Annotated in this window: 58 protein-coding genes (2 of these 58 running past the window's edge); 28 read left to right on the forward strand and 30 right to left on the reverse strand. The window is 59.2% G+C overall.

The window, feature by feature from the left end; genetic code table 11:
* The 5 genes from EJ576_RS17780 to EJ576_RS17800 form a co-directional block, all read left to right on the forward strand.
* Positions 1-602: the end of a site-specific DNA-methyltransferase gene (locus tag EJ576_RS17780; RefSeq protein ID WP_256656616.1), read on the forward strand. 1,504 nt of this gene lie to the left of the window's left edge; 602 of the gene's 2,106 nt are visible here — the last part of the coding sequence; its start codon lies beyond the left edge, outside the window; the stop codon is at positions 600-602.
* Positions 603-604: 2 nt separating this feature from the next.
* Positions 605-1,240, forward strand: a complete 636-nt coding sequence (locus tag EJ576_RS17785; protein WP_126570791.1) for a DUF4433 domain-containing protein — start codon at positions 605-607, stop codon at positions 1,238-1,240.
* Positions 1,241-1,254: 14 nt separating this feature from the next.
* Positions 1,255-2,313, forward strand: a complete 1,059-nt coding sequence (locus EJ576_RS17790; RefSeq protein WP_126570792.1) for a macro domain-containing protein — start codon at positions 1,255-1,257, stop codon at positions 2,311-2,313.
* 130 nt (positions 2,314-2,443) lie between these two features.
* The gene (locus EJ576_RS17795) at positions 2,444-5,464 is read left to right on the forward strand and encodes a type III restriction-modification system endonuclease (RefSeq protein WP_126570793.1); all 3,021 of its coding nucleotides are present in this window, start codon (positions 2,444-2,446) and stop codon (positions 5,462-5,464) included.
* A 35-nt stretch (positions 5,465-5,499) separates the two neighbouring features.
* A complete protein-coding gene (locus EJ576_RS17800) occupies positions 5,500-7,515 on the forward strand; it encodes an ATP-binding protein (RefSeq protein ID WP_158628951.1) in 2,016 nt (671 codons plus the stop codon).
* Between the two features lie 186 nt (positions 7,516-7,701).
* Here the strand turns inward: EJ576_RS17800 and EJ576_RS17805 are convergent, their stop codons facing one another.
* Both EJ576_RS17805 and EJ576_RS17810 read right to left on the reverse strand, forming a co-directional pair.
* Entirely contained in the window at positions 7,702-8,805 is a 1,104-nt protein-coding gene (locus EJ576_RS17805) for a nuclease (protein ID WP_126570795.1), read from the reverse strand.
* A gap of 247 nt (positions 8,806-9,052) precedes the next feature.
* Positions 9,053-9,289, reverse strand: coding sequence for a hypothetical protein (locus EJ576_RS17810; protein WP_126570796.1), 237 nt, complete (start codon positions 9,287-9,289; stop codon positions 9,053-9,055).
* A 453-nt stretch (positions 9,290-9,742) separates the two neighbouring features.
* Between EJ576_RS17810 and ycaC the strand changes: the two genes are divergently transcribed.
* The 3 genes from ycaC (at position 9,743) to EJ576_RS17825 (ending at position 11,555) form a co-directional block, all read left to right on the forward strand.
* On the forward strand, positions 9,743-10,375 hold the full coding sequence (gene ycaC / locus EJ576_RS17815; protein ID WP_016978556.1) for an isochorismate family cysteine hydrolase YcaC: 633 nt from the start codon (positions 9,743-9,745) through the stop codon (positions 10,373-10,375).
* Positions 10,376-10,524: 149 nt separating this feature from the next.
* Positions 10,525-11,091, forward strand: coding sequence for a hypothetical protein (locus tag EJ576_RS17820; RefSeq protein WP_123475774.1), 567 nt, complete (start codon positions 10,525-10,527; stop codon positions 11,089-11,091).
* Between the two features lie 29 nt (positions 11,092-11,120).
* Positions 11,121-11,555, forward strand: coding sequence for a hypothetical protein (locus EJ576_RS17825; protein ID WP_016978554.1), 435 nt, complete (start codon positions 11,121-11,123; stop codon positions 11,553-11,555).
* 15 nt (positions 11,556-11,570) lie between these two features.
* Here the strand turns inward: EJ576_RS17825 and EJ576_RS17830 are convergent, their stop codons facing one another.
* Positions 11,571-12,602: a YhcG family protein gene (locus EJ576_RS17830; protein WP_126570797.1), complete on the reverse strand. Its 1,032-nt coding sequence runs from the start codon at positions 12,600-12,602 to the stop codon at positions 11,571-11,573.
* Between the two features lie 186 nt (positions 12,603-12,788).
* On the opposite strand from EJ576_RS17830, the gene EJ576_RS17835 reads away from it, so the two are divergent.
* From EJ576_RS17835 to EJ576_RS17860, 6 genes are all read left to right on the forward strand, one after another.
* Positions 12,789-13,433, forward strand: coding sequence for an NAD(P)H-dependent oxidoreductase (locus EJ576_RS17835; RefSeq protein ID WP_126570798.1), 645 nt, complete (start codon positions 12,789-12,791; stop codon positions 13,431-13,433).
* Positions 13,372-13,749 carry a MerR family transcriptional regulator gene (locus EJ576_RS17840; RefSeq protein WP_126570799.1) on the forward strand — a complete coding sequence of 126 codons (378 nt, stop codon included), beginning with the start codon at positions 13,372-13,374 and terminating at the stop codon, positions 13,747-13,749. Before EJ576_RS17835 ends, EJ576_RS17840 begins: the two co-directional genes overlap by 62 nt.
* Positions 13,750-13,907: 158 nt before the next feature.
* Positions 13,908-14,150: an exodeoxyribonuclease VII small subunit gene (locus EJ576_RS17845; RefSeq protein WP_003176346.1), complete on the forward strand. Its 243-nt coding sequence runs from the start codon at positions 13,908-13,910 to the stop codon at positions 14,148-14,150.
* Positions 14,147-15,034, forward strand: a complete 888-nt coding sequence (gene ispA / locus EJ576_RS17850; RefSeq protein WP_126570800.1) for a (2E,6E)-farnesyl diphosphate synthase — start codon at positions 14,147-14,149, stop codon at positions 15,032-15,034. The genes EJ576_RS17845 and ispA overlap by 4 nt, the downstream gene beginning before the upstream one ends.
* Before the next feature lie 110 nt (positions 15,035-15,144).
* Positions 15,145-17,043, forward strand: a complete 1,899-nt coding sequence (gene dxs / locus EJ576_RS17855) for a 1-deoxy-D-xylulose-5-phosphate synthase (RefSeq protein ID WP_126570801.1) — start codon at positions 15,145-15,147, stop codon at positions 17,041-17,043.
* Positions 17,044-17,161: 118 nt separating this feature from the next.
* Positions 17,162-19,057, forward strand: a complete 1,896-nt coding sequence (locus EJ576_RS17860; RefSeq protein WP_126570802.1) for a TonB-dependent receptor domain-containing protein — start codon at positions 17,162-17,164, stop codon at positions 19,055-19,057.
* A gap of 90 nt (positions 19,058-19,147) precedes the next feature.
* Here EJ576_RS17860 and EJ576_RS17870 read toward each other — a convergent pair whose 3' ends face one another.
* From EJ576_RS17870 to nrdR, 11 genes are all read right to left on the reverse strand, one after another.
* Positions 19,148-19,936 carry a cobalamin-binding protein gene (locus EJ576_RS17870; RefSeq protein WP_126570803.1) on the reverse strand — a complete coding sequence of 263 codons (789 nt, stop codon included), beginning with the start codon at positions 19,934-19,936 and terminating at the stop codon, positions 19,148-19,150.
* Positions 19,933-20,352, reverse strand: a complete 420-nt coding sequence (locus tag EJ576_RS17875) for a nuclear FMR1 interacting 1 family protein (RefSeq protein WP_123475790.1) — start codon at positions 20,350-20,352, stop codon at positions 19,933-19,935. Before EJ576_RS17875 ends, EJ576_RS17870 begins: the two co-directional genes overlap by 4 nt.
* Complete coding sequence (ribA, locus tag EJ576_RS17880; protein ID WP_016978544.1) at positions 20,349-20,966, reverse strand: GTP cyclohydrolase II; 618 nt, start codon at positions 20,964-20,966, stop codon at positions 20,349-20,351. Before ribA ends, EJ576_RS17875 begins: the two co-directional genes overlap by 4 nt.
* A 129-nt stretch (positions 20,967-21,095) precedes the next feature.
* Positions 21,096-21,815, reverse strand: coding sequence for an ABC transporter substrate-binding protein (locus EJ576_RS17885; protein WP_122727816.1), 720 nt, complete (start codon positions 21,813-21,815; stop codon positions 21,096-21,098).
* Positions 21,816-21,881: 66 nt separating this feature from the next.
* Positions 21,882-22,847, reverse strand: coding sequence for a thiamine-phosphate kinase (thiL, locus tag EJ576_RS17890; RefSeq protein ID WP_126570804.1), 966 nt, complete (start codon positions 22,845-22,847; stop codon positions 21,882-21,884).
* Between the two features lie 18 nt (positions 22,848-22,865).
* Complete coding sequence (gene nusB / locus EJ576_RS17895) at positions 22,866-23,366, reverse strand: transcription antitermination factor NusB (protein ID WP_126570805.1); 501 nt, start codon at positions 23,364-23,366, stop codon at positions 22,866-22,868.
* A complete protein-coding gene (ribE, locus tag EJ576_RS17900; protein ID WP_003176356.1) occupies positions 23,363-23,839 on the reverse strand; it encodes a 6,7-dimethyl-8-ribityllumazine synthase in 477 nt (158 codons plus the stop codon). Before ribE ends, nusB begins: the two co-directional genes overlap by 4 nt.
* Before the next feature lie 90 nt (positions 23,840-23,929).
* Positions 23,930-25,021: a bifunctional 3,4-dihydroxy-2-butanone-4-phosphate synthase/GTP cyclohydrolase II gene (gene ribBA / locus EJ576_RS17905; RefSeq protein ID WP_016978541.1), complete on the reverse strand. Its 1,092-nt coding sequence runs from the start codon at positions 25,019-25,021 to the stop codon at positions 23,930-23,932.
* A gap of 15 nt (positions 25,022-25,036) precedes the next feature.
* Positions 25,037-25,699 (reverse strand): riboflavin synthase, encoded by a 663-nt coding sequence (locus EJ576_RS17910; RefSeq protein ID WP_028618109.1) that lies wholly within the window; start codon positions 25,697-25,699, stop codon positions 25,037-25,039.
* A 45-nt stretch (positions 25,700-25,744) separates the two neighbouring features.
* Positions 25,745-26,881 (reverse strand): bifunctional diaminohydroxyphosphoribosylaminopyrimidine deaminase/5-amino-6-(5-phosphoribosylamino)uracil reductase RibD, encoded by a 1,137-nt coding sequence (gene ribD / locus EJ576_RS17915; RefSeq protein ID WP_126570806.1) that lies wholly within the window; start codon positions 26,879-26,881, stop codon positions 25,745-25,747.
* Positions 26,878-27,342, reverse strand: coding sequence for a transcriptional regulator NrdR (gene nrdR, locus EJ576_RS17920; protein WP_010206843.1), 465 nt, complete (start codon positions 27,340-27,342; stop codon positions 26,878-26,880). The genes ribD and nrdR overlap by 4 nt, the downstream gene beginning before the upstream one ends.
* A 140-nt stretch (positions 27,343-27,482) precedes the next feature.
* On the opposite strand from nrdR, the gene EJ576_RS17925 reads away from it, so the two are divergent.
* From EJ576_RS17925 to trxA, 3 genes are read left to right on the forward strand one after another with little or no spacing between them, the layout of a single operon-like run.
* A complete protein-coding gene (locus EJ576_RS17925) occupies positions 27,483-27,938 on the forward strand; it encodes a YbaY family lipoprotein (protein WP_028618110.1) in 456 nt (151 codons plus the stop codon).
* Positions 27,935-28,597 (forward strand): methyltransferase, encoded by a 663-nt coding sequence (locus EJ576_RS17930; RefSeq protein ID WP_126570807.1) that lies wholly within the window; start codon positions 27,935-27,937, stop codon positions 28,595-28,597. Before EJ576_RS17925 ends, EJ576_RS17930 begins: the two co-directional genes overlap by 4 nt.
* Positions 28,598-28,629: 32 nt before the next feature.
* A complete protein-coding gene (trxA, locus tag EJ576_RS17935) occupies positions 28,630-29,502 on the forward strand; it encodes a thioredoxin (protein ID WP_122727804.1) in 873 nt (290 codons plus the stop codon).
* Here trxA and EJ576_RS17940 read toward each other — a convergent pair.
* The gene (locus EJ576_RS17940; RefSeq protein WP_126570808.1) at positions 29,499-29,840 is read right to left on the reverse strand and encodes a hypothetical protein; all 342 of its coding nucleotides are present in this window, start codon (positions 29,838-29,840) and stop codon (positions 29,499-29,501) included. The genes trxA and EJ576_RS17940 overlap by 4 nt on opposite strands.
* Before the next feature lie 130 nt (positions 29,841-29,970).
* Here EJ576_RS17940 and EJ576_RS17945 point away from each other — a divergent pair, with 130 nt between their 5' ends.
* The 5 genes from EJ576_RS17945 (at position 29,971) to EJ576_RS17965 (ending at position 33,886) form a co-directional block, all read left to right on the forward strand.
* Positions 29,971-30,576: a DUF2796 domain-containing protein gene (locus EJ576_RS17945; protein WP_126570809.1), complete on the forward strand. Its 606-nt coding sequence runs from the start codon at positions 29,971-29,973 to the stop codon at positions 30,574-30,576.
* Between the two features lie 6 nt (positions 30,577-30,582).
* The gene (locus EJ576_RS17950) at positions 30,583-31,293 is read left to right on the forward strand and encodes an ABC transporter ATP-binding protein (RefSeq protein WP_068937053.1); all 711 of its coding nucleotides are present in this window, start codon (positions 30,583-30,585) and stop codon (positions 31,291-31,293) included.
* Position 31,294: 1 nt separating this feature from the next.
* Positions 31,295-32,560 carry an ABC transporter permease gene (locus EJ576_RS17955; RefSeq protein ID WP_068937052.1) on the forward strand — a complete coding sequence of 422 codons (1,266 nt, stop codon included), beginning with the start codon at positions 31,295-31,297 and terminating at the stop codon, positions 32,558-32,560.
* Positions 32,561-32,571: 11 nt separating this feature from the next.
* Positions 32,572-33,093: a DUF3299 domain-containing protein gene (locus EJ576_RS17960; RefSeq protein ID WP_068937051.1), complete on the forward strand. Its 522-nt coding sequence runs from the start codon at positions 32,572-32,574 to the stop codon at positions 33,091-33,093.
* A 94-nt stretch (positions 33,094-33,187) separates the two neighbouring features.
* Positions 33,188-33,886 carry an OmpW family protein gene (locus tag EJ576_RS17965; RefSeq protein WP_028618118.1) on the forward strand — a complete coding sequence of 233 codons (699 nt, stop codon included), beginning with the start codon at positions 33,188-33,190 and terminating at the stop codon, positions 33,884-33,886.
* 169 nt (positions 33,887-34,055) lie between these two features.
* Here EJ576_RS17965 and EJ576_RS17970 read toward each other — a convergent pair whose 3' ends face one another.
* Together EJ576_RS17970 and EJ576_RS17975 are read right to left on the reverse strand one after the other, a co-directional pair.
* On the reverse strand, positions 34,056-34,940 hold the full coding sequence (locus EJ576_RS17970) for a sugar nucleotide-binding protein (protein WP_122727795.1): 885 nt from the start codon (positions 34,938-34,940) through the stop codon (positions 34,056-34,058).
* An 86-nt stretch (positions 34,941-35,026) separates the two neighbouring features.
* Positions 35,027-37,111, reverse strand: coding sequence for a mechanosensitive ion channel family protein (locus EJ576_RS17975; protein ID WP_123475807.1), 2,085 nt, complete (start codon positions 37,109-37,111; stop codon positions 35,027-35,029).
* A 170-nt stretch (positions 37,112-37,281) separates the two neighbouring features.
* On the opposite strand from EJ576_RS17975, the gene EJ576_RS17980 reads away from it, so the two are divergent.
* Genes EJ576_RS17980 through EJ576_RS17990 form a run of 3 tightly spaced genes read left to right on the forward strand, consistent with a single transcriptional unit; the run spans position 37,282 to position 40,257 of the window.
* Positions 37,282-38,061 carry an endonuclease/exonuclease/phosphatase family protein gene (locus EJ576_RS17980; protein ID WP_123475809.1) on the forward strand — a complete coding sequence of 260 codons (780 nt, stop codon included), beginning with the start codon at positions 37,282-37,284 and terminating at the stop codon, positions 38,059-38,061.
* Positions 38,058-39,320 carry a cardiolipin synthase ClsB gene (gene clsB / locus EJ576_RS17985; RefSeq protein WP_122727789.1) on the forward strand — a complete coding sequence of 421 codons (1,263 nt, stop codon included), beginning with the start codon at positions 38,058-38,060 and terminating at the stop codon, positions 39,318-39,320. The genes EJ576_RS17980 and clsB overlap by 4 nt, the downstream gene beginning before the upstream one ends.
* A complete protein-coding gene (locus tag EJ576_RS17990) occupies positions 39,310-40,257 on the forward strand; it encodes a lysylphosphatidylglycerol synthase domain-containing protein (protein WP_028618123.1) in 948 nt (315 codons plus the stop codon). Before clsB ends, EJ576_RS17990 begins: the two co-directional genes overlap by 11 nt.
* Before the next feature lie 5 nt (positions 40,258-40,262).
* On the opposite strand, the gene EJ576_RS17995 is transcribed toward EJ576_RS17990, so the two are convergent.
* The 3 genes from EJ576_RS17995 to EJ576_RS18005 form a co-directional block, all read right to left on the reverse strand.
* Positions 40,263-41,018 (reverse strand): S9 family peptidase, encoded by a 756-nt coding sequence (locus tag EJ576_RS17995; RefSeq protein ID WP_122727787.1) that lies wholly within the window; start codon positions 41,016-41,018, stop codon positions 40,263-40,265.
* On the reverse strand, positions 41,008-42,117 hold the full coding sequence (locus tag EJ576_RS18000; RefSeq protein WP_126570810.1) for a DUF3182 family protein: 1,110 nt from the start codon (positions 42,115-42,117) through the stop codon (positions 41,008-41,010). Before EJ576_RS18000 ends, EJ576_RS17995 begins: the two co-directional genes overlap by 11 nt.
* Positions 42,118-42,288: 171 nt before the next feature.
* Positions 42,289-43,248, reverse strand: coding sequence for a GlxA family transcriptional regulator (locus EJ576_RS18005; protein WP_126570811.1), 960 nt, complete (start codon positions 43,246-43,248; stop codon positions 42,289-42,291).
* Between the two features lie 96 nt (positions 43,249-43,344).
* Here EJ576_RS18005 and EJ576_RS18010 point away from each other — a divergent pair, with 96 nt between their 5' ends.
* Positions 43,345-43,896, forward strand: coding sequence for a cysteine hydrolase family protein (locus tag EJ576_RS18010; protein ID WP_122727782.1), 552 nt, complete (start codon positions 43,345-43,347; stop codon positions 43,894-43,896).
* A gap of 33 nt (positions 43,897-43,929) precedes the next feature.
* Here the strand turns inward: EJ576_RS18010 and tam are convergent, their stop codons facing one another.
* Positions 43,930-44,691, reverse strand: a complete 762-nt coding sequence (gene tam, locus EJ576_RS18015; protein WP_122727780.1) for a trans-aconitate 2-methyltransferase — start codon at positions 44,689-44,691, stop codon at positions 43,930-43,932.
* Between the two features lie 101 nt (positions 44,692-44,792).
* Between tam and EJ576_RS18020 the strand changes: the two genes are divergently transcribed.
* Positions 44,793-45,713 (forward strand): LysR family transcriptional regulator, encoded by a 921-nt coding sequence (locus tag EJ576_RS18020; RefSeq protein WP_178083551.1) that lies wholly within the window; start codon positions 44,793-44,795, stop codon positions 45,711-45,713.
* A 56-nt stretch (positions 45,714-45,769) separates the two neighbouring features.
* On the opposite strand, the gene EJ576_RS18025 is transcribed toward EJ576_RS18020, so the two are convergent.
* Complete coding sequence (locus tag EJ576_RS18025; protein WP_003232445.1) at positions 45,770-46,285, reverse strand: single-stranded DNA-binding protein; 516 nt, start codon at positions 46,283-46,285, stop codon at positions 45,770-45,772.
* A gap of 9 nt (positions 46,286-46,294) precedes the next feature.
* Positions 46,295-47,689, reverse strand: a complete 1,395-nt coding sequence (locus EJ576_RS18030) for an MFS transporter (RefSeq protein ID WP_126570813.1) — start codon at positions 47,687-47,689, stop codon at positions 46,295-46,297.
* A 178-nt stretch (positions 47,690-47,867) separates the two neighbouring features.
* On the opposite strand from EJ576_RS18030, the gene uvrA reads away from it, so the two are divergent.
* Complete coding sequence (gene uvrA / locus EJ576_RS18035) at positions 47,868-50,702, forward strand: excinuclease ABC subunit UvrA (RefSeq protein WP_028618130.1); 2,835 nt, start codon at positions 47,868-47,870, stop codon at positions 50,700-50,702.
* A gap of 66 nt (positions 50,703-50,768) precedes the next feature.
* Here uvrA and bfr read toward each other — a convergent pair whose 3' ends face one another.
* From bfr to rpsM, 7 genes are all read right to left on the reverse strand, one after another.
* Positions 50,769-51,233 carry a bacterioferritin gene (bfr, locus tag EJ576_RS18040; RefSeq protein WP_003176400.1) on the reverse strand — a complete coding sequence of 155 codons (465 nt, stop codon included), beginning with the start codon at positions 51,231-51,233 and terminating at the stop codon, positions 50,769-50,771.
* Positions 51,234-51,388: 155 nt separating this feature from the next.
* Positions 51,389-52,837, reverse strand: coding sequence for a catalase (locus EJ576_RS18045; protein WP_123475821.1), 1,449 nt, complete (start codon positions 52,835-52,837; stop codon positions 51,389-51,391).
* Between the two features lie 238 nt (positions 52,838-53,075).
* Entirely contained in the window at positions 53,076-53,462 is a 387-nt protein-coding gene (rplQ, locus tag EJ576_RS18050) for a 50S ribosomal protein L17 (RefSeq protein WP_003176402.1), read from the reverse strand.
* Between the two features lie 41 nt (positions 53,463-53,503).
* Positions 53,504-54,505 (reverse strand): DNA-directed RNA polymerase subunit alpha, encoded by a 1,002-nt coding sequence (gene rpoA / locus EJ576_RS18055; RefSeq protein ID WP_003176403.1) that lies wholly within the window; start codon positions 54,503-54,505, stop codon positions 53,504-53,506.
* Positions 54,506-54,527: 22 nt separating this feature from the next.
* Positions 54,528-55,148: a 30S ribosomal protein S4 gene (rpsD, locus tag EJ576_RS18060; RefSeq protein ID WP_003176404.1), complete on the reverse strand. Its 621-nt coding sequence runs from the start codon at positions 55,146-55,148 to the stop codon at positions 54,528-54,530.
* 18 nt (positions 55,149-55,166) lie between these two features.
* Positions 55,167-55,556: a 30S ribosomal protein S11 gene (gene rpsK / locus EJ576_RS18065; RefSeq protein WP_002555466.1), complete on the reverse strand. Its 390-nt coding sequence runs from the start codon at positions 55,554-55,556 to the stop codon at positions 55,167-55,169.
* A gap of 30 nt (positions 55,557-55,586) precedes the next feature.
* A protein-coding gene (gene rpsM, locus EJ576_RS18070) for a 30S ribosomal protein S13 (RefSeq protein ID WP_003194635.1) crosses the window boundary here: on the reverse strand, positions 55,587-55,658 show its 3' portion. 285 nt of this gene lie beyond the right edge of the window; the window shows 72 of its 357 coding nt (coding positions 286-357); its start codon lies off the right edge, out of view; it ends in the stop codon at positions 55,587-55,589.

Below are 55,658 nucleotides of genomic sequence, written 5' to 3' on the forward strand. Positions count from 1 at the left end.
TCCTCGTTCAAATACCTGAGCCTTTGAACATAGAAGATAAAGATCAGAACCTCGCAGCTCAGTTTTGCCTAGAATCAAAATTACAACTGACAATTTCCGAAATAACTAAAGAGCGTTTGCGGCGAGCAGGAGTCAAGGTAAGTACTGAAACCCCTAACTTCCAAGGCGATGTTGGATTTCGCGTTTATAAGCTTGATTTTTCCAACATTCGTGCTTGGAACCAAAATCCAGTAGATATCGAACGCAGCCTACTCGATCACCAAGACCATATTCTTCATGATCGCAATGAGGACGATATCTTGACTGAGCTGCTATTAAAACTCGGTCTAGATCTATGCGTCCCCATTGAGCAACGACAGATTGCAAGCAAAACAATTCACAGCATCGGTGGTGGCGTGCTGCTGGCCTGCCTCACAGAAAACATTACCCGTGATGAGGTGGAAGACCTGGCACAGGGTATTATCACTTGGCAGAAGGCGCAGGCACCTGCCAGCGATAGCACCTGCGTATTCCGCGACAGCGCTTTTGCCGATGACATAGCCAAAACCAACCTTGCGGCCATCCTCAACCAAGCTGGCATCAAGAACGTGCGGAGCCTGTAAAAATGGCCGTGCCTGCGCAGCCTAAGATCTACCATATCTGCCATGTGGACCGATTACCGTCCATCATTGCAAGTGCGGGCATGCTGTCCGATGCAGTACTGTTAAATCAGGCATTGCCTGGCACCGTCATTGGCATGAACCACATCAAGCAGCGGCGCCTCCAACTGGAGCTGGCCAGCCATCCAACCTTGCATGTGGGCGAATGCGTACCGTTCTACTTTTGTCCACGCTCGGTGATGCTGTATCTGATCTATCGACAACATCAGGATCTAACCTATAAGGGCGGACAAGGGCCTATCGTCCATTTGGAAGCAGACCTGCATGCGGCAGTGCAGTGGGCCAATATCCATGCTAGACGCTGGGCCTTCACACTTTCCAATGCCGGGGCCTATTACTTCGAAGATAGAGCCGATCTGACTCAGCTCAATGACGTTGACTGGAATGCCGTGCAGTCCCGCCAATGGAGTCAGTGCAAAGAGGGCAAGCAAGCCGAGTTTTTACTCGAAAACGCCTTTCCCTGGCACCTGATCGAGCGAATTGGGGTGCAGTCCAGGCAAATCTATACTCAGGTAGCTAACGTGTTGCCTGCACAAGGGCACAGACCAACAGTCGAGCTACGCCCTGAGTGGTATTACTGAATGAAGAGTCAGTCATGATCGAATTTGTAAGCGGCGACATCCTGCGGGATGAGTCTGAAGCCATCATCAACACAGTGAACTGTGTCGGTGTGATGGGCCGTGGCATTGCCTTGCAGTTCAAAAATATGTGGCCAGAGAATTTCAAAGCCTATGAAGCTGCATGCAAGCGCGATGAGGTACAGCCCGGTCGTATGTTCGTGTTCGATACAGACCAGCTCACGCTGCCGCGCTACATCATAAATTTCCCAACTAAGCGTCACTGGCGTGGTAAGAGCCGCATTCAGGATATAGACACGGGGCTCAGTGCTCTAGTGGCAGAAATACGTAGCCGAGGTATCCGCTCAATCGCCATTCCTCCACTGGGCAGCGGTTTGGGCGGGCTTGATTGGTCTGATGTACGTCCACGTATCGAGGCGGCCATGGCCAACCTGCCGGACGTATGTGTTCGAATCTACGAACCTAAGGGCGCACCTGCGGCAGACACGATGCACCATAGTCGTGAGGTACCGAGCATGACCCCCGGGCGCGCAGCGCTTGTCGAGCTGATGAGTCGCTATGTGCGAGGTTTGCTTGATCCTACGATCAGCCTGCTGGAGGTGCACAAGCTAATGTACTTCATGCAGGCAGCGGGAGAGCCTCTACGCCTAAAGTACTTCAAAGCCGCTTACGGTCCTTACGCCGAGAACCTGCGACATGTCTTGCGGACGATTGAGGGGCACTTGGTTTCCGGCTACGCAGATGGTGGAGATGCGCCCGACAAACCATTAATGCTGGTGCCTGGTGCAGTCGAGGAGGCGAACGCTTTCCTCGCAGAAAACATTGAGACTCGTACCAGATTTGATCGAGTCGGGGAGCTGGTGGAGGGCTTTGAAACTCCCTTCGGCTTGGAGTTGCTCGCCACAGTGCACTGGGTCGTCAAGCAAGGCGAGCCCGTATCCAGCGTCGATGACGTTGTCGCCCACACATACGCCTGGAACGCTCGCAAGAAGCAATTCACACCGCGTCAAATTGGTATAGCCGTTGATGTATTGGCAGCAAAAGGCTGGATTGAGCCCTTCTCGCTCAGCGCCTAAACCAATACTGAATGCTTCTAACCGGTTCGTGCTGATGGTCGTTAACGCTATCACTCAGCAAGGATCGGGGTGACCGATTGACAGGATCTCTTCGCCCTTACGCAAGAGCGAACTTGGATATGGATGAAACATGAAACTGCACTTCGAGCCAGATCTCGACTACCAACTACAGGCGATCGAAGCAGTCTGCGATCTGTTCCGCGGTCAGGAAGCTTGCCGTACCGAATTTACGGTCACGATGAAAGCCACCGCCCCAGCAGACAGTGATCTCTTTCCTGACTCCTCCCCACAGCAGTTTGCGCTAGGCATCGCCGAGTCCGACCTGGGCGTGGGTAATCGCCTGACGCTGCTCGACGATGAACTGCACGAGAACCTGAGCGACATTCAGCTGCGTGGCGGGCTCCCCCCCTCCGGAATGCTTATTTCAGGCGACTTCACCGTCGAAATGGAGACCGGTACGGGAAAGACGTACGTCTACCTGCGCAGCATCTTTGAGCTGAATAAGCGCTATGGCTTTACAAAGTTCGTCATCGTGGTGCCTTCGATTGCGATAAAAGAAGGAGTCTACAAGACCCTACAGATCACCGAGGATCACTTCAAAGGGATTTATGCTGGCGCACCCTACGATTACTTCCTGTATGACTCGAGCAAACTCGGCGAGGTGCGAAATTTTGCCACCAGCTCTAACATCCAGATCATGGTAGTCACCGTAGGCGCCATCAACAAGAAGGATGTCAACAACCTCTACAAGGATAGCGAAAAGACTGGCGGTGAAAAGCCCATCGATCTGATCAAGGCTACTCGACCGATCCTGATTGTCGACGAGCCTCAGAGCGTGGATGGAGGCCTCAAAGGTGCGGGTAAAAGCGCACTGGATGCAATGAACCCGCTATGCACCTTGCGGTATTCCGCAACTCACGCAGACAAACACCACATGGTCTACCGGCTAGATGCGGTTGACGCCTATGAGCGCCGCTTAGTGAAGCAGATTGAGGTAGCCTCAGCCACGGTGGAAGACGCCCACAACAAGCCATTTGTTCGCTTGGTGGCAGTGAACAACAAGCGTGGTGCAATCTCCGCCAAGATCGAGTTAGATGTGAGCACCGCTACTGGTGGAGTGGTCACCCAAGAAGTCACTGCCTACGATGGTGACGATCTGCAACAGACAGCCAAGCGTGCGGTTTATCAGGATATTCGCATCGGAGAAATCAACACGGCCAAAGGCGAGGAGTTCGTCGAGCTACGGTACCCTGGCGGTGAGAAGTACCTACGCATCGGTGATGTTCATGGCGGAGCAGAACCCCTGGCCATTCAGCGCGAAATGATCCGCCGCACTATTAAGGAGCACCTGGACAAGGAAAAGCGCTTCCGTCCGATGGGCATCAAGGTACTTTCTTTGTTTTTTATCGAGTCGGTCGAGCGCTATCGCCAATACGATACCGACGGCAATCCGGTGAAAGGCGTATACGCTAGCATCTTCGAAGAAGAATACAAACGCTTCGCCAAACACCCGGACTATCAAAGTCTTTTCAGTGAGGTCGACTTCAACCACAGCGCTGAAGAGGTTCACAACGGCTATTTCTCCATCGACAAAAAAGGTGGTTGGTCTAACACCACTGAGAACAACGCTGGCAACAGAGAAAACGCTGAGCGCGCCTACAACCTTATAATGAAGGAAAAGGAAAAGCTGCTCAGCTTCAGCACACCTCTGAAATTCATCTTTTCCCATTCGGCACTCAAGGAAGGTTGGGACAATCCCAACGTATTCCAGATCTGCACCCTGCGAGATATCCAATCCGAGCGTGAGCGCCGACAGACCATTGGGCGCGGCCTGCGTCTATGCGTCAACCAAAGCGGCGAGCGGGTGCGCGGTTTCGAGGTAAATACACTCACGGTGATTGCTACTGAGAACTACGAAACCTTCGCCGAAAACCTGCAAAAAGAGATCGAAGATGACACAGGCATACGCTTCGGCATCGTTGAGCAATACCAATTCGCGGCCGTTGCTATAACTAATACAGAGGGCGAGTCCAAGCCTCTTGGTTTTGAACAGTCCAAGGTGCTTTGGGACTTCCTCAAGGCTCAGCAATACGTTGATGCCAAGGGGAAAGTGCAAGACTCACTGAAACAGGCCCTCAAAGATGGCCTGCTTCAACTACCACCCGAGTTCGAGGCTCAACGCTCTCAAATAGTTGAGCTGCTGAAGAAAGTATCCGGTCGCTTGGAGATCAAGAACGCTGATGAGCGCCGTGTAGTCCCAACTCGCCAAGCAGTACTGCAGAGCGAAGAGTTCAAGGCCCTTTGGGATAGGATCAAGCATCAAACCACCTATCGCGTCGACTTCGACAACGAACAGTTGATCGCCAGCTGCATCAGCAACCTGCAGAAAGCGCCGGCCGTTTTCCGCCCCCGCCTACAGTGGCGCAAAGCAGATCTGGCGATTGGTAAGTCAGGCATAGAGGCCAACGAGAAAAAAGGTGCTTACACTGTCACGCTTGACGAAAGCAACATCGAACTACCCGATATTCTGACCGACCTGCAAGACCGCACGCAGCTCACTCGCCGCACCCTTGTGCGCGTACTCACGGAAAGCCAGCGCCTCGACGACTTCAAGCGCAACCCCCAGCAGTTTATTGAACTGGCAGGCGAAATCATTAACCGCTGCAAGCGCTTAGCGCTGGTAGACGGCATCAGGTACGTGAAACTGGGAGAGGACAGCTACTATGCGCAGGAGCTATTTGAGCAGCAGGAGCTGACTGGCTATCTGAAAAACATGCTGCTCAACACCGAGAAATCTGTCTACGAGCACGTGGTTTACGACTCAGCAATCGAACGTGATTTCGCGCAGGCACTCGAATACAACGATGCAGTTAAGGTGTATGCAAAGCTGCCAGGCTGGTTCCGCATTCCCACACCGCTAGGTAATTACAACCCCGACTGGGCCATCCTAGTCGAGCAGGACGGTACCGAGCGCCTTTATTTTGTTGTGGAAACCAAGAGTAGCTTGTTCAATGATGACCTTCGTCCCGTTGAACAGGCGAAGATCGACTGCGGAACCGCTCACTTCAGCTTACTAGCAAAGAATGAAGCCAGCCTGCGCTTCGGTAGAGCCAGCAGCGTCGATGACGTAATCGCTGGTGTACTGAGCTAAGTAAATCGGGTCAAGAAAACAACATGGATAGAACGATGAGCGAAGAGACAGCGGAGCACCGGAACGGATCAAAATACGTTCATGTTCAAGCGCAGCCGGATCACCTGGAGTCACTCGCTCGCGGAAAGCCAGTAAACGCGCTTGCCGAACTTATCTGGAATGCCTTGGATGCCGATGCAGATCAGGTCCATATCCGAATCACTGACAATGAACTGGGTAGCCCAGTAGAAATCGAGATTTTGGATAATGGAAACGGCATCACTGTGCAGGAGGCTGAGCGGGCATTCGGCAACCTAGGCGGCTCCTGGAAACGAGACCACAGGGCTACTACCGGCGCGCAAAAGAAAATGCACGGTAGGAATGGCAAAGGCCGGTTTAAAGCCTTCGCACTTGGACATGACGTAACTTGGGATACGGCATTTCTTGAGAGTTCAGACAAACTCCTTCAGCACGCCATTAAAGGACAAGCTAGTAAGCTGCAAGACTTCGAAATCATAGAGGCTCACCCGGCCCCAGTTGACCGTCAGCGCGGCACGAAAGTTTATATTTCCAACCTTCAAGACTCCCTAGGAGTACTGACACAAGAGGGGTCAGCAGCAAGACAGTTTGCAGAAATTTTCGCACTATATCTGCGCAATTATCCCGCTACCAATATCACTTTCCGTGAGGAGCGCATTGATCCGAAATCAGTACAGAAATCGCACGACTCTATTGAGCTGCCAGCGTTCCTAGCAATAGACGGGACCGAGGTGCAGGCCAAACTAGACATCGTCGAATGGAGTTTTGCAAAGAAAGAGAGGCGGATATGTCTCTGCGATATAGATGGCTTTGCGCTTCACGAGGTTGAGGCAGGTATTCGGCCGGGAAGTGAATTTAACTTCACGGCGTTCCTTCGCTCAGACTACATCGCGAAGCTGCATCATGAAAACTTACTCACACTCGATGACTTAAACGCTGACCTCCGCCGCCTTGTCGACAGCGCACGTACCGCAATGCGCTCTCATTTCCGTCGCAAAAAAGCAGAGACCGCATCGGAACTGGTCCAGCAATGGAAAGATGAAGGCGTCTATCCTTTCTCTGGAGATGCTGGTGACGAGCTAGAGCAAGCCCGAAGAGAGGTCTTCGACATTTGCGCCTTGAACGTACACCAGTACCTGGACTCTTTTCGCGACGGCCATATTCGGAATCGCCAATTCACGCTCCGAATGATCAAGACCGCTCTTGACGAAAATCCCGAGGCCTTGAAGCGCATTCTGACGGAAGTTTTAGACCTCCCGAAAGAGAAGCAATCGGAGCTTGCTGACCTGCTTCAATACACCACTCTTTCAGCCATTATCGAAGCAAGCAAGCTAGTCACGGATCGACTGCAATTCCTTGCGGGGCTACACGAGCTCCTGTTCGACGCAGAATCAAAACGAGAGCTGAAAGAGCGCACTCAGTTGCACCGGATGCTGGAAAGTGAGACCTGGATCTTTGGTGAGGAATACCTTCTTACCAATAGCGATGAGAACCTGAACACCGTCTTGCGCAAACACTTAGGCAAACTGCGGCCAACCGAGAAAAAGTCCAGAAAGCCAAAACCCGTGCTCCGTGATGATGGCTCCCAGGCAGTCATCGATTTGCTGCTAGGCCGGGAAGTACCCGCTTATGCTAAGACCCGTCGTGAATACCTTGTCGTAGAGCTGAAACGCCCCTCACAAAAAATCGACCTTGAGGTAAAAGCACAAGTCGAAAGTTATGCGATGGCCGTAGCCGCCGACGAGCGATTCGACAAGCATAATACCCACTGGACATTTCTAGCAGTATCGAACGAGATGACAGAAGAAGCAGCACGATCAGTTCGCCAACAGGGAAAAGCCTTCGGTTTCTTTCATGATGAGCCCAACCTCAAAATAGGTCTTGTTACGTGGAGTGAAATCCTTGGCGCGTCCCGGGCCCGACTAGAAGCTTTCCGCGAAAAATTGGACTACACCGCTACAAAAGACGAAGGTGTCGCCTTGCTTCACAGTAAATACTCCCAATACCTTCCTCAATCGTTGCAACCGAAGTAGTCAACTGGGAGTGAGGCATTGCGCCGACAGATGGCACGTCTCGGCGATATGGGGGGACAAATGGGGGGACAGAATTAACTTTCGCAAAAAGCCCCAGCAAAATAAGGCAAAAACTCAAAAATAACGCCGCCCACAAGCCGGCTTTTTAATGTGCGCTCTACCATATTTCCAGCACAGCACTCATCGCTACAACATACTCGCAACTACCTCATCAAAATCAGCAAACCTCTCCTTCAACCGCTCAATCGTCCACCGCCACTTTTGTGTCCTAGGCCTACAAACCGTATTCTGATTACCAAACATCCCAGTCTCCCGCACAGCCTGGCTCACTGGTACGGTCTCTAACCACTCAACCGACACGAAGTAATCACACCGCTCTGGATCGTCCACAAACTCAGCGTGATAATTGGCGCGCTTGGCAACCTCAAGCACCGGGCACTCCTCACCGTTCACACTCACGGTGAATTCGTTCGCCGGGGTCGACTTTCCACGCACCCTTCCAACGCCAACATAACCCTGCTGCGGAATATTCACCCATACACGATCACCCGGCGAAAGCAGCTGCAACGTTCTGCTATACCAAGCGCCGCCGCCACCTGAGATAAAGCCAAACTCCCTGGCGTCCTCCCATGAGCGAGATGTCGAATCTCCGAACGAGCAATAGAACTCACCGTTCCAAGGCTCGTTATGCCCCTCGCTCGCCGATACCGCATTCACTTGTGTCTGAACGGGATCGAGTAGCCAAGACCGACTCAACAGTTGCTGCTCACCCAGTTGGAAAACCTGAAAGCACAGCACGTTGATCGGAATATCTCGCTTGCTGAGGTATTCAACAATCCGCTCACTGCTTGCGTCTAACTCCGTCGCGACAATGACCAACTGATGGCTTTGATTTAGCTCGTCATCGTCCAAGGCACGTCCAAAACGACTTAAAAAGTCAGCATAGAGAGTATTTCCTGGTCTGAATCGCTCGTAAATCGCGCCGATCTCATTCGGCTGTAACCCCTGAACCCACGCAGCGTAATCGAGTGTCTGGGCAACAACGTCCCGAGGAGTGCGGTCGCGTTTGAGCTCAACCAGCACTAAGTTGCCGTCGGGAGCAATCGCCAGCAGATCAATGCGTCCACCTGAACTGGTTTTTTCTTGCTTGCCTATCAGCATCCACTCGTCCGAGAGAATGCCTGGTGAGTTGAGGATCATATTTTCAAGCAACTGCTCGCTGACCAATCGACTCAGAGGGAGCTTGGTCGGCGCAACACCGACGGTCCAAACATCCGTTTTTATAGGCAAGTGGCACATCCTTGGTGAGGTGGAGTCTCGCGACTTTACCACCGTCGCACGCCACTCTGGCGAGTAGCGCAATTGGGCAGCAGGCTGTTGCACAATTTGGATGGGATGATTGATATGTCGCCAATAGCAACATGAAAGAAAGACGTGTCGCAAAAAGCGGCAAATGACGACATAAGCGCAATACGTAAACATGCTGGCCGGGACGGCATTTGATCAGCAAATTGCTGACCAAATGCCTAATCTCACATCACTTCAGCTGCAAACACTCCACCGCCCGATCGGCCACCATCTTCGCCATCTCCACCAAATGCATCACCGCCCTCTGCGGCGCACCCAGCGTTTCCCCAAGCACCTGCGACGTAGCCACCGCACACTGCAGCAACTCCGCCACACGCACCCAGGCATCCTCAAAGCTCAGTTCTTCATTGACTACAAATGGGTTGGCTGCACGCGAAGAGCGTGAATCCGAACAAACGTTATCCATAGCAAAACCTCTAGCGGGAAGTGAATACCACCGTCTTTTCGCGACTAAACGAGTAGAGGTGGCGGCTGTACGCAGGTTAGTCGACCGGCCGCTAGGCACCGGCGCACCCGGAGGTGCCCTGCGCACAGCCACCATAAAGTGCAGGTGAGAAGACACCTGTCTTTGGGATGGCGCGTGCGCCTAGCGAAGTCCGGGCGACTAAACCCGATCACTGAATAAACCAGTGACGACCCGCAGCCTAGTCACGCACTCCCGCTGACGCAATGCGCTTGGGATTCTCTCGGAAACGTCCTTCAAATGAAAGGGACTGATACTGCTGGCCCTCCAACCATTGTCACCTCTGAGTTGACGGTATTACCGGTTTCACCCGATTTATCCCCCAGCCCCCACCCATTAATCTGTGCCCATGTTGAACGCAACGCCCAACCAACCTAAACAAAAAAGGATTCAACCATGAGCACTGCAACCTACAACCGCCTCAACAAAGACGACGCCATTGTTCTGCTGGTCGACCACCAGACCGGCCTGATTTCCCTGGTGCAGGACTTCTCGCCCAACGAGTTCAAGAACAACGTGCTGGCACTGGCCGACCTGGCCAAGTTCTTCAACCTGCCGACTATCCTCACCACCAGCTTCGAGCAAGGCCCGAATGGCCCGCTGGTGCCAGAGCTGAAAGAGATGTTCCCGGACGCGCCCTACATCGCCCGCCCAGGCCAGATCAATGCGTGGGACAACGAAGATTTCGTCAAGGCGATCAAGGCCACTGGTCGTAAGCAGATCATCATCGCGGGTGTGGTGACGGATGTGTGCGTGGCGTTCCCGACCTTGTCGGCGCTGGCGGAAGGGTTTGAGGTGTTTGTGGTGACCGATGCATCGGGCACGTTCAATACCACGGTGCAGCAGGCGGCGTGGAGCCGGATGACGCAAGCGGGTGCGCAGTTGATGAACTGGTTCTCGGTGGCGTGTGAGTTGCACCGCGACTGGCGCAACGATATCGAAGGCCTGGGGAACCTGTTGTCCCAGCGCATTCCCAACTATCGCAACTTGATGAATGGTTACTCGGCGTTGACGGCGCGTAAGGACTAACTCAACCGCTGCATACACTAAGCCTGCCTTAAAACGCAGGCTTTTTTGGTTAACTAGCAATGCGCCATTAGCACACTTGCCCTAATTGTGACGGCACCGCCTCACCACTAAAGTCCTTCGCTTATTTCGAGCCTCAAGGAAGGACGCTATTGAATACCTTAACCAAAGTCGGGCGCTGCCTGGCACTGCTGCCCGTCTTGCTGATCAGCACAACGTCGGTATTGGCCGATGAAGAAACACCGATCGGCGACTGGTCGATCATCTACGGCAGCGGCCGCGCCCATAAAAACGTGATGTATGTGGCCGACCGTACCTCCGTGGTGCCGTCGAACCACAACAAGGGCGCGAAACTGGTGGCCGTCACGGTGGTGTATGAAGAACCGGGCAAGCCGATGATCGATGTGTACAACATCGAAGTGCAGTGCTCCACGCGCAAGGTGCGCTTTCTCAATGGCCAGTCGGTTGCACCGTTTTCCTACACCCTTACGCACTTGAAAGTCTCCAACACGTGGCAGACGCCAAAGGAGTTCTGGCTCGACCGCACGCTCGCGTATGTCTGCGAACCGGGCAAGAGCAAGGACACCATCGCCATGGGCAAGATGACCCACCTGCAGATGATCCAGACCACCAAGGCCATGTTCGAGCAGTTGGGGCCGACTCAGGAGAAGAGCCAGATGATCGACGACCTCGACGACATGTTGGGCAACAAGCGCTGAGCAACACTCACCTACAAGAAGGATTCACGATGCCTACATGGACACGGCTGTTGCTGGCTGGCCTTTTGTTGCCCGCGGTGCTGTTTATCAACGGGTGCCACCTGATTGCACAATCGCGCTGGGAAGGCCGTGACGTGCAAGAGGCGTTGGATTTATTCGGCAAGCCCGACTCGATGAAGAAGCAGAATGCGCCCAATGGCGACACGCAGGTGGTGATGACCTGGCACAAGTCCTCTTCATGGACGACCACTGAAGCCGCCGGGACTTCAATGAATCACACCGGGAACGGGATGGTGTACACGGAGTATTACCAGCAGGTCGGGCACAGTTCGGATTGCAAGCTGGAAGCCACGGTGGATAAGACGAAGAAGATCGTGCTGTTCAGGATTGAGGATGGTCGGATCCTGCATGGCAAGTGCCTGAATGTGCCATTTGTGCCGGGGTATATTCCGCCGGGGTTTTGAGGCTATCAGTCAGTTTTAACCCGCCAGCTCCCGCTCGATCTGCTCGATGCTTGGCAGGCTGGTTCGCAGCTCTGCGGGCAACGACTCAACCAGTTGATATTCCGCTACACCAATCGGTCGATTGTTATCGCGCAACGCATATTCGGCGACGACTTCGTTCTTGCTCTTGCACAACAGCAAGCCGATGGTGGGCCCATCTTGTGGATGTTTAAGCTGGGCATCGACGGCAGCCAGATAAAAGCTCAGCTTCCCCAGGTGCTCGGGTTTGAACTTGCCGGCTTTCAGTTCGATGACCACGTAGCAGCGTAGCTTCACGTGATAGAAGAGCAGATCGACAAAGAACTCATCGCCTCCGACATCCAGCAGTACTTGCTGGCCGACAAAGGCGAAACCGGCGCCTAGCTCTAACAGAAAGTCGGTGACGTGCTTGATCAAGGCGTTTTCTATGTCGCGCTCCTGCGCGTCCAGGGCCAGGCTGAGGAAGTCGAAACGGTAAGGGTCTTTCAGCGACTCACGCGCCAGGTCGGATTGCGGTTTGGGCAGGTGGGTCTCGAAGTTGCTGACCGCCTTGCCACTGCGCTCCAACAAGCGGTTTTCGATTTGCATCACCAGCGAGTTACGCGACCAATTGTTCTCTATCGCCTGGGCTATGTACCAGCGGCGGGTTTCGGGGCCGGGGAGTTTGTCGAGCAACACCACATTGTGGCCCCAAGGCAATTGTGCAGCAGCCTGTTGCACAAATTCAGCATCTGGCCACGCCTCGGCAAAAGCACGCATGTACTTGAGATTACGCGGCGAAAAGCCCTTCATTCGGGGAAAGGCTGCACGCAAATCCTGGGCAAGTCTATCTATGACTTTGCTGCCCCAGCCCTGCTCCGCCTGGCGGGTCAAAATGTCGTGGCCAATCTGCCAATAGAGCAACACCAATTCCCGATTCACTGCCAGTGTTGCGCGCTGTTGCGCCGCATGAATACGGCCTTTCAGGTCGGTCAGCCAGTCACTGTAGCCCGCTGGGGGTGTGGTCAAGCCGATACAGGGTTCGCTCATCCCATGTCACTCTGGAGTTTTGAGGCAGGCTAGTCAGGCGCATTGACTGTCACAAGGGGCGAAGGTCGTTCCAAGAAGGACCCTTCAATAACTACAGAAACGTCCTGCTGGCCATTGCGGACTACTGACTTGACTCTCCCCTATACAGCAGCCTTTACCCTGGAACGCCCTGTTCAGGACCTCCCCATGACCCCGCGTACCCTGGTGATCCTCGGCCATCCTTCCGCCTCCAGCTTTTGTTCAGCCCTGGCCGATACCTACATCCAGGCGGCAAAAAACGCCGGCCATGAAGTACGTGTCCTAAGCTTGGGCGACCTGGCTTTCGACCCCGTCCTTCATCACGGTTACACCCAGATTCAGCCGCTGGAGCCCGACCTGCTCAGCGCGCAATCCGACATTCTCTGGGCCACTCACATGACATTTATCTTCCCGATCTGGTGGGGCGGCATCCCGGCGTTGATGAAGGGCTTTATCGACCGAATTTTCCTACCCGGTTTTGCCTTTAAATACCGAGCTGGCAGGGCTTTTCCTGACAAACTGCTCCACGGCCGAACGGCACATTTACTGGTGACCCTGGACACGCCGCCATGGTATTACCGTTGGTTCTATCGCATGCCGGGCATTCACCAGATGCGCAAGACCACGCTGGGGCTTTGTGGTGTCAAGACTGCAAAGACGCTGCTGTTCGGGCCGGTACTGGGCTCCACTGCGGCGCAGCGGGATACATGGCTGAAACAGGCCGGCGCTTTAACGGAAAAAAGGAGTTTTCATGTACATCGGCAAAGCCGCGCAGTTGTCGGGCACGACCATCAAGGCGATTCGTCACTATGAGGCAATTGGGCTGTTGCCTGCGCCACAGCGTCAGGGCCAATACCGGGTCTATTCGGCGCAAAACGTTGAGCTGCTGATGTTTATCAAGTGCGCGCAGCAGTTGGGGTTCAAGCTCAAGGAGTTGCAGGAGATTCTTTCAGGCCACATAGGCGATGTATTGCCCTGGGAGCGGGCGGACCAGGCAATCGCAGACAAGAAGCAGGAACTAGCCCTGAAAATTGCCGCGCTACAGGAAATGCACGTGGGATTGCAGACATTTGAAGCACAGTTGAAAACATCACAAGAACAGTGCTCGTCAATGGCGCAAAGATCCTGACCGGCGGTGAGCCGAATAAAATGGGTATTCGGCTCATTTGATGAGCCGAATAGGGCGCTTATTCGGCTCACCGCCTGAACACCCTCCCCCACTCATTTGCCCAGAATCCCCATGTCTGCTAGTGTCGCGCCGGTTTACCGTCTACCGGAATAGCCGCCATGGCCCGCAAAAAAGTTGCACTCGATTTCGAACAATCCCTCGCCGACCTGCAAACCCTGGTCGAGCGTCTGGAGAACGGCGAGTTGTCGCTGGAAGACTCGTTGACGGCGTTTGAGCAAGGCATCGGCCTGACCCGCGACTGCCAGAGCGCCTTGGCGCAGGCGGAGCAGAAGGTACAAGTGCTGCTGGAACGTGACGGGGAGTTGGCCGAAGAACCTTTCGATGCGGAACAGCCCGAATGATCGACGCGTATCAGGCCAGTAGCCAAGCCCGGGTCAATGCGGCGTTGGAACCCTTGTTTGTTGCGCCAAGCCCCGAACTCAAGCGTCTTTACGAAGCCATGCGCTACAGCGTGATGAATGGTGGCAAGCGCGTGCGTCCGTTGCTGGCGTATGCGGCGTGCGAAGCCTTGGGCGCAGACGCCGAGCAGGCCAATGGCGCGGCCTGTGCGGTGGAGTTGATCCACGCCTATTCCCTGGTGCATGACGATTTGCCGGCGATGGACGACGACGATTTGCGTCGCGGCCAGCCAACCACCCATAAAGCCTTTGATGAAGCCTGTGCGATCCTCGCCGGTGACGGCCTGCAAAGCCTGGCGTTCAGCGCACTGCTGGACCCGACGCTGAGCAGCGTCAACGCCGAGATCCGTTTGCGCATGGTCACGGCGCTGGCCGTGGCCGCGGGTCCGGCCGGCATGGTCGGTGGCCAGGCCATCGACTTGGGTTCGGTCGGCCAGAAGCTCGATCAACAAGCCCTGGAGTACATGCACCGCCACAAGACCGGTGCTTTGATCGAAGCCGCCGTGCACCTGGGCGCGCTGGCCAGTGGGCGTGCCGAAGGCGCTCAATTGACGGCGTTGAGGACCTACGCGCTGGCCATCGGCCTGGCGTTCCAGGTGCAGGACGATATTCTCGACGTAGAAAGTGACACGGCCACCCTGGGCAAACGCCAAGGCGCCGATATCGCACGGGACAAACCGACGTATCCGGCACTGCTTGGGCTGGAAGCCGCCAAGGCTTATGCCCTGGAACTGCGTGACCAGGCCCTGGACGCCCTGCGACCTTTCGACGCGGCGGCCGAGCCACTGCGTGACTTGGCGCGGTATATCGTCGAACGCCGGCATTGATAACGGCGGCCTTTGCGGCCGCATATCGGCCAAGTTCGGTGCTCTGCGTGGGCAGTTTGCGATGCTTGAGGTAAACTGCCGCCTCTTCTATACCTATAACGATTCGCCTGATGCCCACGACGTTTCAAGAGATTCCCCGCAAGCGCCCGTCCACGCCCCTGCTTGACCGTGCTGTCACGCCGGTCGGCCTGCGTCGACTGGGTGAAGCCGAGCTGGAAACCCTGGCCGATGAGTTGCGCCTGGAATTGCTCTACACGGTCGGCCAGACCGGTGGGCATTTCGGTGCAGGCCTGGGCGTCATCGAGCTGACCATCGCCCTGCATTACGTATTCGATACCCCGGATGACCGGCTGGTGTGGGACGTGGGCCATCAGGCGTATCCGCATAAAATCCTCACGGGGCGCCGCGAGCAGATGGGCACCCTGCGCCAGAAGGACGGCATTGCCGCCTTCCCTCGCCGCGCCGAGAGCGAGTACGACACCTTTGGCGTCGGCCACTCCAGCACCTCCATCAGTGCCGCGCTGGGCATGGCGATTGCCGCCCGCCTGCAAGGCAGCGATCGCAAGGCGATTGCGGTGATTGGTGATGGCGCGCTGACCGCCGGCATGGCGTTCGAGGCGCTGAACCATGCGCCGGAAGTGGACGCCAACATGCTGGTGATCCTCAACGACAACGACATGTCGATCTCGCGCAATGTCGGTGGCCTGTCCAATTACCTGGCTAAGATCCTCTCCAGCCGCACCTACGCAAGCATGCGCGAAGGCAGCAAGAAGGTGCTCTCGCGTCTGCCTGGCGCGTGGGAAATTGCCCGCCGTACCGAAGAATATGCCAAGGGCATGCTGGTACCCGGCACCCTGTTCGAAGAGCTGGGCTGGAACTACATCGGCCCGATCGACGGCCACGACCTGCCCACCCTGATCGCCACGCTGCGCAACATGCGTGACCTCAAGGGCCCACAGTTCCTGCATATCGTCACCAAGAAAGGCAAAGGCTTCGCCCCGGCGGAAGTCGACCCGATCGGCTACCACGCCATCACCAAGCTGGAACCGCTGGACGCTCCCGCCGCTGCGCCGAAAAAGGCCAGCGGCCCGAAGTATTCCGGTGTGTTCGGCCAATGGCTGTGCGACATGGCCGCCGCCGACCCGCGCCTGGTAGGCATTACCCCGGCGATGAAGGAAGGCTCCGACCTGGTGGCCTTCAGCGAGCGTTTCCCGCTGCGCTACTTCGATGTGGCGATTGCCGAACAGCACGCGGTGACCTTCGCCGCCGGCATGGCCTGTGAAGGCGCCAAGCCGGTGGTGGCGATCTACTCCACCTTCCTGCAGCGCGGTTACGATCAGTTGGTACATGACGTGGCGGTGCAGAACCTCGACGTACTGTTCGCCATCGACCGCGCTGGTTTGGTGGGCGAAGACGGCCCGACCCACGCCGGCAGCTTCGACTTGTCTTACCTGCGCTGCATCCCCGGCATGCTGGTGATGACACCGAGCGACGAGAACGAACTGCGCAAGATGCTCAGCACCGGCCACCTGTACAACGGCCCGGCGGCTGTGCGTTACCCGCGCGGTAATGGCCCGAATGCAGTGATCGAGAAAGACCTTGAGCCTATCGAGATCGGCAAGGGCATCGTGCGTCGCCAAGGCAGCAAGACTGCGTTCCTGGTGTTCGGCGTGCAACTGGCGGAAGCGCTGAAAGTAGCCGAGAAAATCGACGCTACCGTGGTCGACATGCGCTTCGTCAAACCACTGGATGAAGACCTGGTGCGTGAGATTGCCGGCAGCCATGAGCTGCTGGTGACCGTCGAAGAAAACGCCATCATGGGCGGTGCCGGTGCGGCCGTCAGCGAGTTCCTGGCGCGGGAGAATATCCTCAAGTCGGTGCTGCACCTGGGCTTGCCGGATGTGTACGTCGAACACGCCAAGCCGGCGCAGATGCTGGCGGAATGCGGGTTGGATGAGGTCGGCATCGAAGCGTCAGTGCGCGAGCGCATGGCACTACTCGGCCTGTAACACCCCGAACACTTGTAGGAGCTGGCTTGCCAGCGATAGCGGCCGCACATTCAACATCAGTGTGTCAGACAGACCGCCATCGCCGGCAAGCCGGCACCTACAACGCTATGGACAGCCCATGAATCGTCTGCACTTTGCCCTGCCCTTTCTTCTTCTGCCTGCCACCGACCTGCTCGCCGACACCCGCGACGACGCCTTGAAACTCCCCGACGTCGTTATCAGCGCCAACCGCCAGGTCCAGGCCCGCAACGACAGCAGCGCCGCCAACACCGTCTTCACCCGCGACGATATCGACCGCCTGCAACCCACCAGCGTGACTGACCTGCTCAGCCGCGTGCCCGGCGTGCAGGTCGCGCCAACCGGCGGACGTGGCAGCCTGCCGGGGATTTACATCCGTGGCACCAAATCTGCGCAAAGCCTGGTGCTGGTGGACGGCCAGCGCATTGCCAACACCACCTCCGGCGACAGTGGCCTGCAATACCTTAACGTCGACCAGATTGAACGGGTGGAAGTGCTGCGCGGCTCACGTTCGGTGATCTATGGCAGCGATGCGATCGGTGGGGTGATCCAAGTGTTTACCCGGCGTAATGCCGAGCAGGGTCTACAGCCGCGCTTGAAAGTGGGCTTTGGCAGCAACCAGACGTGGGAGCGCAGCCTCGGCCTGTCCGGTGGCGATGAACGCACACGTTTCAACCTCGGCGCGAGCCTGGATGAAACCGCCGGCATCAATTCGACACACGCCTCATTCCCCAGCGATGGCGACCATGATGCCTATCGCAACCAGTCCGTCAGCCTGAACCTCAGCCACTCGTTGAGCGATGAGTTGGAAGCGGGTTTCAATCTGCTGGATAACCGCGGCAAGTCGGAGTACGACAACAGCTTCGGCCGCTACGACGTCGCCACCGGGCAAACCGTCGGGCAAAAGCCCTACACCGACTACACCGTGAGCAGCGCCAGCGGCTACGTGGATGCCAAGCTCAACGAGCGCTGGCAGTCGCGCCTGGAACTGGGCCACAGCGAAAACCGCGATACCAAGCGCGACACCCTCAGTGACGATTTCAGTGTGTTCAACACCTACCGCGACTCGGTCAATTGGCAGAACGACCTGAAGCTGAATGAGCAGAACAGCCTGATACTCGGCGGTGACTGGTACGAAGACCGCTTCCATGGCAGCACCACGTTCACTGAAAACAGCCGCTGGAACCGCGCCGCCTTTGTGCAGCATCGCTTTCAAGGCGAATGGTTTTCCACCGAACTGGGCCTGCGGCGCGACCAGAACCAGCAGTTTGGCGGGCAGAACAGCTGGAGCGGCACCCTGACGCTACCGGTCAACCCGGACAATGACCTGCTGTTGAGTTACAGCGAAGGTTTCCGTGCTCCGACCTTCAACGACCTGTATTACCCGGACACGAAGTACAGCAATCCCAATCTGCAGCCGGAAACCTCGAAGAGCTACGAGTTGCAATGGCGCAGCCAGTTGAGCGACAGCACGCGTCTGGAAGCGTCGCTGTACCGCACCGACTTGAGCGATGCGATCATTCTCGATCGCTCCGGCAAGCCGCAGAACGTAGCGTCAGCGCGCATCAACGGCTTTGAAGCCGCGCTCAAGCAGGAATTGTTTGGCTGGCAAGGCAACCTGGGGCTTTCGATCATCGACCCACGCGACCGCGACAGCGGCCACACCCTGGCCCGCCGCGCGCGGCGTACGTTGAACCTGGATCTGGATCGGCAGTTCGACAAACTGGGCGTAGGTGCCAGTTGGCAAGCCATCAGCAGCAGTTATGACGATGAAGACAACACCCACCGCCTGGGCGGCTATGCCTTGCTTGGGTTACGCAGCAGTTGGGCTGTGAGTCGGGAAGTGGCGTTGTCGTTGAAGGTCGATAACCTGTTGGACAAATCCTATGCGCGGGCGCGTTACAGCTATGACGATCCAAACTTTTTGAACAATCAGGATTACCGTGAGGAAGGTCGGGTGTGGATGGTTGGGGTGACGTGGACGCCTGAGATCTGAATTGGCTGTACCGGCCTCATCGCAGGCAAGCCAGCTCCCACATTTGGAATGCATTCCCCTGTGGGAGCTGGCTTGCCTGCGATAGCGGTATCAAAGCTTCGGCGAAATCACCTGACACAACCGCGCCACCGCCTCCAACATCTGCCCACTAGGGCGCTCCAAGCCTTTGTCCGGCACTAACCGTACCCGCGCCGCCATCGCCGGCCAGACTTTCCACGCATTCTTCTGAGCCTGATCGCCCACCAGAATCATCTCAGGATCACGCTGCAACACCGACTCGATGCTTACCTGCGGCGCGGGCAACTTGAGGTCGTCGAACACATTGCGCGCACCACACACACTCAACGCATCGCTGATGATCTGGCCGCCGCCCACGGTATACAGCGGCTGGTTCCACACCTGGTAAAACACCCGCAATGGCTCCGCACGCTGATAGCGCTGACGCAGCTCGGCCAGGCGTTGGCGCAATTGCTCGGCCAACTTACGGCCAGCTTCAGGACGGCCTAGCTGCTCGGCGATGGCCTGGACCTGGGTGGTGAGTTGTTCAAGGCTATGGGGCTCAGCGACATAAACCGGGATGTTCAGCCGCTGCAACTGCGCACGCTGGGCCGGGCCGACGCTGCCGGGCCACAGCAGGATCAGATCCGGCTTGAGGCTGAGCAGGCGTTCCATGTCCAATTGGCCGTAACGCCCCACTGACGGCACTTGCGCCAGCGCAGCCGGACGATCGCCGCCATCGAGTACGCCCACCAGCACGTCGGCAGCCCCCAATTCAGCGACGATTTCAGTCAGGGACGGTGCCAGGCTGACCACCCGCTCGGCCGCCAAAACCTGGGCAGAGCCCGCCAGCAGCAAAACCGCCAGCCAGTGGCGTCTCATCCCAGTTGACGGGGGATGCGGTAGAGGTAGAACAGCACCAGCGTCGACAGTGCCAGCAGGAACAGCGGCACCGCTTCCAGGCCGACGAACACCGCCAGCGCGCCGATCCAGGCGGGGACGGCTGCCACCAGCAACGCCGTACGCCGACGGGCCGCCAAGGTAATCCAGGCAGCCGGTTCTTCCGGGGTATCGAGGGCTTTGGAGGTGGCGATCAACGCGTGTTTATAGCCGTGGAAGTAACGCAGGCTGAGAAACATCGAGGCCACGCCGGCAATGAAGAACGGCATGGCCAGCACCGGGAGCAAGGATTCGGCGTGGCCGAACACCAGGTTGATCACAAACAGGGGGAGCAGCGCCAGGGCCAGGTACTGCCACCAATTGAAGGACAGTCGCCGTTTCACCTGGCCTCGGGTCACGCGCGGTCGACCTCGCCCTGGTGCTCGTTGCCCATCATGTGGTCGAGCTTGCTGGCCTTGGTGGCCAGGTAGAGTTTGTTGTGCGGGTTGTGCCCGGTGTGCAGCGGCACGCGCTCGGCCACGGTGATGCCCATCTCGGTCAAGGCTTTGACCTTGCGCGGATTGTTGGTCATCAGGCGCAGGGATTTGACGCCCAGGTGCTCCAGCATCGGCAGGCAGATCGCGTAGTCACGCTGGTCGGCAGCAAAGCCCAGGCGCTCGTTGGCTTCAACAGTATCGGCGCCGCCATCTTGCAGCTCGTAGGCGCGGATCTTGTTCATCAGGCCAATGCCACGGCCTTCCTGACGCAGGTACAGCAGCACGCCACGGCCTTCACGGGCGATGGCCCGCATGGCAGCTTCCAGTTGCGAACCGCAGTCGCAGCGCTGGCTGAACAGCGCGTCGCCGGTCAGGCATTCGGAATGCACACGCCCCAGCACCGGCGCGCCATCAGCGATGTCGCCCAGGCTCAGCACAACGTGCTCGCGCCCGGTGGCTTCTTCGAGAAAGCCGTTCATGGTGAACGTGGCAAAAGGGGTAGGCAGCTTGGAAGCGGCGACGAAAACGACGGGCACCGTGTGCTCCTGATTTCAGTTTTTACGATGGCGGCCATTGTAACAGCAGGTTCCTACAGACGCTTAAGCTGAATTATCGCTGATAAAGATCAATAGGTTCGATTGGCCTTCGCCTTGGTTCTATGCAGGTCAGAAGGGATACGGCTGTTTCCAGTGCTCGAAAATCGCCTTTAACTCGCCGCTTTTCACCAGGGCCGCCATGCGCTGGTCGAAGACGCCCATCAAGGCGCGACCCCGTTCGTTATCGGCAAACCCGATGTATAGCGGGAGTTCGGCGATGTGAGTCAGTGCGAACTTCGACGGATCATCTGCCTGATTGAGCACGTACTTGGCCTCGGTCAGCGCATCGATGTAGAAGTCGGCCCGCGCGTGTTCCAGCATCGGCAAAATACCATCGCGGCGCTCGATCTGGTTGAAGCGGTGCACATTGGGCAAGTACTCCTCGTACTTGTAGCCACGCACCCAGGCCAGGCGGTAATTGCCCAGCGTGGCTACCGTCGGCGCCGGCGTGCTGGCCAGGCCGAGGGCGTAAATGTGATCGGAATCGAAATTCCAGTGGGGGTACAACACACCCGTGGCTTCATCGCGATAGGACCCGACCCAGCCATCCACTTCGCCGCGCTGGGCCAGGCCGACCGAGCGGGTGTAGGGCACCGAGCGCGTCTGCAGCGTGATTCCGGCAGGTTCGAACACCTGGCGCAGCACGTCCCAGGCCAGGCCGCTGCCGTCTTTGTTGGTGTAGTCGTTCCACTCTTCACTGGCCAGCATGACCTTGCCGGGCACGCCCTGCGCCTGGACCCCAGCCGTAAAGGCACACAGCACTATCAGCAGCCAACGGCGCACATCCATGGTGGCGACCTCCTACAGGGCGTTGCATCCGTGATTACGCTATAGAGGGTAGCGCAGGTCGCCGATTCAGGGCGTCCCGCGAAAATGTTGATAACCACGAATGGCTGGCGTGATGTCTTGCCCGTTGGCGTCCAGCAGCGTCACGCCCTGCCCCGCCTCGACCCGTCCGATCACATGGACCGGCCAGCCGTCGGCCAACAACGGCGCCAGCTCGGCGGGTGGCAGGGTGAACACCAGCACATAGTCATCGCCCCCGCTCAACGCCGCTATACGCGCCGCGTCATCGCCGACGAACGCCAACAGCGCCTGAGACAAAGGCAACCGCTGACGCTCGATGAACAGACTGACAGCCGAGGCCGTGGCGATATGCCCGCAATCAGCCAGGAGGCCGTCGGAAATATCCATGGCAGACGTAGCCTTGCCGCGCAGCGCCAGCCCCAGGCCCAACTGCGGTTGCGGCGACCAGTAGTGGGCCAGCAGTGGATCAGCGATGGCCGCGTCAGTGCTGCGCTGGCCCAATACCAGCGGCAAGGCGCCGGCCGCATTGCCCAGCTCGCCGCCGACACACAGCAGGTCACCCGGCTGCGCACCGCTGCGGGTCAAGGCTTGCCCTGCGGGTACGCGACCAAACACGGTCAGGGTCAGGCTTAACGGCCCACGGGTGGTATCGCCGCCCACCAGGCCCACGCCACAGCTTTGCGCCATCAGGTTCAAACCCTGGGCATAGCGTTGCAGCCAATCGGCATCGACCGTCGGTGTGGTGAGAGCAAGGGTAAAGGCGAGGGGGTTGGCGCCCATGGCGGCCAGGTCGCTTACCGCCACGGCCAACGAGCGCTGGCCCAGCAGGAACGGGTCACAGGGGTCGGCAAAATGCACCCCGGCCACCAAGGTATCGGTGGAGATTGCCAGCTGCTCCCCGACAGGGAGCGCCAGCAAGGCGCAGTCGTCACCAATCCCAAGTGCAATGCCTTCGCCGCCTTGCGCACAGGGCGCGGCGGCGAAGTAATTGCGGATCAGCTCAAACTCGCCCATCAAGGATTCAAGCGCGGTTTAGCGCTTGTACGCCTTCACTTCGGCTTCACGCAGGCGCGGGGCCAGCTTGTCGAGTACGCCGTTGACGAACTTGTGGCCGTCGGTCGAACCGTAGACTTTCGCCAGTTCGATACCTTCGTTGATCACCACGCGGTACGGCACGTCGACGCGATGCAGCAGTTCCCAGGCGGACAGGCGCATCACGCACAGTTCAACCGGGTCCAGCTCTTCGATGGTCAGGTCCAGGCAAGGTGCCAGGGCCGCGTCGATCTCGGTCAGGTGCGCATGCACACCGTGCAGGATGTCGTGGAAGTACGGCAGGTCGGCGAAGGTGAAGTCGTTGTCGACGCGAAACTGCGCTTCGATTTCGTTCAGCGGAGTCTTGGCCATGTGGCGCTGGTACAGCGCCTGGGTCGCCAACTGACGAGCAGCGCGACGCTTCTCGTTCTTGGACGGCTTGCCAGCATCGGCTGGACGTGGCTCACGCGGGTTGAAGTTGTCGCTCTCGTCGGAAATCACTTGGCCTCCAACTGCGACAGCAGGCTGACCATTTCCAGGGCGGACAGGGCAGCTTCAGCGCCTTTGTTACCGGCCTTGGTGCCGGAACGCTCGATGGCTTGCTCGATGGAATCCACGGTCAGCACGCCGAAGGCGACTGGCACGCCGAACTCCATGGACACCTGGGCCAGGCCCTTGGTGCATTCACCGGCCACGTATTCGAAGTGCGGAGTACCGCCACGAATGACTGCGCCCAGGGCAATGATTGCCGCGTACTCACCCTGTTGGGCAACTTTCTGCGCAACCAGTGGAATTTCGAAGGCGCCAGGGGCACGGATGATGGTGATGTCGCTCTCGCTCACACCGTGGCGAACCAGGGCGTCCACGGCACCGCTTACCAGGCTTTCAACCACGAAGCTGTTGAAGCGGCCAACCACCAGGGCGTAGCGGCCTTTGGGGGCGATGAAGGTACCTTCGATGGTCTTCAGGGTCATTCGACAAATCTCTTAAAGAGCCGGGACGCGTGTATGACGCGTCCCTTAGTGATATTTGAACCGCGAACAAGGGGCGAAAATCGCCAGCCTTTATTCGGAGGGCACGTATTCTACTACTTCCAGGTCGAAACCGGATATCGCATTAAATTTCATTGGCGCACTCATCAAGCGCATTTTGCGCACGCCCAGGTCACGCAGGATCTGCGAACCGGCACCGACGATGCTGTAGGTGGTCGGTTTTTTCACCGGCGCGTGGTCAGCCGTTTCGCGGATATGCGCCAGCAAGACATCGCCATCCAGCGGGTGACCAAGCAACAGCACCACACCGCTGCCAGCCTCGGAGACCGCAGCCATAGCGGCGCGCAGGCTCCAGCGGCCCGGTTGCTTGACCATCAGCAGGTCGCGCAATGGGTCCATGTTGTGCACACGCACCAGGGTCGGTTCTTCGGCGCAAATGCTGCCCAGGGTCAGGGCCATGTGCACGTCGCCTTCCACTGAATCACGGTAGGTCACCAAATTGAATTGGCCCAGTTCGCTGTCCAGTGGCTGCTCGGCAATCCGCTGAACGGTACGTTCGTGGATCATGCGGTAGTGAATCAGGTCGGCAATGGTGCCGATCTTGAGGTTGTGTTCGGCGGCAAAGGCTTCGAGTTCGGTACGACGCGCCATGGTGCCGTCATCGTTCATCACTTCGCAGATCACCCCGCTCGGCTCGAAACCGGCCATGCGCGCCAGGTCGCAGGCGGCTTCGGTGTGGCCGGCACGGGCCAGGGTGCCGCCCGGTTGGGCCATCAACGGGAAGATGTGGCCGGGGCTGACGATGTCTTCGGCCTTGGCGTCTTTCGCGGCGGCGGCCTGCACGGTGCGGGCGCGGTCGGCGGCGGAGATGCCCGTGGTGACGCCAGTGGTGGCTTCAATCGAGACGGTGAACTTGGTACCAAAACCCGAGCCATTGCGCGGCGCCATCAACGGCAGCTTGAGCAACTCGCAGCGCTCACGGCTCATGGGCATGCAGATCAGCCCGCGGGCGTGCTTGGCCATGAAGTTGATGTGCTCAGGCAGGCAGGCCTCGGCCGCCATGATGATGTCGCCTTCGTTTTCGCGGTCTTCGTCATCCATCAGGATGACCATCTTGCCTTGGCGGATGTCTTCAACCAGTTCTTCGATGCTATTGAGCGCCACGCGGCACCCCCTTGGTCAGGATTTCAGGTAGCCGTTAGCGGCCAGAAAGCTTTCAGTGATGTTACCGGATGCAGGCTCTGCGGCCTTTTCGCCCAGCAACAGGCGCTCCAGGTAACGGGCAAGCAAGTCCACTTCCAGGTTCACTCGGCGACCCGGCTGGTACGAGGCCATGATCGTTTCGCTGAGGGTGTGGGGAATGATGGTCAGTTCAAATTCGGCGCCATTCACGGCGTTCACGGTCAGGCTGGTGCCGTCGACGGTGATCGAGCCTTTGTGGGCGATGTACTTGGCCAGCTCTTTTGGCGCGCGGATGCGAAATTCCACGGCCCGCGCGTTTTCGCTGCGCGCGACTACTTCGCCGACGCCGTCGACGTGGCCGCTGACCAGGTGACCGCCGAGGCGAGTGGTCGGGGTCAGGGCTTTTTCCAGGTTGACCGGGCTACCGGCCTTGAGGTCGTTCATCGCGGTGCAGTCCAGGGTTTCCCGGCTGACATCGGCGGCAAAACCGTTGCCTGGCAGCTCGATGACGGTCAGGCACACGCCGTTGATGGCGATGCTGTCGCCCAGCTTGACGTCGCCCAGGTCGAGCTTGCCGGTTTCAACCGACAAGCGAACGTCGCCGCCTTTTGGGGTCATTGCACGAATGCTGCCGATGGATTCGATGATGCCGGTGAACATGGCCTTCTCCTGGAAAACGTTACCGCGCTGGGCGCAGGCAGAAAATTATACGCTCGCTGCTGGCACAGGGATGGCAGTGACTCGCCAGTCATCGCCCACAGCGCGCATTTCAGTGATCTTGAGTTGGGGGGCATCGGCCAGTTTCTCAAGCGGCCAGTCCAACAAAGGCCGCGCGGCGGAACCGAGGAACTTGCCGGCGATGAAAATCACGTATTCATCCACCAGGCCTTGCTGGGCAAATGCACCGGCCAGGCTTGGGCCGGCTTCCACCAGCACTTCGTTGACGCCACGGGCCGCCAGCGCCACCAGCGCAGAGCGCAGGTCGACCTGGCCATCGACACCCGGCACTACCAGGCATTCGGGGCCACGAGGGAATTGGTTTTCCGCGGTCACGCAGGTGATGACCAACGCCGGGCCGGCCTTGAAAAACGGTGCATTGAGCGGCACCCGCAGGCGCCCGTCGATCAGCACGCGCAACGGCGGGCGCGACATAGCCAGGGCGGTGGTGGCTTCATCCAGGCCGAGTTCGGCGGCGCGCACCGTCAGGCGGGCGCCGTCGGCCAGCACGGTGTCGGCGCCAGTCAGCACCACACTGGCCTCGGCACGCACGCGTTGCACAGCGGCGCGGGCAGCCGGACCGGTGATCCACTGGCTTTCGCCACTGGCCATGGCGGTGCGGCCATCCAGGCTCATCGCCAGCTTGACCCGCACGAAGGGCAGCCCGTGTTCCATGCGCTTGAGGAAACCCGGATTCAGCGCGCGTGCTTCAGTTTCCAACACACCGCTGCGCACCTCGATACCGGCTTGAGCCAGGCGCTGCATGCCGCGCCCCGCCACTTCCGGGTTCGGGTCCTGCATCCCGGCCACAACGCGAGCGACACCCGCGGTGACCAACGCATCAGCGCAAGGCGGCGTGCGCCCGTGATGGCTGCACGGTTCGAGGGTCACGTACACCGTGGCACCTCGGGCCTTGGCACCGGCGGCGCGCAGGGCATTGGGCTCGGCATGCGGTTCGCCGGTCCGCTCATGCCAGCCTTCGCCGACAATCTGCCCATCACGCACAATCACGCAACCCACACGTGGGTTGGGATGGGTGGTGTACAGGCCCTTGCGCGCCAGTTCCAGGGCGCGGGCCATGTAATGGGCGTCGAGCACAGCTTGTTCGGCAGACGGTGGGTTCATTCTTTGGCAGGCTCACGGGCCAGGCGGTCGATCTCTTCGCGGAACTCATTGAGGTCCTGGAAGCGTCGATACACCGAGGCGAAACGGATGTAGGCAACTTCGTCGAGCTTTTGCAGCTCGCCCATCACCAGCTCTCCAACCACCAGGCTCTTGACCTCGCGCTCGCCAGTGGCGCGCAGCTTGTGCTTGATATGCACCAGCGCCGCCTCCAGCCGCTCGACACTCACCGGGCGTTTTTCCAGGGCGCGCTGCATACCGGCGCGCAGTTTTTCTTCGTCGAAAGGCTGGCGGCTGCCGTCGGACTTGATCAGACGTGGCAATACCAGTTCGGCGGTTTCGAAGGTGGTGAAACGTTCACCGCAGGCCAGGCATTCGCGCCGGCGACGCACTTGATCGCCCTCGGCGACCAGACGCGAGTCAATGACCTTGGTGTCGTTGGCACCGCAGAAGGGACAGTGCATGGTAGGCAGGCAACAAATAAAGGGAGGGCCATGGTAGCGCATCCCTGTGGCAAGACAAGCCATAGCCTTTACGGTATATAGGCTGACTATTATGTTTCATATTTTTAAAGCCACGGATTTTGTCCTTTCTGGAGCCGTACATGCAGTTACGACCACTTGTTTTGCTCACCCTGTTCAGTTTCCTGGTCGCCTGCAGCAGCGAAGCCCCCAAGCCCGCCGCACCTCAGCCCACACCGGCACAAGAGAAAAAAGTCCCCGGCATTGAAGACATGGGCCCCCTGCCCGCCTACCAGCGGGAAATCAGCGGCAGCCTGACCAATATTCCGGCGGGCGCCGAAGTCGAGATGGCCCTGCTGGTGATCGACGATCGTTCGCGCCCACAACAATTGCTCGCCAGCAGCGTGCTGACCGGCAACGGCCAGCCCCTGGCTTTCCGCCTGCGCTTTAACCCAGAGGCCTTCCCGGCCGGTGCGCGGGTTGAATTGCGCGGTCGCGCCAGCCAGTCCGGCCAACTGATCCTGCACCTGCCCGCCGTGCGCATCACCCAGGCGATCACCCAGACCACCGGCCCCCTGCAACTCGTCAAGGCACCATGACGCCACCGCTGGGCCTGCAAGCCGCGCTGAGCGAACTGATCGGCGACGCGCACCTGGTGCCCTGCCCGCTGCCGGGCACCGCGTTGTCGTTGTGGCTGCTGGATGCGGAAAACATGGACCGCGCCTTCAGCCCCGACGAAACCCGGCGCATCCTGCATGAACCGCCCTACTGGAGCTTTTGCTGGGCCAGTGGCTTGGCGCTGGCACGGTACCTGGCGGCGAACCCGGAGTGGGTCGCGGGCAAGCGCGTACTGGATTTTGGCGCGGGCTCCGGCGTGGCCGCAATTGCGGCGGTCAAGGCCGGCGCGCTGGAAGTGGTGGCTTGTGACCTGGACCCGCTGGCGTTGGCGTCCTGTCGGGCGAATGCCGAACTCAATGGAGTGGAGCTGGGTTATTCGGCAGACTTTTTTGCCGAAGCTGATCGCTTCGACCTGATCCTGGTGGCCGATGTGCTCTACGACCGGGCGAACCTGCCGCTGCTGGATCAGTTCCTCACGCGAGGCCGCGAAGCGTTGGTGGCGGATTCGCGAGTAAGAGATTTTCAGCACCCGAATTATCAAAGGCTGGAGATCCTGGATGCACTGACCTTGCCGGACTTGGCGGAGCCTTGGGAGTTTCGCAAGGTGAGCCTGTACCATTCGCGGCGCCAGCCCTTATAGTTGCCCCATTCCCGCTTTATTCGAGACGTCCCATGAGTCAGCCCACGCCGTATATCTTCGATGTCACCACCGCCAACTTTGACCAGGCAGTGATCCAGAACTCCTTCGAAAAACCCGTGCTGGTGGATTTCTGGGCCGAGTGGTGCGCGCCGTGCAAGGCGTTGATGCCGATGCTCGCGAAAGTTGCCGAGAGTTATCAGGGTGAGTTGCTGCTGGCCAAGGTCGATTGCGAGGCCGAGCAGGATATCGTTGCGCGCTTTGGCATTCAAAGCCTGCCGACGGTGGTGTTGTTCAAGGACGGCCAGCCCGTGGATGGGTTTGCCGGGGCGCAGCCGGAGTCGGCGGTGCGCGCGATGCTGGAGCCCCATGTGCAGATGCCGCCACCGGCGGCGGCGGATCCGTTGGAGCAGGCCCAGGCGTTGTTTGCCGAAGGTCGCATCACCGATGCAGAAGCCGTGCTAGTGACAGTGCTGGGCGAGGACAACACCAACGCTGCGGCGCTGATTCTCTACGCACGCTGCCTGGCCGAGCGCGGTGAACTGGGCGAAGCCCAGACCGTGCTGGACGCGGTGAAAAGCGACGACCACAAAGCCGCCCTCGCCGGGGCCAAGGCACAGATCACCTTCCTGCGCCAGGCTGCCGACCTGCCGGATGCCGCCGAGCTGAAAAGCCGCCTGGCGCAAAACCCGCAGGATGACGAAGCGGCCTACCAATTGGCGATCCAGCAACTGGCGCGCCAGCAGTACGACGCGGCGCTGGAAGGTCTGCTCAAGCTGTTCATCCGCAACCGCAGCTACAGCGAAGGCCTGCCGCACAAGACCTTGCTGCAGGTGTTCGAACTGCTGGGCAATGATCACCCGCTGGTGACCGTGTACCGTCGCAAGTTGTTTGCCGCGTTGTACTAATCGCCAACCCAGCGGTACAGCGGCGTATCGGCGCCGCTGGCCACTTTTACGTTCGAGCTGTGGCGCAGGCGCACCAGCAGGCGCTTGCCTGACGCCGCATCGCCGGCCAAGCCTTCCAACTGATCCAGCAACTCCAGGCCGCTGAGCTGGCCGGCCTTGCGCAACAGGTCCTGGGCGTTCTGCCACAGGTCGTCATTCTGCTTGACCGGTGCCACTGTCGCTGCGGCGGGGACAGGCGTCGCCTGCAACTGCGCGCCCAGCCGTGCCCAATCGCCGTCGTCCAGCTCCAGGGTCAAGTCCACCGGCAAGTCGCCGACCGTTCCACGAATTCGCAACATCGTCCTTACTCCTGCACTTTTCTGACAAGCATGCTCCCATGCGGCTTGCGCAACGCCAAGCGGGCGGTCAAACTCAGCGGAAATTGTTATAAGATCACATAACAAAACTTTCATCTTCTGGAGCCTTCCCATGCGCCGTCTGTTGCTTGCTTTGCCGTTTGCCCTGCTGCCACTGGCGGTTGCTCACGCTCATGATGATCACGACCATGAACACGGCAGCCTTGGCGCCCACGAACATGGCGTCGGCCGTCTCAACGCAGTGCTCGACGGCCAGGCCCTGGAGCTGGAACTGGACAGCCCGGCGATGAACCTGGTGGGTTTCGAACACCTGGCCACCACCCCGGCGGACAAAGCCAAGGTCGCCGCCGTGCGCAAACAGCTGGAAAACCCTGTCGCCCTGTTCAACTTGCCCAGGGCCGCCGGTTGCGTGGTCAGCAGCCAGGAACTCAACAGCCCGTTGTTCGGTGACAAGCCGGAAGCCGATCATGACGACGATGATGATGACCACGCCACCGACGGCAAAGGCGCGGCTGCCCACGAGCATCATCACGACCACAGTGAAATCCACGCCCACTACCAGTTCACCTGCGCCACGCCGACGGCCCTGAGCAACCTTGACCTGACCCAGGTGTTCAAGACCTTCCCCGCCACCCAGAAAGTTCAGGTACAACTGATCGGTCCGAGTGGCCAGCAAGGTGTGGAAGCCACGGCCACAGCAGCCACCTTGAAGTTCTGAGTTCCCATGACACACGCATTGATCGAACTGTCTGACCTGGGCTTCAACTGGCCCGGTCACCCCCAGTTGCTGGACATCCCCGCGTTCCGCCTGGAAGCTGGGGAAACCCTGTTTCTCAAGGGCCCGAGCGGCAGTGGCAAAACCACGCTGCTGGGCCTGCTCGGCGGCGTGCAGACACCCAACCAGGGCAGCATCCGCCTGCTCGGCCAGGAGCTGACCGAGCTGTCGGCCGGCGCCCGCGACCGCTTCCGCGTCGACCACACCGGCTACATCTTCCAGCAGTTCAACCTGCTGCCATTCCTGTCGGTGCGCGAGAACGTCGAGCTGCCCTGCCACTTTTCCAAGTTGCGTGCACAGCGGGCGAAACAGCGCCACGGCAGTGTCGACCAAGCCGCCGCTGCTTTACTTGCGCACCTTGGGTTGAAAGACAAAAACCTGCTGGATCGCCGCGCCGACTCGCTGTCCATCGGCCAGCAACAACGCGTCGCCGCCGCCCGTGCGTTGATCGGCCAGCCGGAGCTGGTGATCGCGGACGAGCCCACTTCGGCTCTGGACTACGACGCCCGCGAAGCCTTCCTACAGCTGTTGTTCGCCGAATGCCGCGAAGCCGGCGCCAGCCTGCTGTTTGTCAGCCATGACCAGAGCCTGGCTTCGCTGTTCGACCGCAACCTGTCGCTGGCCGAACTCAATCGCGCCGCCACGCCCGCAGAGGTTTGAGATGTATCTGTTCCGTCTAGCCATGGCCAGCCTGGCTAACCGCCGCTTTACCGCGATCCTCACCGCGTTCGCCATCGCGCTTTCAGTCTGCTTGTTGCTCGCGGTGGAACGTGTGCGCGTTGAAGCGCGCAACAGTTTCGCCAGCACTATCAGCGGCACCGACTTGATCGTCGGCGCGCGCTCCGGCTCGGTGAACCTGCTGCTGTACTCGGTGTTCCGCATCGGCAACGCCACCAACAACATTCGCTGGGACAGCTTCGAACATTTCGCCGCCAGCCCCCAGGTGAAGTGGGCGATCCCGATTTCCCTCGGTGACTCCCATCGCGGCTACCGCGTGATGGGCACCAACGAATCCTACTTCGAGCACTACCAATACGGCCGCAAGCAAAACCTTGAACTGGCCAGCGGCCGCGCCTTCGCCATCGACCCGTTTGAAGTGGTGCTCGGTGCCGAAGTGGCTGACGCGCTGCATTACAAACTTGGCGACAAACTGGTGCTGGCCCATGGCGTGGCGGTGGTCAGCCTGGTGAAACACGATGACAAACCCTTCACCGTGGTCGGCATTCTCAAGCGCACCGGCACGCCGGTAGACCGCACGTTGCACATCAGCCTCGGCGGCATGGAGGCGATCCATATCGACTGGCACAACGGCGTACCGGCCCAAGGCAAAGGCCGCATCAGTGCCGACCAGGCGCGCAACATGGACCTCACGCCGCAGGCCATCACCGCGTTCATGCTCGGCCTGAACAATAAGATTTCCACGTTTGCCCTGCAGCGCGAGATCAACGAATTCCGTGGCGAACCGATGCTGGCGATCCTGCCCGGCGTGGCGCTGCAAGAGTTGTGGAGCATGATGGGCACTGCCGAGAAGGCGCTGTTCGTGATCTCGCTGTTCGTGGTGCTCACAGGCTTGATCGGCATGCTCACGGCGATCCTTACCAGCCTCAACGAGCGCCGCCGCGAAATGGCAATTTTGCGCTCGGTGGGTGCGCGGCCGTGGCATATCGCAACGTTGCTGATCTTCGAAGCCTTCGCCCTGGCACTGTCCGGCGTAATCGCCGGGGTGGGTTTGCTGTATGTGTGCATCGCCGCCTCGCGCGGGTATCTGCAGGCCAATTACGGCCTGGACCTGCCGATGGCCTGGCCGAGCGAATATGAATGGACGCTGCTCGCCGGTATCCTGGCCGCCGCGCTGTTGATGGGCAGCGTGCCCGCGTGGCGCGCCTATCGGCAATCCCTGGCCGATGGCCTGTCCATACGTTTATGAGGAAGGTTGCGATGCGTCGTGCGCTGTTTGCGTTGTTGCTGCTGGTGGCAGTTCCCACCTGGGCGGAAGATCAGCCCAAGGATTTGTCCTGGCAGGAGATGATCCCGCCAGACGCGCCGCCGGAAATCCCCAACATGAAACCGCTGCACGACTTGTCGAACATGGCCGATGCGTTAGCGGTCGAGGCAGCGCCAGCGGCCAAGCAGGACTTGCCCAACGCCCCAGTGGTGCAAAGCCTCGACGGCCAGCACATCCGCTTGCCGGGCTACATCGTGCCGCTGGAAGTCAGTGAGGAAGGCCGCACGACGGAGTTCTTGCTGGTGCCGTATTTCGGCGCGTGCATCCATGTGCCGCCGCCACCCTCGAACCAGATTGTGCATGTCAAAAGCGAAATCGGCGTGAAGCTCGATGAGCTGTACCAGCCGTACTGGATCGAAGGCGCGATGCAGGTCAAACCGTCCACCAGCGAACTGGCCGACGCCGGTTACCAGATGGACGCTGAGAAAATTTATATGTACGAGCTGCCCGAATAGCGCTGATCGCCCTTTCATTGAGCTGAGTCAAAAGACCGGACGGAACGATCTTTACCATTGGACGTACAACTTTTAAACGTCCTTTGGAGCTCCCATGAACAAGTCTCTGCTTGGCGCGTCCCTCTTCGCGCTCGCCCTCGTCGCCCCCGTTGCACACGCTCACGAAGCGGGCGACATTCTGGTGCGCGCCGGTGCAATCACCGTGAACCCGAAGGCGGACAGCGGCCACGTCAAAGTTGACCAGGGCCCATTGGCCGGCGCCAACCTGGGCGGCAAGGCGACCATGAGCAGCGATACCCAACTGGGCCTGAACTTCGCCTACATGCTGACCAACCACGTCGGTATCGAACTGCTGGCCGCCACGCCGTTCGAGCATGATGTGAAGATCAAGAACACCGCCCTCGGCGCCGCGAACGGCAAGCTCGGCACCCTGAAACACCTGCCGCCGACCCTGAGCATCGTGTACTACCCGCTGGACAACAAGTCGGCCTTCCAACCGTACGTCGGCGCCGGTATCAACTACACCTGGATCTACGACGAACACGTTGGCAGCCGTGCCCAAGGCGCAGGCTTCAGCAACTTCAAGGCCGAAAACTCCTGGGGCTGGGCCGCGCAGATCGGTGCGGACTACATGATCAACGACAAGTGGATGATCAACGCCCAGGCGCGCTACATCGACATCAGCACCAAGGCAACTGTGGACAACAACGCCCTGGGCCAAGGCACTCGTGCCAAGGTCAATGTGGACGTGGACCCGATGGTTTACATGGTGGGTATCGGCTACAAGTTCTAACTAGGCGCCAATAAACGCAGCCAACCAAACATGTGGGAGCCGGCTTGTGTGGGAGCTGGCTTGCCTGCGATAGCATCGCCTCGATGCAATGGATAGACCGAGGCGACTGCATCGCGGGCAAGCCCGGCTCCCACACAAGCCGGCTCCCACATTGGTTTTGTGCGCGCGATCAGCCGTGGCGGTAGAACCGATCCAGCAATGCCGGCAACCCCGCCCGCCATGCCCGTGGCTTGATGCCGAAGGTGTGAAGGATTTTCTTGCAGGCGAGCACCGCGTGTTGCGGTTCTTCGCTCGCATCCGGCCGGGCCGCGTGGGCCTGGGCGGTAGGGGATTCGATCGCCAGCGGATGGTAGTTGCGCGCTTCAGTGAGAATCGCCTGGCCCAGTGCCAACGGTGTAGTCGCCTCCTGGCCGGCGTAGTGATAAGTGCCCCACAGCGGTGCCGCGCAATCGAGCTGCTTGAGCACCGAGATGATCACCCGCGCCGCATCGTCCACCGGCGTGGGGTTGCCGCGACGGTCGTCGGCCATCAGCAATTCATCCGGTTTCTCTGCCCGGGCCAGGAAGCGCCCCAAGGTACCGTCGACACTGTCATCCAACAGCCAGCCAAACCGCAACAGCACATGTTGCGGGCAGGTGGCGCGCACGCTCTGCTCGATGCGCCACAACGCTTGGCCGCGCAGGCCTAGGGGCACCGGCTCGTCCTTTTCGCTGTAGGCGGTGGCGCGGGAGCCATCGAACACGCGGTAGCTGGACGGTTGCAACAGGGTGATGTTGTGGTGCTGGCACAACTCGGCCAGGCGCTCGATGGCAAATTCCTGGGCAGCCAGGCGGGTTTCGCTGACCGCTTCGGCCTGGAACCAGTCGAAATAGTAGGCGAGGTTGATCAACGCATCGGGACGGGTGTCGTCGAGCAATTGGGTGAGGCTCGCGGCATCCCAGCCGTCTTGGGGCGGTTTGGGTGCGAGGAAACCGATGTCTTCCTCTGCACCGAGGCGAATCAGCGCCTGCCCGAGGGCATTCCCGCCGCCCAGTAACATAAGGCGCATTCGCATAGATTGAGCAGGCCCGGTCTGTTTGGAACGAAGGTTTTCTGGTCTTGGCCAGAATCGTTGCATTTTGCGGGTTTGTAGCGCAACCGTCACGGATTAACTATCTTCGCGCCAGCCTCGGTAGGTTCATGCTCAAGGGCCGTCCGCGCAGGCACCATGACCTGCTGTGGATAAGTCTGCGCGAAATGCACCTCGTCACAGTTATCCACAAGCTTTTTCAGGCGCTGGTTGAATGCCCGGCTTACTGCATACTGCCCGCCTGACACCGTGCGGAACTGCGCCGTGAGCACCACGCCGTTGAGGTCCATCTTGTCGACGCCGAATACCTCCAGCGGACCTTGCAAGTTGTACTTGAGGAAAACGTCGTCACGGATCGACTGCCCTGCCTCGCGGATCAGTTCGACCGCCCTGTCCACATCCGTGTCGTAAGTGAACTGTACCGAGAAAAACGCATAGGCAAATTGCCGCGACTGGTTGGTGACCGCCTTGATCTGCCCGAACGGCACCGAGTGCACAAAACCCTTGCCATCGCGCAGGCGCAGAGTGCGGATGGTCAGGCCTTCGACGGTGCCGGCGTGGCCGGAGTCGAGTACCACCCAATCGCCAATGGACAGGGTGTCTTCAATAATGATGAACAGCCCGGTGATTACATCCTGCACCAATTGCTGCGAGCCAAAACCAATGGCCAGGCCGACCACGCCGGCACCGGCCAGCAGCGGTGCGACGTTGATGCCGAGGTTGGCCATGGTGGTGATTGCGCAGATCACCACCAGGATGATCTTCACCGCATTGCGCAGCAGCGGCAGGATGGTTTTCACCCGCGTGCTCGGTTGGCGACTGGAGCGTTTGTTGACCGGCGGTTTCAGCGCTTCCTGGATCGCCGTGTCGAGCACCACCCAGAACAGCCACGTCATCAGCAGGATCAGGCCGATGCTGCTGAGAGAATCGCTGATGGCCCGGCCCACCGAGTTGCGCTGGGCGAACTCGAACAGCGACACGCCCCAGATCCGCCCGAGAATTTCGATAAACGCGATGGCCATGACAATGCGCAGGATCGCGTGCAACAGGCTGAGGAAGCGTTCCTTGTACGCACTGCTGCGCTGGATCGCCACTTGGCTGCGGGACTTGAACAAGTGTTGCAGCACCGTGCTGAGGAACACCGTGCCGATCAGCAGGATCGTGGTGAACAGTGCGCAGCGCAAGACTTTCTGGTTGTCGTCACCAGCACCGATCAGGTTGATCGCCGACACCAGCACCATCAACAGGATCGGCCAATACCACAGGCCGGAAAATATCCGCAGCGATTGTTGCAACGCCGGGTGTTTGAGGCGCTGGGCCAGGGGTCGATTGCGGATCAGATGGGCGACCGGACGACGCAGGCGGATCACCAGCATGCCGAAAATCACCGCCGCAAACAGCCCGGTAAACACGGCAATGCTGCTGGTGATATTGCCGCCCAGCTGACGGGCGATTTGCGGGCTGGTCAGCGCATCGCTGAGGGCGGCGAGGAAGCCGATCAGGAACAGCGGTTTGGGGCAGTAGTCGCGAATAATCTGCACCGCCGGGCGTTTGTGGCCGACATTGAACATGACAATGACGCACAACAGCATCGAGGTGGAAAAGATACCGCTACTGGTGGCGTAGGCAAAACACAGCGCCAGCGCACGACCTACAGAGGTGGGCAGAAAGTGGCTGACATACAGCGTCAGCGGCAGACAGATAAGCGCGGGAATCGTATAGGGAATCACATACCCGAGCACCGCCAGCAGACGTTTGCGCCGCTCGAAGAACGAGCGACGGCCCAGGCGCTGTACGATAAATCGCCCCAGCAGCGTCATCGCCACAAAAGCGCCAACCCACACGCCGGACAGCAGCAGGAAATCCCCCGCCACGCTCCAGGGTGAGCGCGCAGCGGTCTGGTTGACCAGCCGCCCGACCTCGTCGGCGGCTCGGTCCGCGCGCAGGCGCCATTCATCGATCAGATTCTGATTGAGGTCGAGCTTTTGCTGTACATCATCAATGCTGGAACTGATTGCCCCCAGCAGCCCGCCCTCCACCAGCAATTCCGGCTTGGCCGGCGCTTCAGGTTCCGGCGCGGTGGCCGCCGCTTGCAGTGCGCCACTGCCACAAAACAGCAGTGCGCCGAGCAGTAATGCGGTCTTTAGATTCAGCAAAACACCGATCTCCTTCAGAAGGGTCTGTAAGGAACTGACGGGTTTGCGCGTTGATCGTTCCCCTTCAGCGGCATCATTGTGCCGTCTGTAGGACGTTGGAAACTTTCAGCCAAAAATCAGAGTCAGCCATAAACGGGGGCCAGGCCCCCACTTCTTTCACAGGAGCAATCATGGCTGCGATTCCCGACTGGGTGCCCATCACCCCCAGCGTCGCCATCACTCGCTTCACGGTGCTGACGGTCAATATCCACAAGGGTTTTACCGCCCTGAATCGACGTTTCATCCTGCCCGAGCTGCGTGAAGCGGTGCGCAGCGTGGGCGCGGATATGGTGTTTTTGCAGGAAATCCACGGCACCCACGAACGCCATCCACAGCGCTTCAGCGACTGGCCGAACATGCCGCAGTACGAATTCCTCGCCGACAGTATTTGGCCGCAGTTCGCCTACGGCCGCAACGCGGTCTACCCCCACGGTGACCACGGCAACGCGCTGTTGTCGAAATTCCAGATCGTGCGCTACGACAACCTCGATATCTCCCAAAGCGGCCATGAAAACCGTGGCCTGCTGCATTGCGTGCTGCGCCTGCCGGGCACCGGCCAGGAGATCCATGCGATCTGTATCCACCTCGGCTTGCGCGAGGTGCACCGCCAGCAGCAACTGCGCTTGATCGAGCAGCGAATCAGCGAGATCCCAGCCGACGCGCCGCTGGTGGTGGCCGGTGATTTCAACGATTGGCGCCAGAAGGCCAACCTGAGCAAGGCCGGTTTGAAGGAAGTGTTTATTGAATCCATGGGCAAACCCGCACGCACCTTCCCGGCGCGCCTGCCGTTGCTGCCGCTGGACCGGATTTATGTGCGCAATCTGAAGGTGCATAACCCTAGGGTGCTAACGACGCGGCCTTGGTCGCACCTGTCCGACCATGTGCCGCTGTCAGTGGAGGTCGAGCTATGAACGTGGCCGTGGAACATATCTCCACCGACCAGCCGCCGGACGAAGCCAAGGCCCGCGACCTGGACTACGGCTGGCAGCGTGGCAACCAGGTTGAGTTACTGGAGAATGGCGAGGCGTATTTTCCCAAGGTGTTCGAAGCCCTGCGCGCGGCCCGCCGGGAAATTCTGTTGGAGACCTTCATTCTTTTCGAAGACAAGGTGGGCCATGAGCTGCATGGCATCCTGATCGAGGCCGCGCAGCGTGGAGTCAAGGTGGTGGTGAGCCTCGATGGCTTTGGCTGCGGCGAACTGAGCCCGTCATTTCTGGGCGAGTTGGCGGACGCCGGCGTGACGGTGCAGATGTTTGACCCGGCGTCCAAGACCCTGGGCTTTCGCACCAACTGGTTTCGTCGCCTGCACCGCAAGATTGTGGTGGTGGATGCGGAGGTGGCGTTTATCGGCGGGATCAACTTTTCCGCCGATCACCTGGGAGATTTCGGCCCCGAAGCCAAGCAGGACTACGCGGTGCAGGTGGTAGGCCCGGCGGTGACGGACTTGCATCATTTCGCCCTGGCGCAAAGTGGCCGCCAGGTGCGTACGCGTCGCGGTTGGCGGCGTCGCCAGCAGCGGCCTTCGTTATGGTCCACAGACGAGGGTGATGGCCTGGTGCGCCTGATTTACCGGGACAACGTGCAGCATCGCGATGACATTGAAGAAGCCTACATCCACGCGCTGAGCAAGGCGCAAACACGCGCGGTGATCGCCAACGCCTACTTCTTCCCCGGCTACCGCTTGCTGCGGGAAATCCGCAATGCCGCGCGCCGTGGCGTGCAGGTGCAACTGATCATGCAAGGCCAGCCCGATGTGCTACTGGCCAAGCTGGCGGCGCGGATGCTCTACGACTATCTGCTCAAAGATGGCGTAGTGATCCACGAATACTGCCAGCGCCCGCTGCACGGCAAAGTCGCGTTGGTGGATGACGAATGGAGCACCGTGGGTTCGAGCAACCTGGACCCGTTGAGCCTGTCGCTGAACCTGGAAGCCAACGTGTTGATTCGTGACCGCGCGTTCAATCAACAACTTTACGAACGCCTGGAAACACTCGCCAAAGACCATTGCCAGACCATGCCGGAGAACCGCAAGCCGCGCCTGTGGCTGTGGCGGTTGACCGTGGGTTTCCTGGTGTTTCATGTAATGCGCCACTTCCCGGCCTTGACGGGATGGTTGCCGGCGCACAAGCCACGGTTGAAACCCATCGAGAGCCAGGCCAATGACCGCTGAATCCCGATTCAAGCGCTGGAAGAAACCGCTGACCATCGTCTTCTTCCTGATGCTGATCGTGCTGTTCACCCTGCTCGCTCGGCGTATCGATTGGAGCGAAGTGGTGCAGACCCTGGGCGATTTCAAGGTGCGCACACTGGTGATCGCAGGCGCGCTGACGCTGTGCAGTTTTCTGGTGTACGCCAGCTTCGACTTGATCGGCCGCACCTACATTCGCCAGAACCTGGTGTGGAAGCAGATCCTGCCAGTGGGCATCATCAGCTACGCGTTCAACCTCAACCTGAGCGCGTGGGTCGGCGGCATCGCCATGCGTTATCGGCTGTATTCGCGCTTGGGCGTGAGCACCGGCAATATCGCCAAGATCCTCGGCCTGAGCCTGGCCACCAATTGGTTTGGCTACATGGCGATTGCCGGGGTGGTGTTCAGCAGCGGTTTGGTGACTATGCCGCCGGGGTGGAAGGTCAGTACCACGGCCTTACAGGGCATTGGCGCGTTGTTGGTACTGGCCAGCCTGGGTTATCTGGTGGCCTGCCAGTTTTCGAAGAAACGTGCGTGGACGATTCGCGGCATGGAAATCAACCTGCCGTCGGTGCGCATGGCGTGCTTGCAGTTGCTGCTGGGCGCGTTGAATTGGTCGCTGATGGCGGCGGTGATTTTTACCCTGTTGCCAGCCAAACTGGACTATCCGCTGGTGCTGGGCGTGTTGTTGATCAGCGCGATTGCCGGAGTGCTCACCCACATTCCGGCCGGGCTGGGCGTGCTGGAGGCGGTGTTTATTGCGTTGTTGCAGCACGAGGCGTCGCGGGGCAGTTTGCTTGCCGGGTTGATTGCGTATCGGGCGATTTACTTCATCTTGCCGCTGCTGATCGCGCTAGTGATGTACCTGGGCGTAGAGGCCAAGGCGAAGGCGTTGCGGGTGAAGAAGACACCCGCCTGAACGCTTTACCGGGACTGGATGATGCTCAACCGCTCGCCCACCACCATCTCGGTGATCCAGTCCACCAGGATTGAGGTGTAAGCCTGCTGGGACACTGGGTCGCTGAGGGAATGGTCGGCGCCGTCGATGATTCGGTGGGTCAGGGAGTGGGTCTGCTGGCACGCCGCGCGGTAGCTCATGATGGTGGCATGGGGCACGTGGTCATCGGTTTCCGATTCGACGATCAGCACATCACCGGTAAACGCCGAACACGCGTGCAAGGCGCGATTGGTTTCGGCGTGGACCAACGTGCTGCGGTAATCCATCAGGTCCATCTTGTCCAAGTCACGCTTGGGCTTGAGCCATTCGTCATCCCGATACAGCGCCGGCACGCGCAGTGCCAGCCAGCGCACCGGGCGCAATGAGGTGAGAATCGCCGCGAGGTAGCCGCCGTAACTGGTACCCACCACTGCCACTGCCGAGGTGTCGATGGCCGGGTGGGACAGCAGTCGGTCATAGGCCGCCAGCAGGTCGCGCAGGTTGTCTTCGCGGGTGACGCGGGACAATGGAATACCGGTGCCGGCGTGCCCGCGCAGATCGAAGGTCAGGCATACACAGCCCAAGCCGGCGATGCCTTTGGCCCGCTCGAGGTCTCGCTCCTGGCTGCCGCCCCAGCCGTGCACAAACAACACGCCGGGGACTTTGGATTTGGGGCTCAGGAAGGTGCCGCTCATCTGTTCGTCGTCGATATCGATCGCAATGCTTTCACTTCTAGCCGTCATAAGAGGTAACCGTCACATACTTGAGAAGAAACTCGCTGCTTTCCGCCGGGCCGCGATACACCTCGATGGCATTGGCCGGCAGCGGTTGGTCCACATAGGTTTCCACCGAGGACACATGGATCGCACGCAGGCCAGGGTTGTTGATAAAACTTTGCAGCGCTGCGACTTCCGCGCTGCTGGCCCCGCCCATGCGCCAGGATTGTTCGAGCACGCCGCTGCGGCGTTGGCCATTACTGTCCTGGCCTTGGGCGATGTCGTAATTACGCCGCGAGGCATAGAAGCCGGGGTAGGCCTCATCGGCGGCCGTGTCGAACACCTGGGCTTGCTCGATGGCTTCGCGTACGTCGTCGGCCAGTTCGAGTTGCAACAGGTCTTCGTAATAGCCGGGCACGACCAGCAGGTCGGAACCGCCGTAGACCTCTTCGCCCTGCCCGTCCTTTGTCAGGTATTGCTCGCCGCAGTAGCTGAACACGTGGCCGCCAATAAAACTTTGGCCAACACTGTGAGTGACCACATCGTGCAGGTCCTGCTCCAGAACAACCCCTTCGTTGAAGAGTTTTGCGGCGTCGGATCGCGCCAGCACGGCCTCGAATTCATCCAGGCTGTGGATAACTTCCTGGCCTCGGCCCGCGCAGGCGTGCACGGGTTTCAAGCGGATGGGGCCGCTGTGCAGCAAGCGTGCGGCTGCGAGCCGCGCGTCTTCCAGTGCGAAGACGCTCAAGCCGTCCAGCACGACATTGCGTACACGCTCGCAGAACAACGCCGACCAACCTTCCGGCGCTTTAGCGTCAGGGCCGAGCAAGCCATGACTGATGGCTTTGGTGCAGATGAAGTCGTGGTCGACGTAACCGCCCCACAAATCCTCCGGCCCTTTGATATTCAGCGCTCGCGCCTGGGCCGGGCCGACCAGGGTTTGTGTGGGCAACAGGTACAGCGCCCGCCGCGCGTGCAGATCAGCGTCGTAGCTGCCGCCGAATTTGAGCCCGAGAATCTGCGCCAACCAGCGCGCCAGGGCGCGATTGGTTTCGACCTCATGCAGAGGCGCGCCCTCACGTGTGGAGTGAGCTACCACCAGCTTCTTGCGTTGAGTCGGGGTCATGCGTCCCCCTTGGCCATCCCGCCATGTGTGTAGAGGGAACGTTGCAGAGATCAGGCCAAGGCGCGTTCGGACGGGATTGCATTCAAATCAACCAGTTGCCGAAAAACCGATGGCAGTTGGCCTGTTTTATTCTGCACGACGAAGCGTTAACGCGGCGGCGTTCTGCACGATTCACACGCCGAAACGGCTGCGGTAGTCGCTGGGCGAAAGGCCGGTGATCTTCTTGAAGGTGCCGCGAAAGGCACCGGGGTCCTGGTAACCCACGGTCCATGCGATATGGTCGATGGTGCCGTTGGTGAACTCCAGCATCTGCCGCGCCTTGCCCACCCGCAAGTGCTGACAGTACTCGGTGGGTTTCAAGCCCGTCGCGTTGCGAAAGCGCCGCAGGAAAGTGCGCTCTTCCAAACCCGCTTCCTGGGCCATTGCCGTAAGGGAAACATCCACCGCGCCACTGGCTTGAAGCCAGTGCTGAACCCTGAGGATGGCCGCGTCGCCGTGGCCGAGTATCGGCGCGAAGTTGCTGCCGCATTGGCTGGCGCTGTCACTGTGCTCGATCACCAGGAAACGCGCGGTATCGGCCGCGATGCTCGGGCCCATCAGGCGATCGACCAGGCGCAGGCCGAGTTCGGACCAGGCCATCAAGCCGGCGGTGGTGATCAGGTCGCCGTCATCGACGATGGGTTTATCCGCCTCCAGTCGCACCGCAGGGTAACGGGCGGCGAAGGATTTGGCGGACGACCAATGCGTGGTGGCACTGCGTCCGTCGAGCAAGCCACTGCGCGCCAGCATGATCGAGCCAATGCACACACCGCCCAGCACCGTGCCTGCCGCGTGTTGCTGGCGGATCCATTCCAGCAGCGCGGGCGGCGCCTGGTCTTCGGTGAATTCACCAATCGACGGCGGCACCAATACGGCCATCATCGGCTGGTCAGGGCCGGGATGGCTGCTGAATACGCGCGCCGGTTTGCCGGTAACATCCACCTGCCAATGGCTGACCCGCAGCAACGGCAATTGCGCGGACTGATGCTCGGCGGCGATGCGGTTAGCCACGCCGAACAAGTCAGTCAAGCCATGCACGGCCGCCAACTGCGCACCTTGGTAGATCAACACGCCCAGCTCGACAACCGCCATTGTCAGTTTTCCCCCTGTTATTGTCGGTGCAGCCAATCCCCGGTGCAGGCGCCAGCTAAGATACTGGGCCCATCAACCCATCACGAGACAATACACATGGCCAAGCAAGCGCTCATCCTAATCGATATCCAGAACGACTACTTCCCTCAGGGCAAGTGGCCACTCGACGGCGTGGACGCCGCAGCAGACAAGGCCGCGCAGGTGCTGCAGGCGTTTCGCCAGGCGGGTGATGCGGTGATTCATGTGCGTCACGAGTTCACCTCCGAGGACGCGCCATTCTTCACGCCGGGTTCCGAGGGTGCGCACCTGCACAGCAAAGTGCTGAACGAAGGCAATGAGCCGGTGGTGCTTAAACACTTTGTGAATGCGTTTCGCGAAACCAACCTGCGCGCACTGCTGGAACAACGCAGCATCACGGACGTGGTGGTGGTCGGTAGCATGAGCCATATGTGTATCGACGCGGTGGTACGTGCAGCAGCGGACCTCGGCTATAAGGTCACGCTGATCCATGACGCCTGCGCCACGCGGGATCTGGAATTCAATGGCAAGGTGATCCCGGCTGCGCAGGTGCATGACGCTTATATGGCATCACTGGCGTTCGGCTACGCAACCGTAGTATCGACCGATGAGTTCCTCGCCCCCGTGTAGGAGCCGGCTTGCCGGCGATAGCGTCACCACGGCCTACGCAGTGGCAATGATGAACAGGCGCGGAAACGGCAGCAACACCGTGCCATCAGCCAGGGCTGGATAGGCCTGGGTAATCCGCGCCAGGTATTCCTGCAGGAAGGCGGCTTTCTCGCTGTCGGTCAAAGGCGCGAGGAACGGTCTCAGCGCCGATGCCTTGAACCACTCCACCACCGCTGCGTGATCCACCAGCGGGTGCTGATAGGTGGTGCGCCACACATCGACCGTACTGCAATGCTTGCTCAGCAGTTCGTAGTAGTAGCTCGCGGTGTGGCGCTCGTTGTGTTTGACCGTTCCGATCTTGGCCGACCATGGACCCTCTGCCGCGACTTCGCGGGCAAGCCGGTGGGCGGGCTCATCGAGGTTGTCCGGGGTTTGCACCGCTAGCGTACCGCCGGGCGTCAGTTGGTGGACCAAGTGGGGGTAAAGCGTGGCGTGATCCGGTAGCCATTGCAGGGACGCGTTGGCCAGGATCACATCGAATGCTTGCGCCGGGTTCCAGGCGCCGATATCCGCCAGCTCGAAGTTCAGCGCCGGCAGCCGCTTGCGGGCGTCGGCCAGCATGTCGTCGGAGCTGTCCATGCCCGTGACGTGGGCTTGCGGGAAGCGTTCGGCCAGCACCTCGGTGGAGTTGCCGGGGCCGCAGCCCAGGTCCACGGCGGTGCGGACGTCAGTGTTTGGAATGGCCGCCACCAGGTCGCGAACGGGACGGGTGCGCTGCTGTTCAAACATCGTGTATTGCTTGGCAGACCAGGTCATCACGGCTTTCCTTCTTTTTGAGGTTGGCCACAGCCTAAATCTTGTGAGCCATGAGAACAAATGCCAGGATTGAAGCCCTCCCATACCTGAAAAGTATTCCTATGCTGGAGCTTCGCCAACTCAAGGCCTTTGTTGCCATCGCTGAAGAAGGCTACATCACCCGCGCGGCGGAACGCCTGGGCATGCAGCAGCCCCCGTTGACGCGGATGTTGCAAAACCTTGAGGCCGAATTGGGCGTGGTGTTGATGGAGCGCCTGCCCCGTGGTGTACGCCCCACCACCGCCGGGCTCGCGTTGCTGGATGAGGCGCGGGAGATCCTTGCGCACGCTGAAGGGATTGCAGAGGTGGTACGCCGTGCCGCACGCGGTGAACGTGGGCGCCTGGCGATCGGCTTCACCAGTTCGGCGGCGCTGCATCCTTTTGTGCCGAGTGTGCTGCGGCTGTTTCGCGAAACCTTTGTCGGCGTCACCGTGGTGCTGGAGGAAGCTGGCACCGGCGAACTGCTGGATGCCTTGTTACACGAAAAACTCGACGCGGCGTTTATCCGCTCGCCTCTCAGTGGGCTTCAATCGCTGCAGGACGAACCCATCCTGGTGGAACCGATGCTGCTGGCGCTGCCCACCGAGCATCCGCTGGCGCTTGATGCAGGCTCTCCCCTACCCTTGAAGGCACTGGCGACCGAATCCTTCGTGCTCTATCGCCGTCGCGTGGGCTTGGGGTTGTATGACGCGATTCTGGTGGCGTGTCGTGAAGCGGGGTTCAGCCCGCAGGTGGTCCAGGAAGCACCGCGCATGACGGCGACATTGAGCCTGGTGGCGGCAGGACTTGGTGTGTCCATCGTGCCAGCGTCGATGCAGCGGCTGCGCGGGGACGGCATCGTGTATCGGGAACTGACGGAGTGCCAGAGCCTGGTGGCGCCGCTGCATTTGGCGACGCGTATCGATGACGGTTCGGCCGTGTTAGGCCGGTTCAAGGATATGGTTGTCATCGCCGCTTCGACTGACGCTGATCACGGCCAATAAAAAACCCCCGAGGCCTGAGCCAAACGGGGGTTTTGCGTGTTCCGGACTTTAGAATCCTAGAACGGGATATCGTCATCAAAGCTGTCGAAATCCGGAGCCGGCTGCGGAGCGGCCTGCTGTGGCGCTGGACGCGACTCACGCTGTGGCTGCTGGCTTGGCTGTGGACGCGACTGTTGTGGACGCGGTGCCGAGTTGGACATGCCGCCCTGGCCCTGTTGGTCGCCCTGTGGACGGCCGCCCAGCAGTTGCATGGTGCCTTGCATGTCGACCACGATTTCAGTGGTGTAACGCTTGATGCCGTCTTTTTCCCACTCGCGGGTTTGCAGCTTGCCTTCGATGTACACCTGCGAACCTTTACGCAGGTACTCACCAGCGATCTCAGCAACCTTGCCGAACATCGACACACGGTGCCATTCGGTTTTCTCGACCTTCTGGCCGGTCTGCTTGTCGGTCCACTGTTCGCTGGTCGCCAGACTCAGGTTGGTCACGGCGTTACCGTTAGGCAAGTAGCGAACCTCGGGATCCTGGCCGCATGTACCGACCAATATGACTTTGTTAACCCCACGGGCCATAACGTTCTCCTAGGCTGGGCGCGCTGTCGGCACTGGGTTGACCAGTTGCTCGAGCGTCGCGCGATCCAATAATTCGGTGTCCAATTTGATGTAAATGGCCGCTTCTTCCGCGACCACGACTGCATCTGTTACCCCTACGACTGCCCTGAGGCGCTCTACCAGACCACTTTCGCGGATCGCCTCAGGCGATAGCGGCAAACGCAGGCTCGTGACGTAGGGAGGTTCGCGCATGGTAACAGCAAAGGCCAGCCAAAGTGCAGCCAGCCCGGCGCATCCAAGGAACACAACCGACAAACCGCCATGCTGGAACATCCAGCCCCCCATGATGCCGCCCAGTGCGGAACCGAGGAACTGGCTGGTGGAATACACCCCCATCGCCGTGCCCTTGCCACCGGCCGGTGAAACTTTACTGATCAGCGAAGGCAACGAAGCTTCCAGCAGGTTGAACGCGGTGAAGAACACCACCGTGCCGATTACCAGCGCCCGCAGGCTATCGCCGAACTGCCAGAAGAATAGCTCAGTGAGCATCAGCGTCGTGACGGCGCCGAGCAGGATTCGTTTCATTTTGCGTTTTTTCTCGCCATAGATGATGAACGGGATCATGGCGAAGAACGAAATCAGCAGCGCAGTGAGGTAGACCCACCAGTGCTGCTCCTTGGGCAGGCCGGCTTTTTCAACCAGCGCCAGGGGCAAGGCGACGAAGCTGCACATCAGCATCGCGTGTAATACGAAGATACCTAAATCCAGGCGCAGCAGGTCCGGGTGCTTGAGCGTCGGCAAGAGCGCCTTGCGTGCGACGCCCGACTCGCGATGCTGCAGCGTGCCGGTGGAGCGCGGCACCATAAAGGCAACGATCACGATGCCAAACAGCGCCATACCGCCGGTGGCAAGGAATAGGCCATGCAAGCCGAACGCACGGGTCAGCAAGGGACCGACCACCATGGCCACGGCAAACGACAGACCGATAGTCATGCCGATCATGGCCATGGCTTTGGTGCGGTGTTGTTCGCGGGTCAGGTCCGATAGCAAGGCCATCACCGCTGCGGAAATCGCGCCGGCGCCTTGCAGGATCCGTCCGGCAATCACACCCCAGATAGAGTCGGATTGGGCCGCGAGCACGCTGCCGAGGGCGAACACGATCAGCCCGAGGTAGATCACCGGACGACGGCCAATGCGATCGGAAATAATCCCGAACGGAATCTGGAAAATCGCCTGGGTCAGGCCATAGGCGCCAATGGCTAGGCCAATCAATGCGGGGGTCGCGCCTGCGAGATCCATTCCATAGGTCGCCAGCACCGGCAACACCATAAACATGCCCAGCATACGGAAGGCGAACACCAGGGCCAGACCGCTTGCCGCTCGGGTCTCGCCGCTACTCATGCGTTCGCTGTGGGGATCGTGCATGGAAAAACCTCGTGTGAACCGGCGGCGATTCTACCAGTCCCATCGATTGAGAGGGTATATGCGGCGGTTTGCCGCGCAGCTTTCATCTAAGGCTGCAAGCGGCCTTTTGACAGTGTATATTCATCCAGTCTTTAGCCGTATACTCCGGCATTATTTACGCCCGCCGTGCGAGGCCATCTTGGACAAGATCCTGATTCGTGGGGCTAGAACCCACAACCTGAAGAACATCGACCTGACCCTGCCCAGGGACAAACTGATCGTCATCACCGGCTTGTCCGGGTCCGGCAAATCGTCCCTGGCGTTCGACACGCTGTATGCCGAAGGCCAGCGTCGCTATGTGGAATCGCTGTCGGCCTACGCTCGCCAGTTCCTGTCGATGATGGAAAAACCCGACGTCGACACCATTGAAGGCCTGTCGCCAGCGATCTCCATCGAACAGAAATCGACCTCCCATAACCCGCGCTCCACCGTGGGCACCATTACCGAAATCTACGATTACCTGCGCCTGCTGTATGCACGCGTGGGTATTCCGCGTTGCCCGGACCACGACATTCCCCTGGAAGCCCAGACCGTCAGCCAGATGGTCGACCTGGTGCTGGCCCAGCCGGAAGGCGCCAAGCTGATGCTGTTGGCGCCGGTGATCCGTGAGCGCAAGGGTGAACACCTTTCCGTCTTCGAAGAACTGCGGGCCCAGGGTTTTGTGCGCGCACGCATCAACGGCAAGCTGTATGAGCTGGATGAAGCGCCGAAGCTCGACAAGCAAAAGAAGCATTCGATTGATGTAGTAGTCGATCGCTTCAAGGTGCGCGCCGATCTGCAGCAGCGCCTTGCGGAATCCTTCGAAACCGCGCTGAAGCTGGCCGACGGCATTGCATTGGTTGCACCGATGGACGACGAGCCGGGCGAAGAGATCATCTTCTCCGCGCGCTTTGCCTGCCCGATTTGCGGCCATGCCATCAGCGAGCTGGAACCCAAGCTGTTCTCCTTCAACAACCCGGCTGGCGCCTGCCCGACTTGCGATGGCCTGGGGGTGAAGCAGTTCTTCGACATCAAGCGCCTGGTCAATGGCGACCTGACGCTGGCGGAGGGCGCGATACGCGGCTGGGACCGGCGCAACGTCTATTACTTCCAGATGCTCGGGTCGTTGGCCTCGCATTACAAGTTCAGCCTGGAAGTGCCGTTCAACCAACTGCCGGCGGATCAGCAGAAGGTCATCCTGCATGGCAGCGGCTCGCAGAACGTCGACTTCAAATACCTGAACGACCGTGGCGATATCGTCAAGCGCTCCCACCCGTTCGAAGGCATTGTGCCAAACCTGGAGCGTCGTTACCGAGAGACCGAATCGGCCAGCGTGCGCGAAGAGCTGGCGAAATTCCTCAGCACCCAGCCGTGCCCGGATTGCCGCGGTACTCGCCTGCGTCGCGAGGCGCGGCATGTGTGGGTGGGCGAGAAGACACTGCCGGCGGTGACCAACCTGCCAATCGGCGATGCCTGTGAGTACTTTGGTGTGCTCAAGCTGACCGGTCGCCGTGGCGAAATCGCTGACAAGATCCTCAAGGAAATTCGCGAGCGCTTGCAGTTCCTGGTCAACGTTGGCTTGGATTACCTGTCGCTGGATCGCAGTGCCGACACCTTGTCCGGCGGTGAAGCCCAGCGGATTCGCCTGGCCAGCCAGATTGGTGCTGGCCTTGTGGGTGTGTTGTACATCCTCGATGAACCGTCGATTGGCTTGCACCAGCGCGACAACGATCGCCTGCTGGGCACGTTGAAACACCTGCGGGATATCGGCAATACGGTAATCGTGGTCGAGCACGATGAAGATGCAATCCGCCTGGCGGATTATGTGGTCGACATCGGCCCGGGGGCGGGTGTGCATGGCGGGCATATTGTCGCTGAAGGCACGCCGGCCGAAGTCATGGCTCATCCGGACTCACTGACCGGCAAATACTTGTCTGGTCGCGTGAAGATTGCAGTGCCGGCCAAACGCACGCCACGTAACAAGAAGCTGGCGTTGCACCTTAAGGGCGCGCGTGGCAACAACTTGCGCAATGTCGACCTGGAAATTCCACTGGGTCTGCTGACCTGCGTGACCGGTGTTTCCGGCTCGGGTAAATCGACGCTGATCAACAATACGTTGTTCCCCTTGAGTGCCACCGCCCTGAACGGCGCGACCACCCTGGAAGCCGCTGCCCACGACAGCATCAAGGGACTGGAACACCTGGACAAGGTGGTCGATATCGATCAAAGCCCCATTGGTCGTACACCGCGTTCCAACCCGGCGACCTACACCGGTTTGTTCACGCCAATTCGTGAGCTGTTTGCTGGCGTTCCGGAATCCCGCTCACGGGGTTACGGGCCGGGCCGGTTCTCGTTCAACGTCAAGGGCGGTCGCTGTGAAGCGTGCCAGGGCGATGGCCTGATCAAGGTGGAAATGCACTTCCTGCCAGACATCTACGTGCCGTGCGATGTGTGCAAGAGCAAGCGCTACAACCGCGAAACCTTGGAGATCAAGTACAAGGGCAAGAGCATCCACGAAACCCTGGAGATGACCATCGAAGAAGCACGCGTGTTCTTCGACGCTGTCCCGGCGTTGGCGCGCAAGCTGCAGACGCTGATGGATGTGGGCTTGTCGTACATCAAGCTGGGGCAATCGGCGACCACGCTGTCAGGTGGTGAGGCGCAGCGGGTGAAGTTGTCTCGCGAGCTGTCCAAGCGCGATACCGGCAAGACCCTGTACATCCTCGATGAGCCGACCACCGGCCTGCACTTCGCGGATATCCAGCAACTGTTGGACGTGCTGCACCGCTTGCGCGACCACGGCAACACCGTGGTGGTGATCGAGCACAACCTTGATGTAATCAAGACGGCAGATTGGCTGGTAGACCTGGGGCCGGAAGGCGGCTCCAAAGGTGGCCAGATCATTGCCGTGGGCACGCCGGAGCAAGTCTCCGAAATGCCGCAGTCGCACACCGGTTACTACTTGAAACCGTTGTTGGAACGCGACCGGGCCTGACTTTTTCGGGCCCAATGAAAAGCCCCTGTCACTTTGCGGTGACAGGGGCTTTTTTGTAGCCGGGCATCAGAACTGCGATTGCAGGTAATTCTCCAGGCCAATCAGCTTGATCAGGCCCAACTGCTTTTCGAGCCAGTAGGTGTGATCTTCTTCGGTGTCATTCAACTGTACCCGCAGGATTTCCCGGGTGACATAGTCGTTGTGCTGCTCACAGAGCTCGATGCCTTTGCAGAGCGCGGCACGGACCTTGTACTCGAGGCGCAGGTCAGCAGCGAGCATGTCAGGCACCGTAGTACCCACATCCAGATCATCAGGACGCATACGCGGCGTGCCTTCGAGCATGAGGATACGGCGCATCAGTGCGTCGGCGTGCTGTGCCTCTTCTTCCATCTCGTGGTTGATACGTTCGTAGAGCTCGGTAAAGCCCCAGTCTTCGTACATGCGCGAATGGATGAAATATTGGTCACGAGCAGCCAGTTCGCCCGTCAGCAACGTGTTGAGGTAATCGATTACGTCGGGGTGACCTTGCATCGCCCTACATCTCCCTGCTTGAAAGTCTGTAGTTTGAACCATGATGACTTGAAGGTCACGGGATCAACGGCAGAAAAGTGATGTTTTTCGGAGAAAAGTAGCTGAAATAACGCAAAAACCGCCCAAATGAGGGCGGTTCTGCTTATCGTTTAGAGTCAGTTAAGCGATACACCCAACGCCTTTGCGATTGCTTCTCCATAAGCCGGATCGGCCTTGTAGAAGTGCTGCAGTTGGCGCTGAACCACATCACTGGAAACGCCACCCATCGCGCCGGCAATGTTGTTGGTGAGCAAGGCCTTCTGCTCATCGTTCATCAAGCGGAACAGCGCACCGGCGTGGCTGTAGTAATCCGTGTCTTCACGGTGATCGTAACGGTCAGCCGCGCCACTCAGGGCCAATGCAGGCTCCGCATACTGGGGGGCTTGCTTTGGTGCATCGGCGTAGCTGTTTGGCTCGTAGTTAGGCGCTGCGCCGCCGTTGCTGCCGAAGGCCATCGAACCATCGCGCTGGTAGCTATTCACCTGGTTACGCGGCGCATTCACCGGCAGTTGCTGGTGATTAGTGCCAACACGATAGCGATGCGCATCAGCGTAAGCGAACACACGACCTTGAAGCATGCGGTCTGGCGACAGACCAACACCAGGAACCATGTTGCTTGGGCCGAATGCAGCTTGCTCCACTTCAGCGAAGTAGTTCTGCGGATTGCGGTTCAGTTCCAACTCGCCGACTTCGATCAACGGGAATTCCTTCTGCGACCAGGTTTTGGTCACATCGAAAGGGTTCTCGTAATGAGCGTTGGCCTGGGCCTCGGTCATGATCTGGATGCATACGCGCCATTTCGGGAAATCACCGCGCTCGATCGCGCCAAACAGATCACGCTGGGCGTAATCAGGGTCAGTACCAGCCAAGCGAGCAGCTTCAGCCGGCGCCAGGTTCTTGATGCCCTGCTTGGTCTTGTAGTGCCACTTGACCCAGTGACGCTCACCCTTGGCGTTGATCAGGCTGTAGGTGTGACTGCCGAAGCCGTGCATGTGACGGTAGCCGTCAGGGATGCCACGGTCCGAGAACAGGATAGTGACCTGGTGCAGCGCCTCGGGGGAGTGCGACCAGAAATCCCACATCATTTGCGCGCTTTTCAGATTGCTTTGCGGCAAGCGTTTCTGTGTGTGGATGAAATCCGGGAACTTCAAAGGATCGCGAATGAAGAACACAGGGGTGTTGTTACCCACGATGTCCCAGTTGCCTTCTTCGGTGTAGAACTTCAAGGCAAAACCACGTGGGTCGCGCTCGGTATCAGCCGAACCTCGCTCACCACCAACGGTGGAAAACCGCAGGAAAGTAGGGGTTTGCTTGCCAACGGACTCGAACAGCTTGGCGCTGGTGTACTGCGTAATGTCTTGGGTAACGGTGAAGGTGCCATAGGCGCCCGAGCCCTTGGCGTGTACACGGCGCTCAGGAATGTTTTCACGGTTGAAGTGGGCGAGCTTCTCGATCAGATGAAAATCGTCGAGCAGCAGCGGGCCACGCGGGCCAGCGGAGCGGGAATTCTGGTTATCCGCAACGGGAGCGCCGCTGGCGGTGGTAAGGACTTTATTCTGACTCATGCTCAATTTCCCTCAGGTCGGACTTGAAACTGCCGGCTAATCGGCTTGGAGGAAGTATTGATCATCAATATGACGCCTACAAATTCATTAAATTGTAGGCGTCGATAGAGAATAACTACCAGACTCCCCGACTTTCATAGTGCCGACCACAACCCGTGGGCGCTTGTACAAATCGCGCTTTTATTACGCGCACAAAAAACCGGGCACTAGGCCCGGTTCTTCGATACAGCTTGTCGTCTTACTCGGCGCTTACAGCTTCGCCGGCAGTAGCACGATCAACCAACTCGACGTACGCCATAGGCGCGTTGTCGCCAGCGCGGAAACCGCACTTGAGGATGCGCAGGTAGCCACCCTCACGGGTAGCGTAACGCTTGCCCAGGTCGTTGAAGAGCTTACCAACGATAGCTTTCGAACGAGTACGGTCGAAAGCCAGACGGCGGTTAGCCAGGCTGTCTGTCTTGGCCAAAGTGATCAGCGGCTCAGCAACGCGACGCAGTTCTTTAGCTTTCGGCAGTGTAGTTTTAATCAGCTCGTGCTCGAACAGCGACACCGCCATGTTTTGGAACATGGCCTTGCGGTGCGAGCTGGTACGGCTCAGGTGACGACCACTTTTACGATGACGCATGGTTCATTCCTTACCAAACTCACGTTCGGTGATTACGACGATCAGGCAGTCGCCTTGTCGTCCTTCTTAAGACTTGCAGGCGGCCAGTTGTCGAGGCGCATGCCGAGGGACAGACCGCGGGAGGCCAGAACGTCCTTGATTTCAGTCAAGGATTTCTTGCCCAGGTTCGGAGTCTTCAACAGTTCTACTTCGGTACGCTGAATCAGGTCGCCGATGTAGTAAATGTTTTCCGCCTTAAGGCAGTTAGCCGAACGTACAGTCAGTTCCAGATCGTCAACCGGGCGAAGCAGGATCGGATCGATCTCGTCTTCCTGCTCGATTACCACTGGTTCGCTGTCACCTTTGAGGTCGACGAACGCAGCCAACTGCTGTTGCAGGATGGTTGCAGCGCGGCGGATAGCCTCTTCAGGATCCAGAGTACCGTTGGTTTCCAGATCAATAACCAGCTTGTCCAGGTTAGTACGCTGCTCGACACGGGCGTTTTCCACCACGTATGCGATACGGCGAACCGGGCTGAACGAAGAGTCAAGCTGCAAGCGACCAATGCTGCGGCTTTCATCTTCATCGCTCTGACGCGAGTCGGCCGGTTCATAACCACGACCACGAGCTACGGTGAGCTTCATGTTCAGGGCGCCGTTAGACGCCAGGTTAGCGATTACGTGATCGGGGTTAACGATCTCGACATCATGATCCAGCTGAATATCGGCAGCGGTAACCACCCCCGAACCCTTCTTCGACAAGGTCAGCGTAACTTCGTCACGGCCGTGCAGCTTGATAGCCAGACCTTTAAGGTTCAACAGGATTTCAATTACGTCTTCCTGTACACCTTCGATGGCGCTGTACTCGTGGAGCACACCGTCAATCTCGGCCTCGACTACTGCACAGCCGGGCATTGAGGACAACAGGATGCGGCGCAGCGCGTTGCCCAGGGTGTGGCCAAAACCACGCTCGAGAGGCTCGAGAGTAATTTTGGCGCGGGTTGGACTGACAACCTGCACATCAATGTGGCGGGGTGTCAGGAACTCATTTACCGAAATCTGCATGGATGCACCTATTTTCTAGCCCTTACTTGGAGTAGAGCTCGACAATCAGGCTTTCGTTGATGTCGGCGGACAGATCACTGCGAGCAGGAACGTTCTTGAAAACGCCCGACTTCTTCTCAGTGTCTACTTCTACCCATTCTACGCGGCCACGTTGGGCACACAGATCGAGAGCTTGGACAATGCGAAGTTGGTTTTTTGCTTTCTCGCGAACTGCGACCACGTCACCAGCACGAACCTGGTAGGACGGAACGTTTACGGTCTGACCGTTAACGCTGATCGACTTGTGCGATACCAGCTGACGGGATTCGGCACGAGTCGAACCAAAGCCCATACGGTATACAACGTTGTCCAGACGGCATTCGAGCAGTTGCAGCAGGTTTTCACCGGTTGCACCTTTCTTGCCAGCAGCTTCTTTGTAGTAGCCGCTGAACTGACGCTCGAGAACGCCGTAGATACGACGGACCTTCTGCTTTTCACGCAGTTGGGTGCCGTAATCGGACTGGCGACCGCGGCGTTGGCCGTGGATACCAGGTGCTGCTTCAATGTTGCACTTCGATTCGATCGCGCGCACGCCGCTCTTCAGGAAGAGATCGGTGCCTTCGCGACGAGCGAGTTTGCATTTTGGACCAATGTAACGAGCCATTCTTTACAATCTCCTGGATTACACGCGGCGCTTCTTCGGCGGACGGCACCCGTTGTGCGGGATTGGCGTCACGTCGGTGATGCTGGCGATCTTATAGCCACAGCCGTTCAAAGCACGAACAGCAGACTCACGACCTGGACCTGGACCCTTGACGTTAACGTCGAGGTTTTTCAGGCCATATTCCAGCGCAGCTTGACCAGCACGTTCAGCAGCTACTTGAGCAGCAAACGGGGTGGACTTGCGGGAACCGCGGAAACCCGAACCACCGGAGGTAGCCCAAGAAAGCGCGTTACCTTGACGGTCGGTGATGGTCACGATTGTGTTGTTAAAAGAAGCATGGATGTGGGCGATGCCATCAACCACTGTCTTTTTAACTTTTTTACGAGGACGAGCAGCAGGTTTTGCCATGATAATTTTCCTGTCGATTCGCTGGGGCGATTACTTGCGGATCGGCTTACGCGGACCTTTACGGGTACGCGCGTTAGTCTTGGTACGCTGACCGCGTACTGG

It is taken from the genome of Pseudomonas sp. C 49-2, from assembly GCF_003970195.1.
GTDB lineage: Bacteria > Pseudomonadota > Gammaproteobacteria > Pseudomonadales > Pseudomonadaceae > Aquipseudomonas > Aquipseudomonas canadensis.

Excerpts from the sequence above, each read along its gene's own strand:
- EJ576_RS17830 (WP_126570797.1), bottom strand. The coding sequence starts at position 12,602 with ATGAGCGAACCCTGTATCGGCTTGACCACACCCCCAGCGGGCTACAGT.
- EJ576_RS18020 (WP_178083551.1), top strand. The coding sequence starts at position 44,793 with ATGCTGGAGCTTCGCCAACTCAAGGCCTTTGTTGCCATCGCTGAAGAA.
- EJ576_RS17810 (WP_126570796.1), bottom strand. The coding sequence starts at position 9,289 with ATGGATAACGTTTGTTCGGATTCACGCTCTTCGCGTGCAGCCAACCCA.
- EJ576_RS17795 (WP_126570793.1), top strand. The coding sequence starts at position 2,444 with ATGAAACTGCACTTCGAGCCAGATCTCGACTACCAACTACAGGCGATC.
- EJ576_RS17860 (WP_126570802.1), top strand. The coding sequence starts at position 17,162 with ATGAATCGTCTGCACTTTGCCCTGCCCTTTCTTCTTCTGCCTGCCACC.
- EJ576_RS17945 (WP_126570809.1), top strand. The coding sequence starts at position 29,971 with ATGCGCCGTCTGTTGCTTGCTTTGCCGTTTGCCCTGCTGCCACTGGCG.
- EJ576_RS18000 (WP_126570810.1), bottom strand. The coding sequence starts at position 42,117 with ATGACCCCGACTCAACGCAAGAAGCTGGTGGTAGCTCACTCCACACGT.
- dxs (WP_126570801.1), top strand. The coding sequence starts at position 15,145 with ATGCCCACGACGTTTCAAGAGATTCCCCGCAAGCGCCCGTCCACGCCC.
- bfr (WP_003176400.1), bottom strand. The coding sequence starts at position 51,233 with ATGCAAGGTCACCCCGACGTAATCGATTACCTCAACACGTTGCTGACG.
- EJ576_RS18045 (WP_123475821.1), bottom strand. The coding sequence starts at position 52,837 with ATGAGTCAGAATAAAGTCCTTACCACCGCCAGCGGCGCTCCCGTTGCG.
- EJ576_RS17940 (WP_126570808.1), bottom strand. The coding sequence starts at position 29,840 with ATGTTGCGAATTCGTGGAACGGTCGGCGACTTGCCGGTGGACTTGACC.
- ispA (WP_126570800.1), top strand. The coding sequence starts at position 14,147 with ATGATCGACGCGTATCAGGCCAGTAGCCAAGCCCGGGTCAATGCGGCG.
- EJ576_RS18025 (WP_003232445.1), bottom strand. The coding sequence starts at position 46,285 with ATGGCCCGTGGGGTTAACAAAGTCATATTGGTCGGTACATGCGGCCAG.
- EJ576_RS17825 (WP_016978554.1), top strand. The coding sequence starts at position 11,121 with ATGCCTACATGGACACGGCTGTTGCTGGCTGGCCTTTTGTTGCCCGCG.
- EJ576_RS17785 (WP_126570791.1), top strand. The coding sequence starts at position 605 with ATGGCCGTGCCTGCGCAGCCTAAGATCTACCATATCTGCCATGTGGAC.
- clsB (WP_122727789.1), top strand. The coding sequence starts at position 38,058 with ATGAACGTGGCCGTGGAACATATCTCCACCGACCAGCCGCCGGACGAA.
- EJ576_RS18005 (WP_126570811.1), bottom strand. The coding sequence starts at position 43,248 with ATGGCGGTTGTCGAGCTGGGCGTGTTGATCTACCAAGGTGCGCAGTTG.
- EJ576_RS17800 (WP_158628951.1), top strand. The coding sequence starts at position 5,500 with ATGAGCGAAGAGACAGCGGAGCACCGGAACGGATCAAAATACGTTCAT.
- EJ576_RS17885 (WP_122727816.1), bottom strand. The coding sequence starts at position 21,815 with ATGGATGTGCGCCGTTGGCTGCTGATAGTGCTGTGTGCCTTTACGGCT.
- EJ576_RS17910 (WP_028618109.1), bottom strand. The coding sequence starts at position 25,699 with ATGTTCACCGGCATCATCGAATCCATCGGCAGCATTCGTGCAATGACC.
- rpsD (WP_003176404.1), bottom strand. The coding sequence starts at position 55,148 with ATGGCTCGTTACATTGGTCCAAAATGCAAACTCGCTCGTCGCGAAGGC.
- EJ576_RS17955 (WP_068937052.1), top strand. The coding sequence starts at position 31,295 with ATGTATCTGTTCCGTCTAGCCATGGCCAGCCTGGCTAACCGCCGCTTT.
- EJ576_RS17930 (WP_126570807.1), top strand. The coding sequence starts at position 27,935 with ATGACGCCACCGCTGGGCCTGCAAGCCGCGCTGAGCGAACTGATCGGC.
- EJ576_RS17950 (WP_068937053.1), top strand. The coding sequence starts at position 30,583 with ATGACACACGCATTGATCGAACTGTCTGACCTGGGCTTCAACTGGCCC.
- rpsK (WP_002555466.1), bottom strand. The coding sequence starts at position 55,556 with ATGGCAAAACCTGCTGCTCGTCCTCGTAAAAAAGTTAAAAAGACAGTG.
- EJ576_RS17845 (WP_003176346.1), top strand. The coding sequence starts at position 13,908 with ATGGCCCGCAAAAAAGTTGCACTCGATTTCGAACAATCCCTCGCCGAC.
- EJ576_RS17970 (WP_122727795.1), bottom strand. The coding sequence starts at position 34,940 with ATGCGAATGCGCCTTATGTTACTGGGCGGCGGGAATGCCCTCGGGCAG.
- EJ576_RS18030 (WP_126570813.1), bottom strand. The coding sequence starts at position 47,689 with ATGCACGATCCCCACAGCGAACGCATGAGTAGCGGCGAGACCCGAGCG.
- EJ576_RS17790 (WP_126570792.1), top strand. The coding sequence starts at position 1,255 with ATGATCGAATTTGTAAGCGGCGACATCCTGCGGGATGAGTCTGAAGCC.
- ycaC (WP_016978556.1), top strand. The coding sequence starts at position 9,743 with ATGAGCACTGCAACCTACAACCGCCTCAACAAAGACGACGCCATTGTT.
- EJ576_RS17835 (WP_126570798.1), top strand. The coding sequence starts at position 12,789 with ATGACCCCGCGTACCCTGGTGATCCTCGGCCATCCTTCCGCCTCCAGC.
- ribE (WP_003176356.1), bottom strand. The coding sequence starts at position 23,839 with ATGACCCTGAAGACCATCGAAGGTACCTTCATCGCCCCCAAAGGCCGC.
- EJ576_RS17925 (WP_028618110.1), top strand. The coding sequence starts at position 27,483 with ATGCAGTTACGACCACTTGTTTTGCTCACCCTGTTCAGTTTCCTGGTC.
- tam (WP_122727780.1), bottom strand. The coding sequence starts at position 44,691 with ATGACCTGGTCTGCCAAGCAATACACGATGTTTGAACAGCAGCGCACC.
- nrdR (WP_010206843.1), bottom strand. The coding sequence starts at position 27,342 with ATGCACTGTCCCTTCTGCGGTGCCAACGACACCAAGGTCATTGACTCG.
- rpoA (WP_003176403.1), bottom strand. The coding sequence starts at position 54,505 with ATGCAGATTTCGGTAAATGAGTTCCTGACACCCCGCCACATTGATGTG.
- EJ576_RS17960 (WP_068937051.1), top strand. The coding sequence starts at position 32,572 with ATGCGTCGTGCGCTGTTTGCGTTGTTGCTGCTGGTGGCAGTTCCCACC.
- EJ576_RS18010 (WP_122727782.1), top strand. The coding sequence starts at position 43,345 with ATGGCCAAGCAAGCGCTCATCCTAATCGATATCCAGAACGACTACTTC.
- rplQ (WP_003176402.1), bottom strand. The coding sequence starts at position 53,462 with ATGCGTCATCGTAAAAGTGGTCGTCACCTGAGCCGTACCAGCTCGCAC.
- EJ576_RS17870 (WP_126570803.1), bottom strand. The coding sequence starts at position 19,936 with ATGAGACGCCACTGGCTGGCGGTTTTGCTGCTGGCGGGCTCTGCCCAG.
- EJ576_RS17980 (WP_123475809.1), top strand. The coding sequence starts at position 37,282 with ATGGCTGCGATTCCCGACTGGGTGCCCATCACCCCCAGCGTCGCCATC.
- trxA (WP_122727804.1), top strand. The coding sequence starts at position 28,630 with ATGAGTCAGCCCACGCCGTATATCTTCGATGTCACCACCGCCAACTTT.
- EJ576_RS17965 (WP_028618118.1), top strand. The coding sequence starts at position 33,188 with ATGAACAAGTCTCTGCTTGGCGCGTCCCTCTTCGCGCTCGCCCTCGTC.
- ribD (WP_126570806.1), bottom strand. The coding sequence starts at position 26,881 with ATGAACCCACCGTCTGCCGAACAAGCTGTGCTCGACGCCCATTACATG.
- EJ576_RS17990 (WP_028618123.1), top strand. The coding sequence starts at position 39,310 with ATGACCGCTGAATCCCGATTCAAGCGCTGGAAGAAACCGCTGACCATC.
- EJ576_RS17995 (WP_122727787.1), bottom strand. The coding sequence starts at position 41,018 with ATGACGGCTAGAAGTGAAAGCATTGCGATCGATATCGACGACGAACAG.
- thiL (WP_126570804.1), bottom strand. The coding sequence starts at position 22,847 with ATGGGCGAGTTTGAGCTGATCCGCAATTACTTCGCCGCCGCGCCCTGT.
- EJ576_RS17840 (WP_126570799.1), top strand. The coding sequence starts at position 13,372 with ATGTACATCGGCAAAGCCGCGCAGTTGTCGGGCACGACCATCAAGGCG.